At 39.0% G+C, this 57,671-nt stretch carries 60 protein-coding genes, 2 tRNA genes and 1 other RNA gene (2 of these 63 cut by a window edge); 33 read left to right on the top strand and 30 right to left on the bottom strand.

Features of this window, described 5'->3' with window-relative positions:
• From TSP02S_RS03875 to TSP02S_RS03845, 8 genes are all read right to left on the bottom strand, one after another.
• Positions 1-382: the 5' portion of a sugar transferase gene (locus TSP02S_RS03875; RefSeq protein ID WP_041082029.1), read on the bottom strand. It extends 860 nt beyond the left edge of the window; only the first 382 of its 1,242 coding nucleotides appear in the window; its start codon is at positions 380-382; its stop codon lies beyond the left edge, outside the window.
• 16 nt (positions 383-398) lie between these two features.
• Positions 399-1,187 carry a mannose-1-phosphate guanylyltransferase gene (locus TSP02S_RS03870; protein WP_269763783.1) on the bottom strand — a complete coding sequence of 263 codons (789 nt, stop codon included), beginning with the start codon at positions 1,185-1,187 and terminating at the stop codon, positions 399-401.
• Positions 1,081-1,371 carry a sugar phosphate nucleotidyltransferase gene (locus tag TSP02S_RS11165; protein ID WP_269763782.1) on the bottom strand — a complete coding sequence of 97 codons (291 nt, stop codon included), beginning with the start codon at positions 1,369-1,371 and terminating at the stop codon, positions 1,081-1,083. Before TSP02S_RS11165 ends, TSP02S_RS03870 begins: the two co-directional genes overlap by 107 nt.
• 77 nt (positions 1,372-1,448) lie before the next feature.
• The gene (locus TSP02S_RS03865; RefSeq protein WP_041082027.1) at positions 1,449-3,029 is read right to left on the bottom strand and encodes an ATP-binding protein; all 1,581 of its coding nucleotides are present in this window, start codon (positions 3,027-3,029) and stop codon (positions 1,449-1,451) included.
• A gap of 49 nt (positions 3,030-3,078) precedes the next feature.
• Positions 3,079-3,330 (bottom strand): type II toxin-antitoxin system HicA family toxin, encoded by a 252-nt coding sequence (locus TSP02S_RS03860; RefSeq protein WP_041082026.1) that lies wholly within the window; start codon positions 3,328-3,330, stop codon positions 3,079-3,081.
• Complete coding sequence (locus tag TSP02S_RS03855) at positions 3,323-3,541, bottom strand: type II toxin-antitoxin system HicB family antitoxin (RefSeq protein WP_041082024.1); 219 nt, start codon at positions 3,539-3,541, stop codon at positions 3,323-3,325. The genes TSP02S_RS03860 and TSP02S_RS03855 overlap by 8 nt, the downstream gene beginning before the upstream one ends.
• Before the next feature lie 63 nt (positions 3,542-3,604).
• A complete protein-coding gene (locus TSP02S_RS03850) occupies positions 3,605-5,197 on the bottom strand; it encodes an ATP-binding protein (protein WP_041082022.1) in 1,593 nt (530 codons plus the stop codon).
• Between the two features lie 90 nt (positions 5,198-5,287).
• Positions 5,288-6,451, bottom strand: coding sequence for a KAP family P-loop NTPase fold protein (locus TSP02S_RS03845; protein WP_041082021.1), 1,164 nt, complete (start codon positions 6,449-6,451; stop codon positions 5,288-5,290).
• Positions 6,452-6,655: 204 nt separating this feature from the next.
• Here TSP02S_RS03845 and TSP02S_RS03840 point away from each other — a divergent pair.
• Positions 6,656-6,741 (top strand) — tRNA-Leu (locus TSP02S_RS03840).
• Between the two features lie 46 nt (positions 6,742-6,787).
• Positions 6,788-7,498 (top strand): WecB/TagA/CpsF family glycosyltransferase, encoded by a 711-nt coding sequence (locus tag TSP02S_RS03835; RefSeq protein ID WP_041082020.1) that lies wholly within the window; start codon positions 6,788-6,790, stop codon positions 7,496-7,498.
• On the opposite strand, the gene TSP02S_RS03830 is transcribed toward TSP02S_RS03835, so the two are convergent.
• Positions 7,492-8,679: an MFS transporter gene (locus TSP02S_RS03830; RefSeq protein WP_408645540.1), complete on the bottom strand. Its 1,188-nt coding sequence runs from the start codon at positions 8,677-8,679 to the stop codon at positions 7,492-7,494. The two genes, TSP02S_RS03835 and TSP02S_RS03830, sit on opposite strands and share 7 nt — an antisense overlap.
• Before the next feature lie 61 nt (positions 8,680-8,740).
• Between TSP02S_RS03830 and mutL the strand changes: the two genes are divergently transcribed.
• Genes mutL through TSP02S_RS03815 form a run of 3 tightly spaced genes read left to right on the top strand, consistent with a single transcriptional unit; the run spans position 8,741 to position 11,761 of the window.
• Entirely contained in the window at positions 8,741-10,420 is a 1,680-nt protein-coding gene (mutL, locus tag TSP02S_RS03825) for a DNA mismatch repair endonuclease MutL (protein ID WP_041082018.1), read from the top strand.
• Between the two features lie 16 nt (positions 10,421-10,436).
• Complete coding sequence (locus tag TSP02S_RS03820; RefSeq protein ID WP_232503760.1) at positions 10,437-10,937, top strand: GNAT family N-acetyltransferase; 501 nt, start codon at positions 10,437-10,439, stop codon at positions 10,935-10,937.
• A 47-nt stretch (positions 10,938-10,984) separates the two neighbouring features.
• Complete coding sequence (locus TSP02S_RS03815) at positions 10,985-11,761, top strand: hypothetical protein (RefSeq protein ID WP_232503759.1); 777 nt, start codon at positions 10,985-10,987, stop codon at positions 11,759-11,761.
• Here TSP02S_RS03815 and TSP02S_RS03810 read toward each other — a convergent pair.
• Positions 11,756-12,007, bottom strand: a complete 252-nt coding sequence (locus tag TSP02S_RS03810; RefSeq protein WP_041082013.1) for an EscU/YscU/HrcU family type III secretion system export apparatus switch protein — start codon at positions 12,005-12,007, stop codon at positions 11,756-11,758. The genes TSP02S_RS03815 and TSP02S_RS03810 overlap by 6 nt on opposite strands.
• Positions 11,991-12,656: a hypothetical protein gene (locus TSP02S_RS03805; RefSeq protein ID WP_041082011.1), complete on the bottom strand. Its 666-nt coding sequence runs from the start codon at positions 12,654-12,656 to the stop codon at positions 11,991-11,993. Before TSP02S_RS03805 ends, TSP02S_RS03810 begins: the two co-directional genes overlap by 17 nt.
• 101 nt (positions 12,657-12,757) lie before the next feature.
• Here TSP02S_RS03805 and TSP02S_RS03800 point away from each other — a divergent pair, with 101 nt between their 5' ends.
• The 10 genes from TSP02S_RS03800 to TSP02S_RS03755 all read left to right on the top strand — a co-directional run bounded on the left by TSP02S_RS03800 (position 12,758) and on the right by TSP02S_RS03755 (position 21,228).
• A complete protein-coding gene (locus tag TSP02S_RS03800) occupies positions 12,758-13,780 on the top strand; it encodes a DUF1611 domain-containing protein (protein WP_041082009.1) in 1,023 nt (340 codons plus the stop codon).
• Positions 13,777-14,805 (top strand): L-Ala-D/L-Glu epimerase, encoded by a 1,029-nt coding sequence (locus TSP02S_RS03795; RefSeq protein ID WP_052465300.1) that lies wholly within the window; start codon positions 13,777-13,779, stop codon positions 14,803-14,805. The genes TSP02S_RS03800 and TSP02S_RS03795 overlap by 4 nt, the downstream gene beginning before the upstream one ends.
• Positions 14,806-14,887: 82 nt before the next feature.
• A complete protein-coding gene (locus tag TSP02S_RS03790; RefSeq protein WP_041082007.1) occupies positions 14,888-15,622 on the top strand; it encodes an ATP-binding cassette domain-containing protein in 735 nt (244 codons plus the stop codon).
• Complete coding sequence (locus TSP02S_RS03785; protein ID WP_041082006.1) at positions 15,619-16,578, top strand: SufB/SufD family protein; 960 nt, start codon at positions 15,619-15,621, stop codon at positions 16,576-16,578. The genes TSP02S_RS03790 and TSP02S_RS03785 overlap by 4 nt, the downstream gene beginning before the upstream one ends.
• Before the next feature lie 24 nt (positions 16,579-16,602).
• Entirely contained in the window at positions 16,603-17,424 is an 822-nt protein-coding gene (locus tag TSP02S_RS03780) for a purine-nucleoside phosphorylase (protein WP_144380716.1), read from the top strand.
• Positions 17,425-17,434: 10 nt separating this feature from the next.
• Positions 17,435-18,607 carry a cysteine desulfurase family protein gene (locus TSP02S_RS03775; RefSeq protein WP_041082003.1) on the top strand — a complete coding sequence of 391 codons (1,173 nt, stop codon included), beginning with the start codon at positions 17,435-17,437 and terminating at the stop codon, positions 18,605-18,607.
• A 4-nt stretch (positions 18,608-18,611) separates the two neighbouring features.
• Positions 18,612-19,013 carry an iron-sulfur cluster assembly scaffold protein NifU gene (locus tag TSP02S_RS03770; RefSeq protein WP_041082001.1) on the top strand — a complete coding sequence of 134 codons (402 nt, stop codon included), beginning with the start codon at positions 18,612-18,614 and terminating at the stop codon, positions 19,011-19,013.
• Entirely contained in the window at positions 18,997-20,124 is a 1,128-nt protein-coding gene (locus TSP02S_RS03765; RefSeq protein WP_041082000.1) for a cysteine desulfurase family protein, read from the top strand. The genes TSP02S_RS03770 and TSP02S_RS03765 overlap by 17 nt, the downstream gene beginning before the upstream one ends.
• Positions 20,125-20,134: 10 nt before the next feature.
• On the top strand, positions 20,135-20,491 hold the full coding sequence (locus TSP02S_RS03760) for an iron-sulfur cluster assembly scaffold protein (RefSeq protein ID WP_041081998.1): 357 nt from the start codon (positions 20,135-20,137) through the stop codon (positions 20,489-20,491).
• Entirely contained in the window at positions 20,488-21,228 is a 741-nt protein-coding gene (locus TSP02S_RS03755) for a ZIP family metal transporter (protein ID WP_041081997.1), read from the top strand. Before TSP02S_RS03760 ends, TSP02S_RS03755 begins: the two co-directional genes overlap by 4 nt.
• Here the strand turns inward: TSP02S_RS03755 and TSP02S_RS03750 are convergent.
• The gene (locus TSP02S_RS03750; RefSeq protein WP_041081995.1) at positions 21,225-22,070 is read right to left on the bottom strand and encodes a metallophosphoesterase; all 846 of its coding nucleotides are present in this window, start codon (positions 22,068-22,070) and stop codon (positions 21,225-21,227) included. The two genes, TSP02S_RS03755 and TSP02S_RS03750, sit on opposite strands and share 4 nt — an antisense overlap.
• A complete protein-coding gene (locus TSP02S_RS03745; protein ID WP_041081993.1) occupies positions 22,040-22,585 on the bottom strand; it encodes a hypothetical protein in 546 nt (181 codons plus the stop codon). The genes TSP02S_RS03750 and TSP02S_RS03745 overlap by 31 nt, the downstream gene beginning before the upstream one ends.
• 51 nt (positions 22,586-22,636) lie before the next feature.
• Here TSP02S_RS03745 and pepV point away from each other — a divergent pair, with 51 nt between their 5' ends.
• Entirely contained in the window at positions 22,637-24,034 is a 1,398-nt protein-coding gene (pepV, locus tag TSP02S_RS03740; RefSeq protein ID WP_041081992.1) for a dipeptidase PepV, read from the top strand.
• Between the two features lie 2 nt (positions 24,035-24,036).
• Positions 24,037-24,672, top strand: a complete 636-nt coding sequence (locus TSP02S_RS03735) for a hypothetical protein (RefSeq protein WP_041081990.1) — start codon at positions 24,037-24,039, stop codon at positions 24,670-24,672.
• On the opposite strand, the gene ligA is transcribed toward TSP02S_RS03735, so the two are convergent.
• Together ligA and TSP02S_RS03725 are read right to left on the bottom strand one after the other, a co-directional pair.
• Positions 24,641-26,677: an NAD-dependent DNA ligase LigA gene (gene ligA / locus TSP02S_RS03730; RefSeq protein WP_041081988.1), complete on the bottom strand. Its 2,037-nt coding sequence runs from the start codon at positions 26,675-26,677 to the stop codon at positions 24,641-24,643. The two genes, TSP02S_RS03735 and ligA, sit on opposite strands and share 32 nt — an antisense overlap.
• A complete protein-coding gene (locus tag TSP02S_RS03725; protein WP_041081986.1) occupies positions 26,674-27,342 on the bottom strand; it encodes a 5'-methylthioadenosine/S-adenosylhomocysteine nucleosidase in 669 nt (222 codons plus the stop codon). The genes ligA and TSP02S_RS03725 overlap by 4 nt, the downstream gene beginning before the upstream one ends.
• A 99-nt stretch (positions 27,343-27,441) precedes the next feature.
• Here TSP02S_RS03725 and TSP02S_RS03720 point away from each other — a divergent pair.
• Positions 27,442-27,517 (top strand) — tRNA-Pro (locus tag TSP02S_RS03720).
• On the opposite strand, the gene meaB is transcribed toward TSP02S_RS03720, so the two are convergent.
• The 4 genes from meaB to TSP02S_RS03705 are packed head-to-tail and all read right to left on the bottom strand — an operon-like array spanning position 27,496 to position 31,174.
• A complete protein-coding gene (gene meaB, locus TSP02S_RS10840) occupies positions 27,496-28,386 on the bottom strand; it encodes a methylmalonyl Co-A mutase-associated GTPase MeaB (protein WP_082025898.1) in 891 nt (296 codons plus the stop codon). The two genes, TSP02S_RS03720 and meaB, sit on opposite strands and share 22 nt — an antisense overlap.
• Complete coding sequence (locus TSP02S_RS03715) at positions 28,376-28,792, bottom strand: cobalamin B12-binding domain-containing protein (RefSeq protein ID WP_041081984.1); 417 nt, start codon at positions 28,790-28,792, stop codon at positions 28,376-28,378. Before TSP02S_RS03715 ends, meaB begins: the two co-directional genes overlap by 11 nt.
• A gap of 14 nt (positions 28,793-28,806) precedes the next feature.
• A complete protein-coding gene (locus tag TSP02S_RS03710; protein ID WP_041081983.1) occupies positions 28,807-30,486 on the bottom strand; it encodes an acyl-CoA mutase large subunit family protein in 1,680 nt (559 codons plus the stop codon).
• The gene (locus TSP02S_RS03705) at positions 30,479-31,174 is read right to left on the bottom strand and encodes a radical SAM protein (protein WP_332370266.1); all 696 of its coding nucleotides are present in this window, start codon (positions 31,172-31,174) and stop codon (positions 30,479-30,481) included. The genes TSP02S_RS03710 and TSP02S_RS03705 overlap by 8 nt, the downstream gene beginning before the upstream one ends.
• Before the next feature lie 181 nt (positions 31,175-31,355).
• On the opposite strand from TSP02S_RS03705, the gene TSP02S_RS03700 reads away from it, so the two are divergent.
• From TSP02S_RS03700 to TSP02S_RS03685, 4 genes are read left to right on the top strand one after another with little or no spacing between them, the layout of a single operon-like run.
• A complete protein-coding gene (locus TSP02S_RS03700) occupies positions 31,356-32,963 on the top strand; it encodes a sensor domain-containing diguanylate cyclase (protein ID WP_041081981.1) in 1,608 nt (535 codons plus the stop codon).
• Positions 32,960-33,802: a M55 family metallopeptidase gene (locus TSP02S_RS03695; RefSeq protein ID WP_041081979.1), complete on the top strand. Its 843-nt coding sequence runs from the start codon at positions 32,960-32,962 to the stop codon at positions 33,800-33,802. The genes TSP02S_RS03700 and TSP02S_RS03695 overlap by 4 nt, the downstream gene beginning before the upstream one ends.
• A 3-nt stretch (positions 33,803-33,805) precedes the next feature.
• On the top strand, positions 33,806-34,675 hold the full coding sequence (locus TSP02S_RS03690; RefSeq protein ID WP_041081977.1) for a bifunctional enoyl-CoA hydratase/phosphate acetyltransferase: 870 nt from the start codon (positions 33,806-33,808) through the stop codon (positions 34,673-34,675).
• 6 nt (positions 34,676-34,681) lie between these two features.
• Positions 34,682-35,620: a helix-turn-helix domain-containing protein gene (locus TSP02S_RS03685; protein WP_041081975.1), complete on the top strand. Its 939-nt coding sequence runs from the start codon at positions 34,682-34,684 to the stop codon at positions 35,618-35,620.
• On the opposite strand, the gene prfB is transcribed toward TSP02S_RS03685, so the two are convergent.
• The 10 genes from prfB to surE all read right to left on the bottom strand — a co-directional run bounded on the left by prfB (position 35,617) and on the right by surE (position 46,051).
• Positions 35,617-36,720 carry a peptide chain release factor 2 gene (prfB, locus tag TSP02S_RS03680; protein ID WP_041081973.1) on the bottom strand — a complete coding sequence of 368 codons (1,104 nt, stop codon included), beginning with the start codon at positions 36,718-36,720 and terminating at the stop codon, positions 35,617-35,619. The genes TSP02S_RS03685 and prfB overlap by 4 nt on opposite strands.
• Before the next feature lie 8 nt (positions 36,721-36,728).
• On the bottom strand, positions 36,729-39,320 hold the full coding sequence (gene secA / locus TSP02S_RS03675) for a preprotein translocase subunit SecA (protein WP_041081971.1): 2,592 nt from the start codon (positions 39,318-39,320) through the stop codon (positions 36,729-36,731).
• A gap of 1 nt (position 39,321) precedes the next feature.
• The gene (locus TSP02S_RS03670) at positions 39,322-40,716 is read right to left on the bottom strand and encodes a hypothetical protein (protein ID WP_041081969.1); all 1,395 of its coding nucleotides are present in this window, start codon (positions 40,714-40,716) and stop codon (positions 39,322-39,324) included.
• A 1-nt stretch (position 40,717) separates the two neighbouring features.
• Positions 40,718-41,503: a TlyA family RNA methyltransferase gene (locus tag TSP02S_RS03665; RefSeq protein WP_052465299.1), complete on the bottom strand. Its 786-nt coding sequence runs from the start codon at positions 41,501-41,503 to the stop codon at positions 40,718-40,720.
• Complete coding sequence (locus tag TSP02S_RS03660) at positions 41,500-42,903, bottom strand: hypothetical protein (RefSeq protein ID WP_144380715.1); 1,404 nt, start codon at positions 42,901-42,903, stop codon at positions 41,500-41,502. The genes TSP02S_RS03665 and TSP02S_RS03660 overlap by 4 nt, the downstream gene beginning before the upstream one ends.
• Positions 42,798-43,538, bottom strand: a complete 741-nt coding sequence (gene truA, locus TSP02S_RS03655; protein ID WP_041081963.1) for a tRNA pseudouridine(38-40) synthase TruA — start codon at positions 43,536-43,538, stop codon at positions 42,798-42,800. Before truA ends, TSP02S_RS03660 begins: the two co-directional genes overlap by 106 nt.
• A 17-nt stretch (positions 43,539-43,555) precedes the next feature.
• Positions 43,556-43,889: RNase P RNA component class A (rnpB, locus tag TSP02S_RS10825), an RNA gene on the bottom strand.
• A gap of 5 nt (positions 43,890-43,894) precedes the next feature.
• Entirely contained in the window at positions 43,895-44,803 is a 909-nt protein-coding gene (fmt, locus tag TSP02S_RS03650; protein ID WP_041081961.1) for a methionyl-tRNA formyltransferase, read from the bottom strand.
• Positions 44,800-45,312: a peptide deformylase gene (gene def / locus TSP02S_RS03645; protein WP_041081959.1), complete on the bottom strand. Its 513-nt coding sequence runs from the start codon at positions 45,310-45,312 to the stop codon at positions 44,800-44,802. Before def ends, fmt begins: the two co-directional genes overlap by 4 nt.
• Positions 45,287-46,051 (bottom strand): 5'/3'-nucleotidase SurE, encoded by a 765-nt coding sequence (surE, locus tag TSP02S_RS03640; protein ID WP_041081957.1) that lies wholly within the window; start codon positions 46,049-46,051, stop codon positions 45,287-45,289. Before surE ends, def begins: the two co-directional genes overlap by 26 nt.
• Positions 46,052-46,253: 202 nt before the next feature.
• Between surE and mnmG the strand changes: the two genes are divergently transcribed.
• The 9 genes from mnmG to TSP02S_RS03595 are packed head-to-tail and all read left to right on the top strand — an operon-like array spanning position 46,254 to position 56,052.
• Entirely contained in the window at positions 46,254-48,128 is a 1,875-nt protein-coding gene (mnmG, locus tag TSP02S_RS03635; protein WP_041081956.1) for a tRNA uridine-5-carboxymethylaminomethyl(34) synthesis enzyme MnmG, read from the top strand.
• Positions 48,129-48,150: 22 nt separating this feature from the next.
• Positions 48,151-50,289, top strand: a complete 2,139-nt coding sequence (locus TSP02S_RS03630) for a RelA/SpoT family protein (protein ID WP_041081954.1) — start codon at positions 48,151-48,153, stop codon at positions 50,287-50,289.
• Positions 50,286-50,735, top strand: a complete 450-nt coding sequence (gene dtd / locus TSP02S_RS03625; protein ID WP_041081952.1) for a D-aminoacyl-tRNA deacylase — start codon at positions 50,286-50,288, stop codon at positions 50,733-50,735. Before TSP02S_RS03630 ends, dtd begins: the two co-directional genes overlap by 4 nt.
• Entirely contained in the window at positions 50,735-51,283 is a 549-nt protein-coding gene (locus tag TSP02S_RS03620; protein ID WP_232503758.1) for an epoxyqueuosine reductase QueH, read from the top strand. Before dtd ends, TSP02S_RS03620 begins: the two co-directional genes overlap by 1 nt.
• Before the next feature lie 5 nt (positions 51,284-51,288).
• Positions 51,289-52,086, top strand: coding sequence for a DUF4940 domain-containing protein (locus tag TSP02S_RS03615; RefSeq protein ID WP_041081950.1), 798 nt, complete (start codon positions 51,289-51,291; stop codon positions 52,084-52,086).
• Entirely contained in the window at positions 52,083-52,514 is a 432-nt protein-coding gene (locus TSP02S_RS03610) for an ATP-binding protein (RefSeq protein WP_041081948.1), read from the top strand. Before TSP02S_RS03615 ends, TSP02S_RS03610 begins: the two co-directional genes overlap by 4 nt.
• Entirely contained in the window at positions 52,511-53,839 is a 1,329-nt protein-coding gene (trmFO, locus tag TSP02S_RS03605) for a methylenetetrahydrofolate--tRNA-(uracil(54)-C(5))-methyltransferase (FADH(2)-oxidizing) TrmFO (RefSeq protein ID WP_041081946.1), read from the top strand. Before TSP02S_RS03610 ends, trmFO begins: the two co-directional genes overlap by 4 nt.
• Positions 53,811-55,217, top strand: coding sequence for a DUF342 domain-containing protein (locus tag TSP02S_RS03600; RefSeq protein ID WP_041081944.1), 1,407 nt, complete (start codon positions 53,811-53,813; stop codon positions 55,215-55,217). The genes trmFO and TSP02S_RS03600 overlap by 29 nt, the downstream gene beginning before the upstream one ends.
• On the top strand, positions 55,189-56,052 hold the full coding sequence (locus TSP02S_RS03595; protein WP_041081943.1) for a type I phosphomannose isomerase catalytic subunit: 864 nt from the start codon (positions 55,189-55,191) through the stop codon (positions 56,050-56,052). Before TSP02S_RS03600 ends, TSP02S_RS03595 begins: the two co-directional genes overlap by 29 nt.
• Positions 56,053-56,071: 19 nt before the next feature.
• On the opposite strand, the gene acpP is transcribed toward TSP02S_RS03595, so the two are convergent.
• On the bottom strand, positions 56,072-56,359 hold the full coding sequence (gene acpP / locus TSP02S_RS03590) for an acyl carrier protein (protein WP_041081941.1): 288 nt from the start codon (positions 56,357-56,359) through the stop codon (positions 56,072-56,074).
• A 171-nt stretch (positions 56,360-56,530) separates the two neighbouring features.
• Here acpP and panD point away from each other — a divergent pair, with 171 nt between their 5' ends.
• Together panD and TSP02S_RS03580 are read left to right on the top strand one after the other, a co-directional pair.
• Positions 56,531-56,899, top strand: coding sequence for an aspartate 1-decarboxylase (panD, locus tag TSP02S_RS03585; protein WP_041081939.1), 369 nt, complete (start codon positions 56,531-56,533; stop codon positions 56,897-56,899).
• A gap of 371 nt (positions 56,900-57,270) precedes the next feature.
• Positions 57,271-57,671, top strand: partial view of an ROK family transcriptional regulator gene (locus TSP02S_RS03580; protein WP_041081937.1) — the beginning only. Its footprint extends 727 nt past the window's final position; the window shows 401 of its 1,128 coding nt (coding positions 1-401); the start codon lies at positions 57,271-57,273; its stop codon lies beyond the right edge, outside the window.

Genomic DNA, 57,671 nt, shown 5'->3' with positions numbered 1-57,671 from the left:
CTATTTCTTTCTCACGACCTATGACTATGTATTTTTTTGGTTTTATCCTTGTTTTGAAGACAGAATTGAATAGCCAGTTAGCTAAAACTACAGAGATTGTGCCAAGAAAGATGTGAATGTAGATATAATCGAATGTCAAGGATTTCTTAAACACTGGATAGAAAATGTATTTCACGGCGTTTGAAAATATCAAGGCGATAAAGGTTCTTACGATTTGTTCGTTGATGCTTTCAAGGTGCTCAGTTTCATAGACTCTGAAGGCAAAAAGTGAAGTGCAGCTGATCGAGGCAAAGACCAAAGAGGTAAACACAGCCTTTGTCAAAAGCCAGTTTAAAAACCACAGTATTGCATAATCTAAGAGAAATAAACGCATTGTTTTCATCAAAATCTCCCCAAGTCTATTTTTGATCCAGTTTTTTCAATGCGTTTCTCAGTTTATCCAATTGATCCATGTCACACACTAATATCCCATTTTCGCTTTCCACTATTACTAAGTTATCAACACCTATCACTATGGTTGGTTTTGTGGTTTTAACAAACACATTTTCACTGTTTTCGAGTACTGTGTAGTTCGAATTTTGTGTTCCAAGATCTTTGAGTGATTTGAAGTTTCCAACATCAGACCAAATAAAATCTGCCTTTACCATATAGATCTGGTCTGTTTTTTCCATCAATGCATAGTCTATACTTATAGATGGTACTTTTTGATAAATACTTTCTATATCTGTGCAACGCAAAAACGGTTCGATCACCTGCGGGGAATGTTTTTTCATCTGTTCAATGAAGTATTCATTTTTGTACATGAACATGCCACTGTTCCAAAAGTAATTGCCTTTTTGTATATATAGCAAAGCTGTATCATGATCAGGCTTTTCGTGAAATTTAATGACTCTAAAGATGTTGCTTTCTATCCGTTCATTTGACTGGATATAACCATATGCAGTTTCAACACGTGTGGGGACTATACCAAAGGTGATTATACCTTCGTGATTTTCAATAAACTTCTGAGCCGTTTCAACACACTGCCAAAATTTATCAATTTGAGATATGTAGTGGTCTGATGGAACTATAAAGATTGTTTCATCTTCTGGAAGATTCAAACTTGCAAAAACACATGCAGGTGCGGTGTTTTTTTTTTGATGGTTCGAGCAATATGTTTTGTCTTGGTATCTCGGGAAGTTCTGAATATGTGGCTTGCTTATAGACTTTGTTTGTGACAATGTATATATCATTGGGATTGGCTTTATAGGAAAGTCTTTCAAAGGTTTGCCTTAATAATGTTTTTCCTTCGAATAACTTTAAAAACTGCTTTGGTGTTTGAAGGGTAGAAAGTGGCCAAAATCTCTCTCCGCTTCCCCCAGCCAAAACCACGATTTTCAAAGCAATGCCTCCTGTATTTGTACTCCAAAAAAATTATATTGGATGGAACAACAAAAGTCAAACACCTTTTAAACTTTTTCATATTTCCACTCTTTTATATTCCTTTCTTCACTTGAGATACTTATACCCACCAGATAACATCTTTTGTATTTGTATGATTCATGATATCTTTTTTGCCTTATCTGTTCTATCGCTTTGCTCGCAGGTTGATCTATTTTTAATTCGAATATGTATACCGTACCATCGGTCTTGAGTATTATGTCTATCCTCCCACCACCAGTCTCTACTTCTGTCTCTACATTGTACCCAGATGCAGCAAGTATACAATATACCAGTGATTGATAATACATCTCTAAGTTCTTCACTCTCTCTTCTTTCACATGCCTTTCTATCTCACCTGTTATCCTGTAGCTCATCCCTGATATCACTGTTTTAAATACTTCAATCAATCTGTCTATATCTTCTTCCTTTATCGCCTTTTCTATCTGTGCCGATATCTGCCTCTTTTTTTCATCACTTATCTGGTAATTTATCTCTAATAACATGCTACCTATCGATTTTTTCACATCTATATTGGGAAAATCTATTTTGTACCTGCCTTGTTCTATAATCTGTTCAAAGGTCAAATACCCAGATTGTATCAAGAAAACTTTCGGTGTCGTCTCTTCTATTTCTCTCTTGGATAATTCACTCTTCTCTACTTCACCGTCTTTTAGTATCTCGTTTAAATCTACCTTCTTGTTTATGAAATAGTCATACAGAAATTGTGGTGCACCACTCTCATGCCAATACTCTGCAAATTCTCCACTCTTGTAAAATAGCAATACTGCAAATGGATTGTATACTTTGTGTTTGCCATCGAAGGAAAAACCATTGTAGTAGTTTTCAAGTCGTTCGAAAAATTCTTCTTTTGTCATGTGATTTTTTCTAAGGTAATTGTCTGTGTAATCATGAAAATATTTTTCAATCTCTTCTTGTGTATATCCAAACATTTGTGAAAATTTTTCATAGTAGGAGATATCTTCTAAGTTATTCAACGCACTGAATACACCCATCTTTGTGAATTTGGTTATGCCTGTTATGAATACAAATCTCAGCGAACTGCCAAGACTCTTTATCTTCCCATAAAATTGCCTTAGTTCATTCCTCATCTCCTCTATCTTTGCCTTGTTTGTTATGTGATCCAATATCGGCTTCTCATATTCGTCTATCAGTAAAACTACAGGCTTTGATGTCTTTAAGTGAATGTTTTTTATCAATTCCTGTATCCTGTTCGATACCGTTTTGGTCTGAAATTCTATACCGTACTCCTTGGAATAATCTAATAACATCATCTGAATACTCTCTCTCAATGTCTCAAGATCTGTACTGTCTATTTTGTTCATGTCCAATACAACAACAGGATATCTCTCTTTCTCCCAATCCCAGTTGTTGTATATCCATGTGTCTTTGAACAGTTCTTTTTCTCCTGTGAATAGATAATAAAATGTGCTGACCGTTAAACTCTTCCCAAATCTCCTTGGTCGTGAGAGAAAATAATATATCCCCGTAGTTGCCATTTCATGCAGGTATCTTGTCTTGTCTACGTATATGTAATTACCCTCTATGATCTGTTTGTAGTCGTTTATACCTATCGGTAGCTTTTTCACTTTAAACCTCCTCCGACCTTATTTTTGCCAAAGGAACGCACAACGAGTTTCATTTGCTAAAAAGTTCATTTATCAAACGCTCTTTGGAGATTTTCAGATATTCTGCTATGTCTTTTAATATGTTATTTAAGGTACCTATTTTGAGATAAGAATGATCTGGAATGGTGATTCTATGTTCATAACCCATAATATTTGAGGACAATCTCAGATGACTGCCGCTCTTTCTTGTTATCTCATAACCATACCCATTGAGTAATTTGGCAAGCTCTCTACCTGAAAGGTTTCGTGGAAGTTTAGCCATATGTAAATGTTTCTTCTCTTACAATGTGGAGTCGAATAATATCTGGTCTGTCATCAATTTTATCAAAATGGCAATTTATAGCGTCTTTTATGTTCTCTTTGAGCGTTTCTAAGGTGTCTGCTTCGGTAAAAATACTATAATCTAAAGCTCTGGCGTTATATCCACCCTCTGGATCTTCCTCCACTATGAAAATCATCTCTTTGAGTTTCATTTAACATCACCTTCTATGCACAGAATTTCATGTCTATCTTAACACGAAGCAAAAATTTACTCCTCAGACTTTTTCATATTTCCATTCTTTTATATTTCTTTCTTCACTTGAGATACTTATACCCACCAAATAACATCTTTTGTATCTGTATGATTCATAATATCTTTTTTGCTTTATCTGTTCTATCGCTTTGCTCGCAGGTTGGTCTATTTTTAATTCGAATATGTACACTGTACCGTTGGTTTTCACCACTAAGTCTGCCCTTCCCGTATTCGCTATCTGTTCTTCTATCACTTTGTACCCAGCGACACCAAGTAAGGTCTTTATATATGTCTGGTAAAATGATTCAAGCTGGGTTATTTTATCTTCTTTCCCTGATCGTTTTATCCTTTCAATAACATCATAACTTATCTCTGCTAATGCTGATTGTATCGCCCCCATCAATTGCTCTACGTCTTCTTTTGCCATTGATTCACGTATTATGTATATCTTTTGGTTTATTTCACTTGTATCCATGCCATATCTCGCTTCTAACAATACTTTATCTAACCCTGCCTCTACATCTATATTGGGTATACCCAGTATGTACATCGGTCCTTGCTTGGGATCTGGTGATACTCTCTTTGTTAGTGTTAAATATCCCGCTTGAGTTAGAAAGATAACAGGTGATGTATCTTCTATTTCTTTGTCAGTAAAATCACTTTCAGGAACTATTTTCCCTACCAGATCATCTCTTGTAACTTTGTGAGTTTTGAAATATTCGAAAATGAACTGTGGAGCTCCAGATTCGTTCCAGTATGAAGCAAATTTTTTGTTGTACAACGCAAGTAATACAGCATAGGGATTGTATACATGATGAAGGCCATCAAAAGAAAAACCATCATAATAGCTTTTCAAGGTTCCAAGGTATTCTTTTTCTGTCATTTTCATTTCTCTGCTCACTTTTGTTATGTGTTCACTGAAATAATGTTCTATTTCTTGTTGTGTATATCCAAGCATCTGCGAATAAAATTCACTGAAAGTGATATCTGTGAGATTATTCAACGCACTGAATACACCCATCTTTGTGAATTTGGTTATGCCTGTTATAAATACAAATCTCAGTGAACTACCAAGACTCTTTATCTTCCCATAAAATTGCCTTAGTTCATTCCTCATCTCTTCTATCTTTGCCTTGTTTGTTATGTGATCTAATATCGGCTTCTCATATTCGTCTATCAGTAAAACTACAGGCTTTTTAACCTTCTCATGTGCCTTTTTTATCAACTGTTCGAATTTCCCATCTATGGTGTCATCCTGAAGTACTATGCCATATATTTCAGCATGTTCTTCTAAAATCATCTCAAGCCTTTTCCTCATACTCCCTATATCACTCGTGTTTAATCTGTTCATGTCCAATACAACAACAGGATATCTCTCTTTCTCCCAATCCCAGTTGTTGTATATCCATGTGTCTTTGAACAGTTCTTTTTCTCCTGTGAATAGATAATAAAATGTGCTGACCGTTAAACTCTTCCCAAATCTCCTTGGTCGTGAGAGAAAATAATATATCCCCGTAGTTGCCATTTCATGCAGGTATCTTGTCTTGTCTACGTATATGTAATTACCCTCTATGATCTGTTTGTAGTCGTTTATACCTATCGGTAATTTCTTCACAGTTTCACCCCATTTTATTATGCCATGGGCACTTTTTCAGAGATGTGACTTGTGTGACAGCTGTCTACAAACTGTGACAGTTGTGACAGATCAGGATGAGATCAAATAGAAGATCTTTCCAGAAACCATTAATTTTTCATCTCTTTCAATTATCAATCCGTCTTCCTTTAGACGGTTTATATAAGTATAGGCAGTTTGCCTTTTTACATTTCTTTTCTCAAGCTCTTTTACTATGTTATTCCTGCTCCCCTGATGATCTGCCACAATACGAAGCACTTTTTTCTGAAGGTCTGTTAATTCCCAGGAACTTCCAAAATATCTTTTGACTATCTTTTTAATAGTTTCTCTTGCTATTTGTCCTGTTATTCTTTCGTTATCGAGATTACTCTGAACGATCTGTTGAGAAATCCAAAGGGCATCTCTCGGGTTCCCATCACTGTATCTCGCTATTTCATAAAGGGCATCGCCGTCGAAATAGTCTGGATAAGCTATCAACCTTTTTGAGATCATTTGCTGTATTTGTTCATCATCAAGTGGCTCTATAAAAAATGTATCTTTCAATATATTCTCTAAATTTCCAGATTCGTTCCATCTCAATCTGTCTCTCACATATTCCCTGTATATTGCAAATGGCAAAGAAAGTATTACCACTAATCCGTTTTTACCAAAAACAGCTTTGAGCGAATCGAGAATTACAAGCACTTCTTCTTTCTTTTCTTTATCGAGTTCATCTATGAGCAGAACAACTTTATTGTATTTTCTCAATAGAGCCTCAAGGAGTTTATCAAACAATTCATAAGCTTGATAAATATTGAATTTCTTTGTGCGAGTCGTACTCTTAGAAAGATTCCCTGTTACAAAAACCCCTCCAGCTGCTCCAAGAGAACTGGTTTCACTTCTTTCTTCGACAACGAAATCAATCGCTTGCTTTGCAATTTTCAAAAGCTCTGTGGCTTTGCTTTTCTTCACTTCCGCAGCGAGTTTGTAAAGCATATCGGCAATTATTATCTCTTTGCTCTGCTTTTCTGTGAGCTTCAGATAAATCCTTTCTCCTTCATCGGGCTTAATGAAATTCAACACAGTTGTTTTTCCGACACCCGTTTCGCCGCACACACCATAAATTCCCGCCGGTTGGAATGAACACACCATATTGAGGGAATCTATTTCTTTTTCTCTGTCAACAAGTAGATCCTTAGAGGAGAGGGGTTCATCAAAAAGTGCTTTCAGAATATTTTTTATATCATCTTTTTTCATTTGACCACCAGGTATAATTATAACATTGTAGATTGTGACTTATGTGATAGTTGTCTACAAACTGTGACAGTAATCGTTTATCCCTATTGGTAGCTTTTTCGCAGTTTCATCCCATTTTATTATGTCATGGATATTTTTCGGATCATTCAATGGACGATTCTTGATTAAAACCCAGCCTTGTGGTATCATAAAGGACGAAAAGTTGCCGAGGTGGCGGAAATGGCAGACGCGCATGACTCAGGATCATGTGGGTTACTCCCGTGCGGGTTCAAGTCCCGCCCTCGGCACCAGAAGGCCGCAAAGCCGGCCTTAATATTTTGTAATGGAGGTTTTTAGTTGGAAGTAGTTTGGCTTTTTGACCTGCCTGTCACAATAGCAGAAAAACAAGAGCTTCTTGATTTATTAATCCAGCGAATCTCAGATGGAACAAAAACTTTTGTTGTCACAGCAAATGCTTCAATCATGGTTAAAGCCTTCGAGGATGATCTTTATAGAAAAGCAGTTCAAAAAGCAGACTTGATCTTTCCAGATGGGATAGGGGTTGTTTGGGCTATCAAGAAAATTCACAAGAAGAACTCTCAAAGGATAACTGGCATAGACACGATGATTGAATTGTGCAAAATCGCCGAACAGCGAAAATGGAAAGTGTTTTTACTCGGCGCAAGACCAGAGGTCGTTGCTAAGGCGGCGGAGAATCTCAATAAACGATTCAACAACATCATCTGCGGGTATCATCACGGTTACTTTGTAGATAACGAGCCGTTGAAGGTTATTAATTCAAGCGGTGCCAACCTGATTTTCGTTGGTATGGGAGTGCCAAAACAGGAACTGTGGATCAGTGAGAATTTTTCAAAGATAAATGCTGTTTATGCGATGGGTGTTGGTGGTTCATTCGATGTAATATCCGGTTTTAAGAAAAGGGCTCCAAGGTTTATTCAAAAACTCCACCTCGAATGGCTTTACAGATTTCTTCAATCACCGCTCGATAAAAAGAATGTGCCAAAGGACGTACTCAAGTTCATAAAAATCGTTCTTTCCAATCACTGACTTGATCTGTTCATGAAAATAATCATCACGATTGAAAGTAGTTCCATCAAAACCGAGAAGATCACGAGTAAAACTAACGATATGTCATACAAAACACCCATCAACAAACTACCAAGGAACCAGGCAAAACCAAAAACCGTGTTGAAGATCCCATAGGCTGTACCACGTTTTTCAACAGGTATCAGATTTGCTACAACTGCCTTCAAGATAGATTCTTGAGCGCCTATTCCAATGCCCCACAAACACACTCCAAGAACTATCGCAAACAAATTTTTTGTCAGGAAGATGAGTGGTGCAAAAAATGCACCGAGTGACGAAGAGATTATTAGAACTATCAAACCACGTTTATCAAAGAGTCTACCGAATACGACCGCTGCAACGGCATCGATTCCCATTGCGATCGAATAAAATAATGGGATCAAAGAGGAGCTCATCAAGTTGATCTTGCTGAAATGATAGGCTATCAATGGAAAATCAGCAAAACCCGCGGCAATGAATGAGATCGCTATAAGATACCAACGAAAACTTTTATTCACCACATGAGTTGACTTCACAGGGGTGTTTTTTTCAAAATCACTCGGTGTCGGAAACAATACTCGGCCAATTGTCAGCAACAATAAAGAAATCAATGCAGGCACGAGCAACAGCGAGAAGGCAAATTTGTATCTCAGAATTTCTCCACCACTCTTCAGAGCCAGAGCGACAGACAAAATCACCGGACCCGTTACGGCACCAATTTGATCCAAAGCTTCTTCCAATCCAAATCCCCAACCAGCCCCGACTTGTTTCACTGCAAAGGACATCATTGTATCCCTTGCGGGCTTTCTGATAGCTTTACCGAATCTTTCAGCTATTAAAAGTAAAACGGCTAACTGCCATTTCCCAACGAGTGCCAAGGTAGGAATCGCTAATAGATTCATTAAATAACCAAGAAAAGTCAATAGCCAATAACGTTTTGTTTTATCTGCAAAATAACCGCTCACGAGTCTGAAGGCATAACCTATGAATTCACCAAGTCCAGCAGTTAAAGAAATGGCGGTAGCACTTGCACCGAGAAGACCGAGGTATGGTCCTGATATACTCCTAGCTCCTTCATAGACAATATCAGAAAAAAGGCTCACAAAACCCATCAAAATGATGAATTTGATCGCCGAATTTGATTTACGATTCAAATCGATCACCTCTTTCTTATATTGTTTTTATACTGCGATGAGTTATCATTATTAAGTGAGGTGTGGTTACGTGAAGATTAAGAAACTCGATCCTTCTGTTGTTTCGAGAATTGCTGCCGGAGAGGTTGTTACCGGTACGCATTCCGTAGTTAAAGAATTGGTCGAAAACTCAATAGACGCTGGAGCAACGAGAATTGTCGTTGAGTTATTGAATGGTGGAAAAGATGAAATAAAAGTCCAAGACAACGGTGAAGGAATGGACAGAGATGATTTACTGTCTTGCTTTGAGCCTCATGCAACAAGCAAGATTTCGAATTTCGAAGACATCTATCTACTCAGGTCTTTTGGCTTTCGTGGTGAAGCCCTTTATTCTATCTGTCAGGTGAGCAAGACCAAGATAACTTCGAGAACCGACCGATCGCAGGTGGGTCATGAAGTCGAAATCGTGGCAGGAAATTTGATATATGAAAAACCCAATGCCTGTCAAAAGGGTACGGTTGTCGTTGTAAAGGATCTGTTCTTCAATGTGCCTGCGAGGAGGAAATTTCTAAAGTCATCTGCCGTCGAAGGTAGAATGGCAACGGAAACATTTGAAAGATTCTGTCTTTCACATCCACATATAGCCTTCATTCTGTTGAGAGATCAACAAATCGTGTATAATTTTGTGCCATCAACCTTGATTGAACGCGTCAAGGTTCTTTTCAAAGATGTGCCACGGGATTCTCTGATCTCTTTAGACGTAGAACAACATGGAATGAGATTATCCGGCTGTGTAACCAAACCACCTTTTTTTAGAAATAAAAGATCTTTATTCACCTACGTGAACGGTAGGTATGTGGTCAGTTCTATTGTACAAAGCGCTATTTATTCGGCATACAGCGATTTTCTAAACCAAAAGGAACATCCACTGGTTGTTCTGAATTTGGATGTTCCCCCAAAAGATGTCGATGTGAATATACACCCTCAGAAATTGGAAGTGAAATTTTCCGACGAAGAGAAGGTCTTCAAATTCATCCGAGATTCAGTGAAAGGACTCTTTGAAAAAGTTGTCGTGCGTAAAATTCCAGTGGTCATTCCTTCTTCTAAAGCAACGGACCATAAACTATCTGAGCCTGTTGATACTTACAGAAACAGTACAGATGTACAAATTTCCGAACACAGTACAGCGCGCACTGGTTATTTCCTTGAACCCTTGAATTTTAACATAATTGGTATTGTGAGAGGAAGGTACATAATCGTTGAGACAACAGAGGCTTTGCTCGTTGTTGATTTTCACGCGGCACATGAGAGGCTCATATACGATGAAATAATGTCTTGTATTGATCGCATGCCAACAATAGATTTACTCATGAATATTGAAATACCACTTAGAAAGAGTGAACTTGATGTTCTCGAGAGAACAGATCTTTTGAAGAAAATAGGGTTTGATTATCAAATTCAAGCTGGGAAGATAATTGTCAATAGAATTCCGAAATGGTTGAATCAAGGAGATCTCAAAGAGTTTCTGATACAAAGTATTGATGAGATGAAATTAATAGATCTTCAGAGCTTTGAGGAAGTCATGCGAAAGATTATAGCTGACATGGCATGTAAAAATGCATTGAGAACCAAAGATAGGCTTGATAATGAACAAGCCATCTTCCTTGTTCAACAAATCTTTGATAAAAAGATCACTGCCTGTCCGCACGGTCGTCCAATAATTTATTCCATAGAATTCAGAGAACTCGATAAATTCTTCGAAAGGATTTGATGATGTGGAAGGCGTTTTGATTAGACAAGTACGTTTATCCGATGCGGCTCAATTGGTATCTTTCAAAAGGGAAGTCTCCAGTGAATCGAAATTTCTTTTAACATGCCCAGATGAAGTTGAAGATATAATTGACCAAAGAAGGATGATCGCTCTTTATCTGGGTGACTCACGAAGGATTTTTTTGGTAGCTGAGTACAATAATCAAATAATTGGGATGATAACTCTCTCTGGTTCAAGTAGAAGGAGGATTATGCACAAAGGGGAGTTGGGTATAAGCGTGCGAAAGCAGTTTTGGGGTAAAGGTATCGGAAGTAGTCTTATGGAAGAGTGCCTGAAGATCGCAAAACAAAAAGGATTCAAGAAGATCCAATTAGAAGTGATGTCGAACAACAACAGAGCTATGGCACTTTACAAGAAATTTGGTTTTGAAGTAGAAGGTGTCAAGAAAAAAGCGGTTTTCATTGACAATGAATATGTAGATCTGGTGGTAATGGGAAAATGGTTGGAAGATTCGTGAGGATACTCTTGATTTTCCTGATCCTGACTTTCTGTTTATTACTGCCGATGTTATTGATCAAATATGAATTCACCGAAGCTGTTGAAAAAAACAGCATTTTGCTTGTACAAGTAGCCAACAAATTAATAGAATCACAAATCTTGAAAAAGATTGAGGCTTCCTTCGATATCTCGAATCGAGTGCCTGCTGATTATGTTGAATTGGCGAAAAAGATCGGAGGACTCTTTCTTTACGATGAGAATTTGAAAAAGATCGTTGTCTGCATACGCAAAGAACAAGGAGTGCAGAGTGCTTTAGTTTCTCTGACTGATCTATCTATACCCACAATGTATTTTGTGACAGACACAGCGGGAAGAATCATTGCTGCCTCAGAAGTTGTGAATATTGGCGAGAGACTCTATGGTATTATGACAATTCAAGAGACCAACAAAGTGTTCAAAACAAAATACAGAGGTTACGATGTCCTCGCTTTTAGCAGTGTCAATCCTGTTTATGGATTTTCTGTGACTACCTTTATTTATATGGAAAATATCCTGTGGAAGATATTCATACCATTTGTTTTATGTGTCTGCGTTGGTTTGACGATTTTATTAGTCCTTTTTCAGGATCATTATAGATCGAAACTGGTTTCGATCAGAAAGTCACTTGAAAAACTTGCAGAAGGCTCAGCTGATAAAGTAAAGATAAGGGATAAAAAGATTTCAAGAATCATCGATGAACTCAATGAGAATATTCAAAAAAAGGACAGAATCTTGAAAAAAGCCGCGCAAGAACTTGAGGTTTTAAAGCAAACTCTTGAAAAAATCAGGGAACGCAAGTCATAAATTCTGTATGAAAACGAGTATCTGTGCAACGGCAACGTACAGATCGTCGGGTATTTCTTCAAGTAGTTGGAGTTTGTACAACTTCCTGACAAGGGCTGGAGATGAAACTATTGGAACACCGGACTTCTCAGCCTCATTGATGATTTTTTCAGCGATTTCTCCCTTTCCCTTGGCTATCACAAAAGGGGCGTTAAATTTCTCTGGATCATAACCAAGTGCGACTGCCAGCTTATGCGTATAATCCATTTCTCAACCCCCCTGTGTTTATCAAGACACTTTTGAAGTATGTGTTCAAAGAATCTCTCAAATGTTGGATCTGTTCTTGATTGGCTCTGAAACCAGACATATTTACAGCAATCTGATCTGCGATGATGACCCCATCGATGGTCATCGTTTTAGAATCTCTCACGAAATCTACTCTGAATTTTTTTGAATTTCTATCCATGAATATGTGAATCGGCTTTTCAAGGTCTGGTAGACTTTTAAATGTATATGGATGTGAAACTGTCATGAGCCACAAACCAAAAGTTTCCATATTCTCGTTGATCTCACCTTTTTTATAGTACAGACCTAATTGATCAAAAAAATCACTCTGGAGTTGTCCCACACGCCTTTCGACTTGCTCAGCGAGTTTCGCAAGAAACGGTATATCCAAATTCCCTCTGGGCTTATCTATGTTTCGCAAAAGCGGTTGGAGTTGTTGCAAGGGAGGCAAAACCTCTGGTGCTTCAAAGACTTTTTCTGCGACATAAACCTTGAGATTGGATGGATGATCGGTTATCCTTACCAATTCACCTATCTCGGGCAATTTTTTGTTCATCTTAACGACTGTCTCGCCCTTCTCGGTCCTTATTTTCACCCATTTTCCAAATCTATCAACCACAATACCATCCATCGAAATCCTCCTTTAGTATTATCGTCAGAACTTCGAAAAAACAACAATGTACCGTTGAGTGTTATCATCTATAAAATATCTAATAAAAAGGAGGTGGAATCTTGCACATAAGTCAGTTTTTCGAACCCGGGACTCCCGCTGCAATTCTATCATGGGGTCAACTTGGAACTTCTTTGGCAAAGACAACCTATGGTCTATTAAGACACAGTAGAGTTCTAAAACCGGTTTGTGTCATAGCCGAACAAGAAGGAAAACAAATCAGTGACTTTGTATCGCCGGTGAGATTCAATGTTCCAATTGTAAACGATGTTGATAAGGCAGTCCGATTGGGTGCGAGAGTTTTGGTAATAGGTATATCAAATGTCGGGGGTTATCTACCCGATGAACTTGTGAGACACATTCTCAAAGCGATTGAGTATGGACTTGATGTAGTTTCGGGGTTACACCTTAGGCTTTCTGAAATAGAACCATTTCTGAGTGCTTCTAAATTAACCAAAAGCCGAATAATAGATGTCAGACATTATGATGGAAAATTGAGAATCTTCAATGGACAGATTCTGAAATCGAAAATTTTGCGCGTTTGTGTCCTTGGCACGGATTGCGCTACTGGCAAGAGAACAACCGCAATTCAATTGTGGGAAGCGGCTTTAAAAAGAAATCTTCCAGCTGCTTTTCTTGCAACAGGTCAAACTGGTATTATGATAGGGGCCGATGAAGGAGTCGCAATAGACGCATTGGCTGCAGATTTCGTACCTGGCGTTGTGGAAGGACTCATTCTTAAGCTCGAACAGAAGGGAAATCGTATCGTTTTCATCGAAGGACAAGGTGCTTTGAGACATCTTGCGTATGGTCAGGTGACACTTGGTCTAATATATGGATGTATGCCACAATATGTGGTCATGGTACATGAACCTCGAAGGAAGAAATTTGAATTTTTTGAAGACTTTCCTCTGGTACCAGATCCTGTTAAGGAGATACAGTTGATTCAACAGCTGGTAGGATCAGAGGTGTTGGGTGTTTCTTGTTTGGATAGAGATTATAAACTTGACGGTTATTTTGTTTTTGATCCTTTTGATGAAAAACAACTTTCAAAAATCATATCAAAACTGGAGGTGGCTTTGTGAAAATCAAGTCGATTTCTTTTAAAAGGGTTTTTTACCAGTACTTTGAACCATTCACAATTTCGCTTGGCACTCACGAGGAACAGGAAAATGTCGAAGTTTGTGTGAGGCTCGAAGATGGTACGGAGGGTTGGGGTGAGGCTTCGGCGTTGTTTGTCATTTCTGGTGAGACGCCTCAGATGCTTGAAAAAATGGAATCCACGGTAAAGGATATCTTAGTGGGAAAAGATGTTGAAAAATATCATATCCTGTTCAATTCACTTCAAAATCTAAGAGCGACACCAGCGATCAAAGCAGCGGTTGAATTTGCCATAATAGATGCATTTTGCAAAAGATACAGGATAAAACCATATCAATTCTTCGGTGGTGCTAAGGATAGACTTGAGACCGACAAAACAGTTGGTATAGAAGATCTGAAGACCACATTAGCTAAGGTTGAAAGAATTTACAAAGAAGGCTTCAAAAAGATAAAAATAAAGGTTGGTAGAGACGTCAAAACAGATATAGAGAGAGTTGTTAGATCCAAAGAAATCGCACCAGACGCGAGTTTTGTAGTCGACGCCAATCAAGGATTTTCACCAAAGGAAGCCGTGGAGTTTATTCAAGCGCTCTATCATGAATCTGTTAACGTCGATGTCTTCGAGCAACCTGTTTTCAGGTACGATATCGATGGGCTGAAATTTGTCAGATGGAACAGTCCGTATCCAGTGGCAGCCGATGAAAGTGTTTTCACAAAATACGACGCATTGAATGTTATAAAAGAAGAGGCAGTAGATGTAATAAATATCAAACTCATGAAATCAGGGCTGAGCGATGCCCTGGCGATCATACAAATAGCCCAAGCGGCAAATATAAAATTGATGATTGGTTGTATGGGTGAGAGCAGCCTTGGGATCAGACAGAGTATCCATTTGGCTGCCGGTACAGGTGCGTTCACGTATTATGACTTGGATTCTCATTTATCATTAAATGAAGAAAAGTTCAGAGGTGATTTCAAACAGGAAGGTCCATTTATCATCTTAGATTGACCTTTGAAACAATTTAGACTTAAAAAGTCTAATATAAATGTAAACCGCACCATGTACAATTTAAATTGAGGAGATGGTGCGGTTGCTTATTTTAGAGAATATAAGTTTTATCAGAAACAACAGGTATATCTTGAAAAACGTAAATATAGTTTTCCAAAAGGGTAAGGTATACACCATTCTTGGGACTAATGGTGCGGGGAAATCGTCTCTTGCATATCTCATAATGGGAATAAATGATTATAAACCATCAACAGGTAAGATTTTACTCGATGGTGAAGATATAACCAATCTTTCTATAACAGACAAAGCCAAAAAGGGTTTGACACTATTGTGGCAAGAACCAGTCAGATTTCAAGGGCTGACTGTGGAACAGTATTTGACACTCGGTGGAAAATTGAAAATCTCGAATGATCAAATCGATTTTGCTCTTGATCTTGTGGGATTATCACCAGAACTTTACAAGCACAGGATGGTCGATGGACTTCTGAGTGGGGGGGAAAGAAAAAGAGTTGAACTCGCTTCTGTTTTACTTCTGAATCCACGCTATGCAATCTTGGACGAACCTGATTCTGGTATTGACATAATGTCTTTGTCGATGATCGAGAAAGTGATTGAATACATTGTAAAAAACAAAGGAACGGTTATTGTCATCACACACAGAGAGGAAATCGCAAAGATATCGCAAGAAGCCTACCTACTGTGCAACGGCTCTATTCTCGCTCAAGGCTCGCCCGATAAGATCATAGAGTATTATAAAAACAAATGCGATAGTTGTTCACATGCAAACATTCCTACCACTGAGGAAGTGAGAATATGATAAGTACAATTGATCAAAAAAGAGAATTTGAATTACTGAAAAAGGCTTATGAAAAAGCCGGTGGAGATGTTTCTAAGTTTTTGGACAGAAGAGTAGCCTCTCTGATAATAAGTGGAGATAGAGTAATAGGTCTCAATGGGCTTGAAGGTATACGAATCTTTCCAGAAAAAATCGACAATGGAGTTAAGGCAAAGATATTGATAGAGAAGAACACAGTGATTCATACTCCTGTGCATATCTGTACGGGATTTGTTGAAAAAAGAGGTCTCCAACGTGTTATCTTTGAAATAGAGGTTGGAGATAATTCACAGGTGAGATTCGTGGCTCATTGTACATTTCCATGGGTAGAGGAATTCACCCATGATGCATTGGCATTAGTCCATGTAGGAAAAAATGCAAAGATGTACTATGCCGATGAGCATTATCACTCTAATACAGGTTCAATAACTTTAAACACAACCACGAGGGTTATCGTAGAAGAAAATGGACTCTTTGTGAACAACTTTACATTGACCAAAACAAGGATTGGTAAATTGCGTCTTGACGCATCGGCTGAAGTTCAAAAAAACGCCGTGGCAGATCTATCGGCAAAGATAAAGGCAAGTAAGTCAGATGAAGTTTTGATAAGAGAAAAACTCGATTTAATTGGTTCTCATGCCAATGGCATCGCAAAGACAGTTGTTGTTGCGTTAGATCAGTCCAAGGTTAGAGTTGTGAATGAGGCTTATGGAATTGGGGATTATTCAAAAGGTCATGTAAAATGTGAAGAGATAACAAAAGGTGAAGGAGTCGATGTGAGCACTGTCCCTGTTTTGAAGGTGCTGAATGAGTTAGCGGAATTAACCCATGAGGCTTCCATAGGTCGTGTCAATGCAAATCAACTTCAAACGTTGATGGCAAAGGGATTAAGTGAGGAAGAAGCAACTGAATTAATAATAAAGGGTCTTATAGGATAATGTGAAAAATCAGGGGGTGTGAGGATGAATCAATATGTGGAAAAGGTGAAAAGCGCCGTTGATTTTTTGAAACAGAAGAGTGGTGTAGCTCCTCAGATTGGCATAATTCTTGGCTCGGGTCTTGGGAAAATCGCTGATGTATTGCAAGAACCAAAGAAGTTTCATTACTCAGATATACCAGGTTTTCCAATATCTACAGCACCTGGACATAAGGGTGAACTCATCTTTGGGAAGTTGAATAACAAAGATGTTGTTCTAATGAATGGGAGATTCCATTATTATGAGGGATATTCCATGCAAGAAGTGACATTTCCCATTAGGGTTATGCAACTACTCGGTGTGAAATATCTGTTTGTGACAAATGCATCGGGGGGATTGAATCCAGTTTTTGATGTTGGAAAGCCAATGATCATAACGGATCATATAAATTTCATGGGTGATAACCCATTGATAGGACCGAATGTTGAAGAATGGGGACCTCGATTTCCAGATATGAGTGAGCCGTACGACAAAGAGCTGATCAAACTCGCAAAAAGAGCAGCTCGAGAAGAAAAGATAGATGTTTACGAGGGTGTCTATGTGGCAGTAACAGGTCCAAATTTCGAAACACCAGCGGAATTAAAGATGTTCAGAAATCTCGGTGCCGATGCCGTTGGTATGTCAACGGTCCCAGAAGTAATAGTCGCAAGACATGCCGGTATAAAGGTACTCGGTCTCTCTGCTATAACAGATAGAGCCGTACCTGAAGATCTGAAACCTTTGAGTGCAGAGGAAGTCCTTGAAATAGCTGAAAAGACTGGAGAAAAAATGGCTCGAATTATTCTGAGGGTTATAACTTACCTGTAGGAGGTGTTCGATGAGAGTTTTTCTCGATAACTGCAGAACTACGAGAATAATACCCGAGGTTGCACAGGTAGTTTTAGATTACATGACCGACAAATTCGCAAGACCAGATGGCCTTTATCAATCTGCGCAAGAAGTCTACGATGATATAGTGAACGCAAGAGAATTTTTCGCCAAATCGATAAATGCAGATTCTGCAGAAGAAATAATATTCACCTCAGGCGCAACAGAATCAAACAATTTAGCCATTCTCGGTGTTGCTCGAGCAAACAAAAATAAAGGTAATCACATAATTGTCTCGGCGTTAGAGCACGGTTCAGTTATGAGTATAGTGTCTCACCTAAAAGAAGAAGGTTTTGAAGTTACTACAATACCCGTTGATAATGAAGGATTTATAAAGTTAGATGAATTACAAAAAGCGATCAAACCATCTACGATATTGGTGAGTGTTATAGCTATAGGTCATTTTGTTGGATCGATTATGCCACTCGAAGAAATTGGAAAGCTCTTGAGCCAACAAGATCACAAGATATATTTTCACACCGATGCCGCTGAGATGTATGCAAAATTTCCAGTCGATGTGAAAAAGATGAAAATCGATCTGATGAGTGTGAGTGGCCATAAATTTCACGCACCAAAAGGTGTTGGGTTTTTGTACATGAAAAAAGGAGTAAAGATTACGCCCATAATGTATGGTGCAGAGTCTTTCGACAAGAGAAGACCTGGTGGAGAAAATGTCCCTGCAATAATGGGAATGAAAAAAGCTGCGGAAATCGCCATTCAAAATATGGATTCAACTTTTGAAAATCTCAGAACACTGCAGAGATATTTCATAGACAGAGTAGAATCGGAGATAGATCATGTGATTCTGAATGGACCAAGAGACGATCGCAGAACACCTTATAATGTCAACTTCAGTTTTAAATTCATAGAAGGCGAAGCCATAAGCTTGGCTTTGAGTATGGAAGGAGTGGAAGTTGCAACTGGCTCAGCTTGTGCTTCAGAAAAATTGGAACCAAATTACGCAATCCTCGCCATCGGTGGTGACCATGAGAGAGCGCATGGGTCGATCAGATTCACCTTTGATAGATTCACAACAAAAGAACAGATAGATTACACAGTAGAAAAACTGAAGTCAGTTGTCTCGTGGCTCAGAAAGATCAGCCCTATTAAGGCTGGGAGGTGATTAAGTGCTGAAATACACTGAGTTGGTGATGGATCATTTCAAAAACCCAAGAAACCTGGGTAAAATAGAAGATGCAGATGCTCAAGCAACTGAAGGTAGCATAGCCTGCGGTGATATGATGACCGTCTATCTGAAGATCGAGGACGATCGCATTGCAGATATAAAATTCGAGTCTTACGGTTGCGCGGCGAATATTGCCACTGCCTCCATGATGACCGAGGTTGTCAAGGGGCTTTCTCTTGAAGAAGCAAAGCAAATAACATGGAAGGAGATAGTGGAGAAACTCGGTGGCTTACCACAAGTAAAATATCACTGCAGTAACCTTGCTGTTGATACTCTCAGAAAGGCAATAAAGACATATGAAGAATCAACATCAAGGAGTGTAAAAGATGAGAGTATATCTTGACCATGCGGCAACAACACCAGTCTTTGAAGAAGTAGCCCAAGAAGTTGTAAAAGTTTTAACTGAGAACTTTGGCAATGCCTCGAGTTTACATTCCCATGGTCAACAGGCAAAACAAATCTATGAACAAGCCAGAACAACCATCGCAAACCACATAAATGTTTCACCCGAAGAGATTTTCTTTACATCTGGCGGGACCGAGTCAGATAACATAGCTATCATGGGTTTCCTGAGAGCGAACTTTCCAAATGGCGGCCATATCATTACAACTCAGATAGAACATCCAGCAGTCTTACAAGTGGCAAGAGAACTGGAAAAACACGGTTATCGTGTCACATACCTAAAACCAACTTTTGAAGGGTATATCACACCAGATGATTTTGAAAAGGCTATTAGAAAAGATACCGTCCTTGCATCTATAATGTGGGTCAACAATGAAACGGGTGTGATTCAGCCAATTGAAGAGATCTCAAAGATAGCAAGAAAATATGGAATAGTTCTGCACAGTGATGCAGTACAAGCAATTGGAAAACTGAAGATAGATGGATCACTCGTCGATATGCTCTCGGCATCTGGTCATAAATTTTATGCGCCAAAAGGTTGTGGCTTTCTATACGTGAACAGATCTGTAAAATTAGACCCGATCATCTACGGCGGAGGTCATGAAAAAGGTTTGAGAAGTGGTACAGAAAATGTCCCTGGTGCACACGGAATGGCTGTCGCACTGAATGTGATTGAGAAAAACTATTCAGAGTGGTCCAAGAAAATCCAATCTTTGAAAAAAAAGATCATCGATGCAGTATCACAGCTTTCTGATTACCATATAAATGGTGATAGGACTATCTTTTCTCATATAAATATCTCTTTTAAAGGTATTCACGGTGAAACACTGGCAACAGCACTTGATATGCGTGATATATCTGTTTCGACGGCTTCTGCGTGTTCTTCACATCATAAAATGGTTAGATCTCATGTACTTGAGTCAATGGATTTAGACGATTGGATGATTGATGGAGCGATTAGAATAACACTTGGATATGATAATACTGAAGATGAGATAGAGTATTTTATCCAAGTATTGTGCGAAGAAGTGAAACGATTGCGAAGAATTTGAGGGGTATCTGATGGCGTATTCAGAGAGATTCAAGGAATTGTTCATGCATCCAAGATATGCTCAGGAAATAGATTACACACATACTGCAGAAGTCGTGTATCCAGACCATGGAGATAGAGTCAGGATATTTTTGAAGATCGAAAACTACCAAATAAAAGATATCGCATTCAAGGCTTCTGGTTGCCCAAGGGTGATAGCCTCAGCCGAGGCCGTGTGCAGACTGGCAAATGGAAAGCATATCGACTTTGTCAAAACATTGAATGAGGAACACGTTAGACAAGAAATGGAATTTTATGATAAAGGCTTTGACTGTATAAAGGCTCCTTTGGAAGCTTTGAAAAAAGCTGTCTCAAAGATTGAATCATGAATGGACTGTCAAGGGGTATTCTCTACAGCGCAGTTGCCGGTATGGCGACAGGCTTAGGTGCCTTACCCTTTCTTTTCATCAAGAAGGCGGCGAGTGAGAAGTTTATAGATAGCTCACTCGGTTTCGCGGCGGGTGTAATGCTTGCCGCGAGTGCCTTTAGTTTGGTTATTCCATCAATGGAATTGGGTGGACCCATCAAGTTTGCAGTTGGATTCATGCTCGGTGGTCTCATGGTAGATTTGATTGATAAGTTCGTTCCACATGAGCATTTTATGAAAGGTCATGAAGGACTTGAATCTCGTAGACTCAAGGGTATATGGCTATTTGTGATAGCGATAACGATACACAATTTTCCAGAAGGTATGGCAGTTGGTGTCTCTGGGTTCACTCCCCATGCTTTTTCAGTGGCAATGGCGATAGGTATTCAAAACATCCCAGAAGGCGCGGCAGTCGCAGCGTCGCTTATAAACGCAAAATACAGCCCAATGAAAGCCTTTGCAGTGAGTTTTCTGACAGGTTTGGTAGAAATAGTCGGAGGAGCAATTGGAGCTATCATCACTCGTTTTTCATCTCTCTTAATGCCATACCTAATGGCTCTTGCGGCTGGAGCAATGGTTTTTGTGATAAGTGATGAGATCATACCGGAGACTCATTTGAAAGGTAAAGAAAGACTAACCACTTACTGGGTCTTGGTTGGTTTCACGTGTATGTCTGTCCTTGACCTAATCTTGGGTTAGAAAAATACCCAGAGTATTGAAAAAATACCGATGAGCACGCCAGCAAGCAAAAGTGTGCCGACTGTATTGTCTCTAAGGATATAATTAGTTGGTAATTTGAGTTTTTCGTACGTAACATTTTTCTTTATTGGATCAACGTCTATGAGATAGATCGATTCAGCATGAGAAGCCGCCTCAAAAAGATAACTATTTTGAATCTTTTTGAGTTCAGGTCCACGATGATCATGACCGCTCAGAATCAAGTCGATCTTTGGAAAAGATTCAAGAATTTTTATATCACTTTCATGTTGCAGATGGTTCAAGCAGATGATGTAATCAACTTTTGGGAGAGTCTCAAGAACCTTTCTCAGTGACTCGAAAGGATCTTTTGGCAAATCGTTGTGATACTCAACACGGTTGGCAAGGTGCTGTATCGTTGTCAAACCTATGACTGCGATTTTCACGCCGTCGATATCAAATATGCGAAACGGTTCAAGGTCTTGAACATTTGCTCCAATCAATGATTTGTTGATCTTCTTATATTCTTGCAACCATTTATGAGAAAAATAATATTCGTGATTACCCAAAACCATGGCATCGTATCCAACTTTCTTTACGTATTCCAGAACTGATGATCTCCTATCACCCACAAAAGGTAACTGAATCTTTGAGTCAAAAAGATCTCCACCGTCTAAAACCAAGGTCTTATCTCTATCTATACCCGATAACCACTCGATAAGACCAGCAGGTCCAAATCCATCCACATTTAGAGTTTCATGTAGATCACTTGTGAAAACTATTTGGAAAGATAAACATTGAGAGAAGAAGATAGTTAAAATGAAAAATAGAAAGAAACACCGCAAAGAGTATCACCTCCATAATTCATAGAAGCAATCATACCAAATTGCCATAATCGAATGTGTGCAAGGAGTTTCAAAAGCCTTTCACCATTTTCGTATATTCTCAGCGAAGCACCAAGATTGACATATTGATCAGGTAATATTCCATAACTCTCCACAATAGTTGAGAAAACAATACTCTTGTACTGAGCCATATCGAATCCAATTGTGAAGTGATTAAATGCGAGAAATGGTTTTCTATCTTGAATATAAAATCCGATCTCGTCCTTTGAGATTTTGGTTGTCAACTCAAGTCTTGAATATTTCAAAATTCTGGTTAACAAAGCAACTCGTTCATCATCGATACGAATCGAAAAATTCGCCGAAGGAGAGATGGTAAAACTCAAATTGTTTTCTGACCACATCAAAACTGCGTGGATAGTGTCAAGTGTATAACAAAAATCATCGGTATAGAGGATATTGCCAAAACCAATCAAAGCCATAGAAAGTGATATTACAATTACTATAAGGCATTTCACTTCAATAATACCCCTCGATTATTGTATCATTTTATTAGTGGAGGTGAGTCTGTGAACAAGAAAATCGATGACATTGTTTTTGCAAACAGTCAACAAATGTTCCAAGAGATATCGAATCTCATAAAAATCAAGTCCGTCAAATCTGAACCAGCAGGTGTTGATAAACCTTTTGGAGAAGGTATTGCAAAGGCTCTTGAGTACGCTCTTGATCTTGGTAAGAGACTTGGTTTCCAAGTCAAGAACGTGGATGGTTATGGTGGACACATAGAGTACGGTAGAGGGGGGAAGTTATTCGCAGTCTTAGGCCATCTGGATGTCGTACCAGAGGGCGATGGTTGGTCGGTAGATCCTTATTCGGGATTGATCAGAGATGGTTATTTGTGGGGGAGAGGCGCATCAGATGACAAAGGTCCGACAATTGCAGCCATCTTTGCACTCAAAGCCGTGAAGGATGCAGGATATGATGTGAAAAATCGTGTACGAATAATACTTGGAACCGATGAGGAATCTGGTTGGGATGGTATCAGGTATTACTTTCAGAAAGAAGAAGCTCCAGTCTATGCAGTAACACCAGATGCAAACTTTCCGATAATCTATGCCGAGAAAGGCATTATAAACTATAAAATAAGCTCTTCTCTCAAAAAATCAAAGAAATCTGGTGTCGATATCGTCCATCTAAAAGCCGGAGAGGCTTCAAATGTCGTACCGCAAAGAGCAGTAGTTATCATGAAGTCCTTCAAAGATCAGATTCTCAAAGATTTGGAAGAATTCAAGCCAAAAAATGGCGCGAAGATTTCTTGGCAAGTGAATGGTGACGAGTTGAAAATTGAGGTAAAAGGCAAATCGGCTCATGGTTCTAAACCTGAACATGGTATCAATGCGGCTGCTGCTCTATTTGACTTTTTAAGGACAATGGAAATCAATGACGAAGGTATCGAGACATTCATAAGAACTATCTTTACAAGGATTGGTTATGAAACCGATGGTAATTCACTGAGAATTTCTGGTACAGATTGTATAGCCGGTCCGTTGACACTCAATCTTGGTACAGTTGATCTTGACAATGACAAGATAACGGCTGTTATTAACATACGTTATCCAATCTATTATTCAGAACCAATGCTTTCCAAACAAGTGATAGAGGCTTTGAAGCCTTTACAAGTAGAACCAAGGAATCACCATGCACCTTTGTTTGTTTCACCAGATAGTGAATTAATCAAGATGTTGAGTGAAGTCTATACCGATGTTACCGGGGAAAAAGCTCAGTTATTGACCACAGGTGGGGGAACTTATGCGAGAGCCGTCCCATGCGGTGTTGCCTTTGGGCCATTGCTACCAGGCAGGCCTGAGACCGAACATCAGCCAGATGAGAGAATAGCACTTGACGATCTTGTTTTGATGACTCGAATTTATGCACAACTCCTTTACAAAGTCTTGGTGGAGTGGTAAACATGAGAAAACTCGGTTTGATATTGATCTTGTTTTTTTCGATGTTAAGCTTTGGTTCGTATTTGACCTTTGATACAAATGATGGTGTTGCATTGCACTTTCCGATGAATGGTTTTGAAGTCTTTGTGGGTTACAGGTATAGTGGTTTCAGTTTCAGTTATCCACTCTGGGAGATTGGATCCAGGGTAGAGATGGCTATAGATCCATTTTCCCAATCTGGTTATCTAATGGGCGGTGTGTATGTCGAGAAAGATAATTCACATTTGGAATTGGGATTGATGCCTTCTATTCTCTCTGAACAAGACAATGGTTCAAGATTTATAAAAAGGGGAAATCTCGATTTTTATCTCAAGGCATCTCATCAAATGAATTTGTTGGGTTTCGAGCTTCTTGCTCAAAAGACCCTTCTTGGTTTTTATACCGACACCAACAAACAGTTGACCTTTGTCATACCACCTTTGGAACTTGAATCGATGGGGGTTCTTTTGCAACCTTCTGTGAAATTCAACCTTGGTCAATCTCCAAAGGTGAGTATAAAAATAGGCTATATCCTAAATCTTTCTTGGACACAGAGTTTACCATCTGCGTTAATGAATTTGGGTGGTTTTAGAATAACTTTTGCTGTTGGGGACTTTTAGCTTTAAACTTTATAAGCTCGAGAAATTCTGATTCAGTTATGATTTTTATTCCTATGCTTTTTGCTTTATCCAACTTGGAGCCTGGATTCTCACCGACTATGAGATAGTCGGTGTTTTTTGTTACACTATCGGTAACCTTCCCACTTAGTGAATGTATGAGATTTTCTATTTGATTTCTTGAGAAATTCTTCAAGACACCCGTAATTGCAAAGGTCAATCCGGCAAGTACTTGTTCGTGTTGTCTTTGATCTTCCTGAAGTCTCAGTCCTGCTTTCTGTAATTTTTTGATTAATTCTTTTGTTTTATCATCGTCAAAATATTCCCTTATACTTCTGGCTACTTCAGGTCCTATACCAGGTATCTGGGTTAATTCATCAACAGTTGCATTCATGATTTTTTCAATGCTTCTCATGTTCTCAGACAAGATTCGAGCCGTCTTTTCGCCAACCATAGGTATACCAAGTCCTGTGATGACCTTATGCAAAGGTGCATTTTTCGATTGTTCTATCTGTGATAGGAGATTGGCAATTGTTTTATGACCTATTCCAGAACCAAGTTGCGTAAGCTCAAAAGGAGTTAAGTAAAATATGTCTGCAAGGTCCTTTACTAAACCAGAATCAACCAATCTTTCTATAATCTTTTCTCCTAACCCCTTGATATCAAGTGCGTTTCGAGCTGCAAAAGTTTCAAGAGATCTCTTCAATTTTGCTGGGCAATGTGGGTTAAGACATCTGAGTGCAACATCGTCTGAGTTTAACTTTCCCACCTTCCCAGAACATATAGGACAGCTTTCAGGTATCTTTATCTTTTTCTCTTGACCAGTTCGTTTATTTGTGTCTACATAGAGAACCTGAGGAATTATTCCACCAGCCTTTTCTATATAAACCCAGTCACCGATCCTGATATCTTTTTCTTCGATATAGTCAAAATTATGTAGTGAAGCCCTTTTAACCACAGTTCCCGCAAGTTGGACGGGTTCGAGTTCTGCAACAGGAGTTAAAACACCGGTTCGGCCAACTTGAACGGTTATATCCAATATTTTCGTCTCCACCTTTTGAGATGGGAATTTAAAGGCTATTGCCCATCTTGGTGCCTTGGCTGTCGTTCCAAGCATCCTTTGCAACTCAAACTGATTCACCTTCACAACCACACCATCAACCCAATATGATAGGTCATCTTTTCTATGTGTCCACTCACTCCAATATTCGATAACCTGGTCTATGTTTTTGCAAAGTTTTGAATCTGGATTCACTTTGAAACCCAGATTTTTTAGCCAATTGAGAGCATCCCATTGGGTTTTGAGATTGTATTTTTCCGGGTTCAGAACATAGTATATGAATGAATCAAGATGTCTTCTTCTCGTGACACTCGTATCGAGCTGTCTAATAGTCCCCGCTGTTGCGTTTCGGGGATTTGCGAAAAGTGGTTCTCCAAGATCCAATCTCTCGTTATTGAGTCTTTCAAATTCTTGAACTGGCATATAGATTTCTCCACGTACTTCGATATCAATTGGCTCTCTCAATCTCAAAGGAATGCTGTGAACTCTCTTCAAATTTTCTGTTATGTCCTCGCCTCGCGTTCCGTCTCCCCTTGTCAATCCTAAAACAAACTTGCCTTTTTCATATCTCAGCGCAACTGAAACTCCATCTATCTTCAATTCAGCAACATATTCAACAACCTGTAGTTCAAGCGCTCTTTTTACACGATCATCGAATTCTCTTATTTGAGTTTCGTCATAGGTATTATCCAGGCTCAACATAGGCTCTGAATGTTGAACGGTTCTGAATTCATCTAAAACTTTGTCACCTATTCTCTGAGTTGGTGAATCTGGTGTTACCAATTCAGGATATGTCTTTTCTAAATCAATGAGTTCTTTCATTAATCTGTCGTATTCTTCATCACTTATCACAGGATCAGCCAGGACGTAATATCTGTAGTTGTGATATTCTATCTGCTCTCGCAGTTCTTCCACCCTTTTTTTAACTTCTTCTGGGATATTGCTCATCTTTCTCCCCCACATATGAATCGATTATTTGAAAGATATTCCAAAAGAGTAATTGCAGGTTTACTTCCAAATTTTTGATGATTCTCTATATATTGCTCAATAGCCCTCGATCCGGCGATATCGACAATTACTTTCAGCGACAAGAATTCTACATCGTTTTCAATACACACCTTTGCCGCCGCTGCAGAATCCATATCCACACACAGTGCAGATGTTGATTCAAAGATTTTCTTTGCCTCTACATCTGTTGTGATGAATCTATCTCCAGAGGCAATCAATCCAGAGATGAAATCATTTTTCTCGAGAAAATCTGAAAAACAACTTTGACGTGGTTCTAAGATTAAATCCAAATTTACTCTTGGAGTGAAATCATATTCAATATATCCAGAACCAGCCACAATTGAGCCAATTGAAAGATCATTTCTCAATGCTCCAGCAGCGCCAAGAACAACGATGGCATCTACCTTGTAATGATCTATCAAACTTTGAATTAACGCTGCAGTCTCTATCTTTCCAACGCAACCGCTTGTTATTATGATCTCGTTACTTCCAATCACACCTCTGATCACAGGTCTTCTAATCAATTCAGCATTTTCCAATCTATGTGTTAACCCATCAACAAGAGGCATGATTTCTTGAGGTAATACACCAACAGCGGCAATCAAAAATCCTCACCCTTTTGAAATTTTACCATAGAACTCGATATTGAAATACTATCTTGGAAGTGAATTTGAGGTGTGGTATTATCTTAATGTAAAGTGAGTCAGGGGGTAGTTCAGAAGGAAGAACGCCGGAATCGGGGTCCGGAGGTCGAGGGTTCAAATCCCTCCCCCCTGACCATTTTTTGAGTGAATTTTGCATAACTTCGACAGCGCCAATTCCACAAATTCGTATGGGTCTTCTACCTGATAATCCCCAATTGAGTACATAACTTGTTGTATCATCTTTCTTAGAATGTGCTCGGCATGGTGTTGGGTTCTTTTCTTTCTTCTATGTCTCAACGTCCCGTTGTCATGAAAGAATTGCCACAATTTCTCTATTTTCTCAACAAGCTCTTGTACCCCATCGAGTGTATGCGAACTTGTTTTACATAACTGCTCTTCACTCTTACCAGCGAGTGAAATAAAGGCAAGGAGTTGAGTGTAGAGAGTATCGCTTTCCGGTAGGTCACTCTTGTTCACCACATAAAGATCTGCTATCTCCATTACACCAGCTTTTAACATCTGAACATCGTCTCCGAGACCTGGTGATAATACCAAAACAGTGAGATCGGCCAGATTAGAAATCTCCACCTCAGATTGTCCAACTCCAACTGTTTCGACTAATACATAATCAAATCCACTTGCTTCTAACAGGTTTACCACATCAAATACCGCGTCGCAAAGTCCGCCGAGAGCCCCACGAGACGCCATACTCCTGATGAAAACTTTTTCATCGACGAAATGATCTCTCATTCTTATGCGATCACCTAAGAACGCACCCTTACTAAAAGGACTGGATGGATCAATGGCAACCACGGCAACTGACAGATCTTTGTTTCTGATCCATCTGATAACTCGATCGATAAGGCTACTCTTCCCAACACCAGGACTCCCGGTGAAACCTATTACTTTTGACTGATGTTCAGGAAAACGTCCAACGATTTCTGGTGCCAACTCGGGGTTGTTCTCTATCTGGGTGATCAACTTTGCAAGTGTCTTATGATCCACCTGTACTTGCCACTCCCTCTTGCAAGATGGATTTGACTTCTTCTACGATCTTTGACAATGGCGTACCAGGTCCAAAGACTCTTTTTACTCCCATTTGAAGGAGTTGTGGTACATCATCGGGTGGGATGATTCCTCCAACGAAAACCGGTATATGCTCTATTCCTTCTTTTTTCATCAAATCAATAACCTTTTTTGAAAGCTGTAAATGTGCTCCAGATAATATCGAAAGACCTATCAAATCGACATCTTCCTGTAGAGCAGTTCTAACTATCTGTTCAGGTGTCTGACGAAGACCAGTGTAAATCACCTCAAAACCAGCATCGCGCAAGGCATGCGCCACGACCTTTGCACCACGATCATGACCATCAAGACCAGGTTTAGCAATAAGAATTCTAAAGATTCTCATTTATTCCACCTCGCTCACAAAATCATGGATTCGGTATACTCACCGAAAACATCTCTTAGGGTGTCTGTGATCTCGCCCAGCGTTGCATACACACTGACTGCATCGAATACATATGGTACTATATTCTCACCATTTTTCGCGGCTTGCTTAAGGTTTTTCAATGCGCTTCGAACAGCATCATTATCTCGCTCTTTTCTGAGTTTTTTCAAAGCGATTACTTGCCTTTCTTCGACAGATGGATCGACCTTTAAGATGTTTTTCAACTGGTGTTCTTGATCTGTCTGAAACGCATTCACACCAACCACGATTTGTTCTTTCTTCTCAACGGCGAGTTGTTGCTCATAGGCACTGTTGTGAATTTCCTTTTGAACATATCCTGTTTCAATTGCCCTAACCATACCACCCAACGAATCCACTTTTTCTATGTATTCCCATACTCTATTTTCTATCTCGTTGGTCAAAGTTTCGATCACAAATGATCCAGCAAGGGGATCAACTGTGTCAGCTACGCCAGATTCATATGCGATTATCTGTTGCGTTCTCAACGCAACCTGTACCGACTCTTCCGTTGGTAATCCCAAGGCTTCGTCGAATGAATTTGTGTGCAGCGATTGAGTACCACCAAGGACAGCGGCTAAGGCTTGCAAAGCAACACGAACGATGTTGTTGAGTGGTTGCTGTGCAGTCAATGTAGAACCACCCGTTTGGGTATGAAACCTCAATTTGAGTGCCTCCGGGTTGGTAACCTTGAATCTCTCTTTCATGATCCTTGCCCAAATTCTGCGTGCAGCTCTGAATTTTGCGATCTCTTCCAGAAAATTGTTGTGTGCCGCAAAGAAAAATGATAGTTGCTTACCAAAAACATTGGGATCGAGTCCAGATTTGATCGCCGCATCAACATAAGCTATACCATCACAAAAGGTAAAAGCGAGTTCCTGAACGGCATTTGCACCAGCTTCACGTATGTGATAACCGCTGATGCTTATCGTATTCCATTTTGGCATATTTTTTGAGCAGAATTCAAAGATATCGGTTATGATCTTCATCGAAGGTTGAGGGGGAAAGATGTATGTTCCTCTTGCAATATATTCTTTTAGAACGTCGTTTTGTATGGTTCCCCTGAGTTCGCCAATGTTGGCACCTTGCTTTTGCGCAGTGACAGCATACATACCAAGTAAAATAGCGGCTGTTGAGTTTATTGTCATTGAAGTGCTCACATCTTTTAAGGGAATGCTATCAAAAAGAATTTCTATATCTCTCAAAGAATCAACGGCAACACCTACACGACCAACTTCCCCTTGTGCAAGTGGGTGGTCTGAATCATATCCCATTTGAGTTGGTAAATCAAATGCCACTGACAGACCTGTCTGCCCTTGTTGCAAGAGGTATTTGAATCTTTTATTCGTTTCCTCTGCCGTACCAAAACCAGCATACTGGCGCATAGTCCAAAATCTTCCACGGTACATTGTTCTTTGCACGCCTCTTGTGAAAGGATATTCTCCAGGCATTCCAAGATCATTTAAATAATCGGTATTTTGAAGATCAAGCGGTGTATAAACTCTTCTGATCTCTATACCAGATCTTGATCCAAATCTCTCTGATCTTTCAGGAAACTTCTTCAATTCTGCTTGGAGTTGTTCTTCCCACTCTTTTACCTTTTTTGAAAGGCTATTCAAAAACTCTTTATCATACATATTTCATCACCCCCTGAGAGATTTGTTTTAACAAAAATGCGCAACAACCTCTAAAATGATCGCCAGATTTATTCACAGGTTTCACGATGACATCCACGATATCCTCAAGTTCACCTTGTAAGATGGATCTGTAAGAACCTCTTGGTTGCATACAACCAAGAGCAACTACTTTGAAAAGCTTCTTTGCATATTCAAAGATGGCTGTGACTTCATCAACAGGTGGAGGATTACAAGATTCGTAGGTTGTGCCAAAAGTTGGTATGAAGACATTCAGAACAATTGAATCAAAGTATCTACTGAGTATTTCAATCGATTTGTATTCATGTGTTATTTTTCCACAATCTATTCCTATTGTTATATGAGGAACTGAAAAAGCTCCCAGAGATCTCATTACTTCAATCTGTTGGAGTGGATCTCTATCAATACCGTAGATTTTTTTCATTGTCTCTGAATCGGAGAAAAAATCAAAACTGACAACATCTGCGATATCTCTAAAGTCATGAACAAAATTCAATGGAAAACCAATGTGAAAGTTGTACTGAAGATCATATTTTCGCTTCAAAAATCCAAGTTTTTTGAGAAGTGCATCGGTGTAAGGTATCTCTCCAACACCATTTAAACCGCCACTGATCAAAAAAGAATGATGGCCTTCTCGAATATATCCTTCCATCTCTTCAAAGGTTTTCATATTGCTCAGGTAATGTTTTCCACAATGTGCACAATTAAGGGCACACCATCGCCCTGTAAGAGAGATTGGAATTGTGTCCTGCGGATCGACCAAAATCAACTAATCATCACCGTATAGATCTTATCATTTAACGCACTAAATTTCAAAGTAATGGTATTATCTATGGCGGTTGGTGGTTTTGATGGAAGATATACTCATCTGGTTTTGTAGGAGAAATATAATCCCTTGCGCCATTTTCAAAGATGGAACTGGATATGAGGTAAACCCGCTCTTTAAAAATTTTCTCACAATCACAGATACAAACACAAAGGAAAAAATAAAGTTACTGGTTGAAGAAAGCCGCAGTAAACCAACGGCAACCTTGAATTTTTTGATGGACAAATGTGGTATATGGCAGACTCTAACGGCTTTTTCGATTCAACAAAAGAACTCGATATATACCATACTCTTATTAGAACCAAACCCAAACCTTGTAGAACATGCCGCAACTTTTTTTCAAGCTATGCCAATTTCACCAGTAATGATTGTGAACAAAAAGGTCGAGATACTCTTTTGCAATAAACCAGAATTTGACCGATTCGAACAAATGCATCCACAACAATGGGAAAACATTAAGAAGATGATTCAAAAAGCCTCTAAAAACAATTCAATCGTCCAAGATGACATTATCATAAACAATGAATTGTACAAAATAATAGTGATACCCGAATATGACGATTTCTTAGTAGTATTCAAAGATATCACTTCTCAGAGATTAGCAGAGGAAAGATACAAACAACTTAGACTCTTTGGGTTGCACTTTTCCTTAGTAGAAAAGATCATGAATGTATTGAGTGAAGAAAAAACCGATCTTCGAAAGATTGGGAGAATAATCTATGAAGAGACAAGAAAGGTTGTGCCGATCGACACCTTTTATCTTGCATTGGTTGATGGTGAATTTGTTGTCATTGAATATGGTATAAATCAAGGAAAAGAGATAACGGGTTTAAAAATCAAAAGGGGATATACTGGTTTATCGAATTATGTTATAGACAAAGGTGAATTCACATACATCCCAAACACAAAAACTGTGCGTTTGGATCCTTACAAACCAAAAGCGATAGTGCCAGGAGAAACCAATAAGATCTGGAGTTATGTGGGTATTCCTCTAAAACTCGGTAGTAAGATTGTTGGCGCAATAAGTTTTCAAAAATTGGGATCCAGGGCTTTTACAGAATCTCATTTAGCCCTTTTTGAGTTGATTGGTAGGGAAATAGCTGTCGCAATGAAAATGAAATCTCTATTTGATGAGTTGGAAACTCAACGTCTGAGATACAAAGAAATTGCCATGAAAGATTCTCTCACAGGTTGTTATACAAGGTATTATTTCATGGAATATTTTGAAAGGTTTCAAGGTATTATAGAAAGAAAAGGTGGCCAAATTTGTTTTGTCATGATCGATGTGAACAATTTCAAGCATATCAACGACAGTTATGGCCATGTCATTGGTGATGCTGTTCTAAGAGAGGTTGGAAAATCTTTGTTGAAAAGTGTCAGAAAGATGGATCTTGTTGTAAGATATGGAGGAGACGAGTTTTTGCTGATGCTTCCATATGTTGATGTTGATAAAGGCAATCAAATTGCTGAGAGGATATCCAGAAAGATACAAAATTTAAAGATCACTGGATTCGATGAAAGATTATCTGTGAGTTTTGGTGTTTCGATTTTTGATGGTTCACGTACCTTAGAAGAAGTTTTAAAGATCGCCGATAAAAATATGTATAAGATGAAAAAGGGGGAAAGGCCATGAAGGTCTATGTTTCTGTTGATATGGAAGGGCTTGCTGGAATATCGATGTGGAGTGAGGTCACCCCAAGACAGAGCAAGGAATCTTTTGAGATACTTTATGAACATCTAAAGGCTTTGCTTCAAGGATTATTTGAAAGTGGAAAAGTGGATTATGTTTTGATATCTGACTCACACGCTGCAGGAGACAACATATACTACAAAATAACAGAAGAATTTGAGAATGTTGAAATTGCCCATGGATCTTTAAGAAAAGATTTCATGATGATAGGTTTGGATAAAAGTTTTGATAGAGTCATTTTTCTTGGGTATCATGCTGGTGTTGGCGCAAAATATGGAATTATGGACCATACATATTCCAGTTCGGTCATTCATAATTTCTGGATAAATGGGCAGCGCATGAATGAAGCTATCATAAATGCGGCTTTCGCTGGTTATCATGGAGTTCCACTTGCACTCGTAATAGGTGACAACACATTACAAAAAGAACTGCAACAATCGTTGAAAGGCGAATACCTATATGTTGTAACAAAGGAGTCAACGGGAAGATTCTCTGCTATCATGAAACCAAAGTCACTTGTAATGAGACAGATAAAGGAAGCCGCTCAACGCGCTGTGCAAATTGAAAAGAGTAAACTACCTATTGTTAAATTCACGCCACCAATTGAGATGAAAATAGAATTAAAGGACACATCCTTCGCCGATGCAGCCGAATTGATGCCAGGGTTGGAAAGATTAGATTCCAGGACAGTCGTCTTTAAAGGCGACGATTATTCCGTGGTTTTTAATGCCATCATGGCCATTGTTTTCCTGGCAAAAGCAGTGAAAGACATTGGGGGGTAAACGATGAAATCTTTAAAAGAACTCGTTGAACGTGCAAAAACTTCGGGTAGAAAGAATATAGTCGTTGCAGGATGTGAAGATGACGAAGCCGTTAAAGCCGCGAGAATGGCTTACGAAGAGAGAATCGTTGAGAAGATTTTTCTTGTGGGTACTAAGAGAAACTGGATAGGTAATGAAGTGGAATTCGTACATACACAGACCGAAGAACAAACGGCAGAAGAAAGTGTGAAAATAGTTTCATCTAATAGGGCAAACATACTCTTAAAGGGACTTGTAAAAACTTCTGTGCTGTTGAAAGCAGTGCTCAATAAAGAATGGGGACTGAGAAGCTCTGGGCTTTTGAGTCATGTTGCAGTTGTTGAAGTTCCCACACTCGATAGAGTTGTTTTTATAACTGATGGTGGAATGATTATCAAACCAACACTTGAAGAAAAGGTGGCGATAATTAAGAATGCTGTAGATCTCATGCATAAACTTGGTTATGAAAAACCAAAGGTAGCAATAATCTGTGCGGTCGAGACTGTGAACAAAGACATGCCTGAGACTATAGATGCATCGGTAATATCAAAAATGGCACAAAGGGGCGAGCTGAAAAACTGTATTGTCGATGGACCACTTGGCTTGGACAACGCTCTGAATATTAACGCAGCAAGAGTGAAGAATGTGAAAGGGGAGGTAGCTGGGCAAGCAGATCTTTTAGTGGTCCCCGATATTCATTCTGGAAATTTTCTGGGAAAATCTGCACTTTATTTTGCAGGAGGCAAAATAGCCGGCCTCATCGTTGGGGCGAAGGCACCTATAGTGGTCGTTTCCAGGGCTGATAATGCCGAATCAAAGCTCTTGTCGATAGCATTAGCTGCGTGTGTTGGGTGATATACCATGATAAAAATTCTCATGCCACTGGCGATCGCGAATGAAACACTTCTTCCAATGACCAACGAAAAGATGTATGTGAAACATTATGAAGACGAAGATGATTATGTACAGAAAATCCTTGAGGAGTTTTGGGATGTTGTATATGGTCCAAAACTCGATAAACAACCAGAAGCTATTTTCGTCGATAGTATCTCTGAGTTGATCTTAGCCATAAGATTTATCGAGACCAAGAAAGCTTTAGAGAGGTGTAGAAAAATCAATGATATAATGAATTCTTCTGTAGAACTTCAAGGAATAAAGATACTTCCAACACTAAGGCAGCTGCAGAAATTAAAAAACAACATCCCAGAGAAATTGGTGATCGTGGCAGAAAAAGGTATCAAGGTCGAAGCATATGTTGATTTTTTATCTGATGGCAAGTACACGGAAATCTCCACGGGCAATTACGAAGCAATAGTTGATGGTAAAAAAATCGTTGTGATAGAATCATCGATTCGTTTAGAGAAAGATTTGAATATAGAAATCCCACCTTTGAGGAAGAGAAAAGAAGATATTCCTTACATGATAGACCGTGCGCTTTCATTGATCCATAGTCGATACAAAAATATGCCGATGCATTTCCCCGACGAGCAAACCCTGAGGATGTTCACGTCGTACGATTGGCCTGGAAATACCCAAGAATTGCTCGAAACAATATATGCCTACGCAACTGGAAACGATATAGTCGATCATCTCATGGGAGCCAATACTATTACAACAGATGTTGAACAGATCGATTTGAAAAACTGTGTAAACAGCATGGTCGCCAAGATCGAAAAACAATTCATATATGATGCTCTACAGAAAACTTCCTGGAACAGAAAAAAAGCATCTGCAGTCCTCAAGATGAACTACAAGACTTTCTGTTATAAAATGAAAAAATATGGAATAAGCAGGCGCTAAATACCTTGGTTGGCAAAATGGAGTAGCTCTGCTTCTATGAAATCGTCGAGCTCTCCATCGAGAACTGCTTCAAAATTACCTGTTTCAACATTCGTTCTATGATCTTTTACCATTGTGTAAGGCTGCAAAACATAAGATCTTATCTGGTTACCCCAGGCTATTTCCTTCAGCTCACCTTGGATCTCTTCAAGTTGTTCTTTTCTCTTAGACAATTCCAATTGGTACAACTTTGCTTTGAGCATCTTCATCGCCTGAGCCTTATTTTGGTGTTGTGATCTTTCACTCTGACATGAAACAACAATACCAGTTGGGAGATGTGTTATTCGGACGGCAGAATCTGTCCTGTTGACATATTGACCACCATGACCAGACGCCCGAAAAGTATCTATTCTCAAATCTTCTGGTTTAATCTCTACTTCTATATCGTCTGATATCTCGGGTATTACATTCACAGATGCAAAGGAAGTGTGTCTCCTTTTTGCCGCATCGAATGGTGATATTCTCACAAGTCTATGTACGCCTCTTTCGTGTTTCAGATAACCATAGGCATATTCACCCTTTATCAGAACCGTTGCGCTTTTTACACCGGCTTCTTCACCAGGTTGAAAATCGAGCAACTCAACTTCAAAACCTTTTCTCTCTGCCCATCTCATGTACATTCTGAGTAACATCTGAGCCCAATCGTGTGATTCAGTTCCACCAGCACCGGGATGCACTGTCAGATAAGCATTACTCGAATCGAGCGGATCGTTCAGAATTAACTCAAACTGAAAGCGGCGTAGATCTCTTTCAACGTTTTTAACAAGTTCCTCGACATTTTCTGCAATCTGTGGGTCTTCTTCACTCAATTCGATACCAACATCGATATCCTCCAGATGTCTTCTAATTTTCTCCATGTCGTTGAGAAGGTCCTTAAAATGTTGTATCTTTCGTGAAAGTTCACTGGCTTTTCTTTGATCTTTCCAAATGTCTGGGTCGGACATTTGATGCTCCAACTCTTTCAATTCTTCTTTTATTTTTTCTGGATTGATGAGTTTTAGAAAATTATTGTATTTTTCCTTTAACTCGTCTATTTTCACACGAGTTTCATAAGCTATCATTCAGTGATTCACCTCTTCACTTTGAATCTCTTTTTTATTTTCTCATCTTTTTGTAACTTTCTCCTCTCGGATCTGTTTACAATGTTGAACTCTTCGTGCACAAGTTGGAGATTTGCAAGATCTTTCTTTGCTTCTTGCTCTGCTTTTTGCTTATCTGCTCTCACAACTCTCAGCATCCAGGAGACAACAAGTTCATTCACCCTTGCTATCATCTCGTCGAATAACGCGTATGTTTCTTTTTTGAACTCTATTATTGGATCTCTCTGACCATAAGCCCTCAGGTTGACGGCTTCCTTGACATGCTCTACCTCTTCAAGATATTGTCTCCAGTTATCATCTATGATGCGCAATACCAAGAATTTGAGAAATTGAGTGTATTCATCTCCTATTTCTTCCTTTTTTCTCTTGTAAGACTCTTTCAAAGAATTTATCAAAAATTCTTTCAATTGCTCTTGTGAATCTATCTTCTGTCCATCTAAGTTCACCACACCTTTTGGTAGAATGGAGAGTGAGTTCTTTAGACCCTCGAGATCCCACTCAGACCCGTCACAAAAGTCACTTATCCTTCTTTCAACAAAATCTTCGATTGCCTCATCTATATATTGTTCCACCTTACCTGACAAAATCCAATCTCTGTAAGAGTAAATTGAATTTCTCTGCACGTCTAAAACGGTATCCATTTCCATTAAGTGCTTCCTTATAGAAAAATTAATTCCCTCTACCCTCTTTTGTACGGTCTCTATTAACTTCGTCAGAAGAGGGTGTTCAATGGGTTCACCTGGTTTGATCTTCAGGACATTCATCACTCTTTCGAGTTGATCTTTCCCGAATATCCTTAATAAATCATCTTCAAGCGACAGATAGAATCTTGATTCTCCTGGGTCGCCTTGCCTACCAGAGCGACCTCTCAATTGATTGTCGATACGTCTGCTTTCATGACGTTCTGTCCCTATGATACATAGACCACCGAGTTCAGTGACTCCTTCACCCAATTTTATATCTGTACCTCTCCCAGCCATATTTGTTGCGATCGTAACTGCATTTTTTTGCCCAGCAAGAGCCACTATCTGCGCCTCTTTTTCATGATACTTGGCATTTAACACCTGGTGTGGTATATTCATCTTTCTAAGCATCGAACTCAACAATTCACTCTTTTCTATCGATGTCGTTCCTATCAAAACAGGTTGTCCTTTTTTGTACCTTTCAGCAACATCGGCTACTACTGCCGCGTATTTTTCAGATTGTGTTCGATAGATGAGATCATCATGGTCTTTTCTTATCATTGGTTTATGGGTTGGAATTACTACTACTTCCATATCGTAGAGCTGTTTGAATTCTTCCTCCTCAGTTTTGGCAGTACCGGTCATTCCGGCGAGTTTTTCGTACATTTTGAAGTAATTCTGAAAAGTTATAGTTGCATAAGTTATGGACTCTTCTTTTATTGGTACTCCTTCTTTTGCCTCTATTGCCTGATGTAATCCTCCACTGTAACGTCTACCAGGTAAAAGTCTGCCTGTGAATTCATCCACTATGATTATTTCTTGGTTCATAATGACATAATCGACATCTTTCTTGAACAAATGCAACGCTTTCAGTGCATTCAACAGGTGATAGACGTTGTTCACATTTGAAGGATCATATAAATTTTCGATTCCTATCAATTTTTCAGCTTTCTCGATACCTTTTTCTGTCAAAATGACCATTCGTGCCTTTTCGTCAACGGTGAAATCTGTGTCCTTTATCATCTTTTTTGCCAACGATGCAAATCGTTTATAAATAGAAGCGCCTTCTCTTGATGGTCCAGAGATTATCAATGGAGTACGAGCCTCGTCGATCAAAATGCTATCGACTTCGTCTATTATCGCGTAGAAGTGTCCTCTTTGAACCTTATCATTCAGATCAAGAACCAGATTATCGCGTAAATAATCAAAACCAAATTCATTGTTTGTACCATACGTGATATCACATTCATATGCCTTTTTTCTGTCTATTTCAACCAAATCAACAGCAAATGCCTCTACTGCCCTTTGATTTTTCATATGATCTTTCAAAAACTCATCTGTGTAATCCTGTGGCCAAACCGAAAGATTTTCACTTATTGCCGATTCAAAGGCATCCTTGTTTTTCCACACGACCTCGTATGATTTCCCAAGTTGATTTATGACTCCAACCCTGAGCCCAAGAAATAGATACAACGGTCCCATCCAAAGTGCGTCACGGCGAGCAAGGTAATCATTGACGGTGACAAGATGTACACCTTTTCCAGACAAGGCGTTGAAATACAAAGGCATCGTTGCCGCAAGAGTCTTCCCTTCACCAGTCTTCATTTCGGCTACCTTACCTTCGTTAAGTGCGAGTCCACCAACGACTTGAACATCAAAAGGATACATTCCTAAGACTCTCTTTGCCACAGTTCTTGCAAGTGCAAAACAATCGATGATATTTTCATCACTCACGTTCTTTTTCATTTCTTGTGATAGATTGATGAGCTCAAGATTACTCATCTTTGAGATACGTTTCTCAGATTCTTTTATTTTCTCGACAAACTTGAAATACCTTTTGAGCAAAATTTTGTTTCTATCAAAAATGGCAAATCCCATTTCACATTACCTCCACTCTGTAAATGATTACGCCACTATCGATGAATTGAGAGAATAAAACTCTACCTCGTGCTTTGGATCCGAGCATAGATTCAACGATGTTGCCCAAATCTACATAAATTCTCATCATGTCTTTCTCGGGAAATTTCTTCGATAAATACTGATATGCAGCATCATCTCGTAATCTTTTTCGATTCGATGCCTTTTGATAGTCTTCTCTTGTCATATTTGTCACGATAAGATCCTTGCCAACCGTAAAAAACGAGACAAAGCCATTCAAGATGGGTAATCTCAATTCTCCACCAAAATCACGTGCTCCATAGGATTTTATCAGATTCATATCAAAATCTGTGGCTAAGTTAAAAATAGCAGCAAACCGCACTTGCTCACTGGAAATGTCACCTGTCAAATAGACTCTGCCTGTACTAACTTCGAGTATCGACGAAATAATCTGATAAATCTTCCTGACCTCTTCCTGAGCACCTTGGAACCACGATGCAATACTCTGTGCTATATCAGATGGACCACTGGCAGTTACTGAAAATGCAAAATTTCCTATAAAAGGCATATTTCTCATCGTTGCAGAATTAGATAAATATTTGTTCAAATCTGTACTCTTCTTCAGATATTGTTTTACTTCAATGACTAAAGACTCTCCATTGGGAATACCAGTGACAGTGAAATAATCGCTATCCAGTGAATTGGTGTCGATACCAGCCAAGTTAGTACTGAAGGAATTACCCTTGAAAAAACCACAGATCCAAGCAGGTTGATTTATCAGATCTTTAACTGGATAACGGTTACTGAATTGATCAGTCGGTCTATCATAGACGTCAATTGCTTTTTCTAAAGCGCTCTTACTACCACTCAATACTATGTAACCTTTGTGGTATCGTGCGAAAATGGCTACATCGGTATCCTGAAGTATCCAAGTCTTTTCATTGGTAGAAACCTTCAGATTAGTCACACCCGCTATGAGTTTGATAAATTCTTCGGGTTTGTCGGTCTCAAATACCAGTATGGAATCTGTTCCGATATTTCTCAAGGCTTCCACATAATAATTCAAATCAACAGAGAAAAACGATCCAACATCCAGAGTCACACCTTTTGATGCAAATAGTATATTCTTGCTTATGGCTTCATAGAAAATATCTGGAGAGACTCTCGTATTGTAACCTATATTTTCAAGTAATGATTTGGTGACATACTCAAGACCAAGACCATTTTCTCCAAGAAGAAAATTGAAAAACTGAACCGATGAGATCTTCGGATAATACGTTCCATTGTCTTTGAAAATAATGAAAAAATCGTAATTCGCTGGTACAAAATCTATGATTTCAGCCAAAAAACAAATTGGCAGTAATACAAGAAAGATAATCAATATCGCCTGACGCATATCATTTCTCACCTCTGAAGACTGACCAAGCCTCGTTCACAACGTTGACAATTGTCTCATTATCCACTAAATCAGAGCAAACTTTTGAAAAATAAGCAAGATATTCAATATTCCCATCAGAACCAGTGATGGGAGAGTAAGTTAAACCACACCCAAAGAGCCCTTCTTTCATACTATCTCTAAGGATTTCAATAATTACCTTAATGTGACACTCTTTTGACTGAGAAAAGACTGGTCCGGTTTCGAATTGTGGTTTTATCAACAAGACAGCTATGCCGTTTTCCTTCAAAACAGAACTTATCGCTCTTAATAAGATTCTCACAGATATAAATGACACATCACAAAGAACAATATCAACCAATTCTCCTATTTTGTCAATACTCAAATATCTGGCATTGAAGTTTTCAAAACATACAACCCTTGGATCGACTCGAAGCGAATCTGCAAGTTGATTACTTCCCACATCAACGGCGTATACCTTTTTCGCTCCATGTTCAATTGCGAATTGTGTGAATCCACCCTTAGAAGCCCCAATATCACATATCACTTTGTCATTGAAGTTTATTCCAAAGACATAATAGGCCTTCTCTAATTTCTCAGCGGCTCTACTGACATATTTTCTTGGTTTTAAAAGCTCTATCTTTGAACTATCGTCGACGATCTTCGCGGGTTTTTCACATATCTCTCCATTGACGAGTACTCTCTTCAATTTTATCAAGTCCCGCGCCTGAGATCTGCTGCAAACAAAGCCTTTTTGAACAAGAAAGATATCGATTCTTTGCTTCACCTTTCTACCACCCAGCATCCTGTTTGAGTGACAATAACAGCTCCCCAATCGAAAAATTTGATTTTGATCACATTTTCGAAAGAACGCGGTTCATCTATGTAAAGAACGGCTTGACTTCCTTTCATTACAGCAAAACCAATATGTGACCTGATGACATAACCATCCTGTGGTGATTTCAATGTAATTATACCTTCTTTCCAGGTTCCAAAGTCATAACAATCTTGGTTTGAAACAACCTGACCATTTTCATTCAGCGCGATGAGTTGATTATTAGAGCCAACGTAGATCAAATCTTTATTTGAACCTATCCCCCATGCGCCTAAAAGACGTTTTTCCCACAAAATCTTTCTGTTTTTCAAATCTATTGCCTTCACATAACAAAAGATATCAAGAACATAAAGCCTGTCCTTGTTAACGGTCCAATCCACAATAGGACCACAGATTTTCATGGTCCAAGATAAATCTATGGGAGATATCATACCATTTGCGAGTAAAAGATACTGGTCATACCGTCCGATAATCGGTGTGGTGATTGGTGTATTATCAACTTTCACCGTAATAAGTTTTTTGAGAATCGTCTCATTAACAATATCAAATGGCTCTTCAACATAAAAAGAACGCCCATCTGGGAATGACAATCTACCGAATTTGTAAATCGCAAAATTGTCTTTAATCTTGTAAACCATTGCTGCATCTTCTACAAAAAAAACGGGTTCATCTATATCCATATCTCTATCGACGTATATTGTCTTACCAAAAAATTCGTAAAATCCCTCCGATAAAAGTAACTTGCGCCCCTTGACAGTCACCGAATAGATTTTTTCTTTGTATCTGAATTCAACAGGTTTATTCGTCGATGCCTTCTTCACATCTATTTGATCACCTATTTCAACTAAAAAACCCGTTTTGGGTTTTTCGACAGGTGGAAACAATTCAACAAAAATGTTTGTAAGATGATCAATCAATCGCGAAATATCAGTCGTATCACTTTTACGAATTTCTTTATATGAAACTTCGTAATGAGCTAATTCATGTGATGTCTTGATCGATACGTATAACACATCTCCAACACCAAAAAGTACCCCTAATTCGTTGAGCTTTTCTTCCAAAGAATCCCTATACTGCGCTGGTCCATCGTAGAGAAAATTTACAACAGGGAGTTTTAGCCATTGGGAAATGACCTCAAGGTCCTCAGTAGCCGGTTCGGTGATCCCGACGTAGTAAACCACACCAGCTTGTTCATAGATGTACATTTCTCTACCATGTAGATTGAATTTTCCAAGGTCAGCGGCAATCAGAAATCCACAGAGTAAAAGTATAACCCATGTGGTGGCGCCGTAGCTGCCGCCTGAGACCGGTCTCTCAATTCCAACACTTCCTTGATTTTCTCTGGTTTCCATTCGCCAGTTCCCACCTTAACAAGCGCACCAACAATATTCCTAACCATTCGTCTCAAAAATGAACGACCTTCTACCCGGATCAGAATCAACCTATTTCTCATTTTGATTACCCTTATTCGATAAATGGTTCTTGTAGTAGTTTTTTGTTGAGTATCGTCGCTTTTCATAAATGATTTGAAATCATGCTCTCCCTCAAGAAATTTTGCAGCGACTCTCATTTTCTCAATATCCAATTCATATGGAAACCACCAGGCATAATTTCGAATAAAAAGATTGGGCTCTTTTGAGTTATATATAAAATAGTGGTAAATCCTCCTTTTAGCATCAAACCTCGGATGAAAGTTTTCATCAACTTCGATTATTCTGCGAACATAAACATCATCTGGCAAATTGGCATTCAAAGCATTTTTCATGCTCATTGGATCAATCTCAATTGGGCAGCTGAACAACACCACCTGACCAACTGCATGGACTCCCGTGTCAGTTCTTCCGGCGGCAATGGTTGTCACTCTTTGCTTGAAAATTCTTTCAAGAGCTTCCTCTATTACCCTTTGAACAGTTCTTACATCACTTTGAGTCTGAAAACCAAAAAACTGCGTCCCGTCATAAGATACAGTTGCTAAGAATCTCTTCATAATTCTTCAACCTCTGAAAGCAGAGAGGAGCTATAAGCCGGATTCTGTAATAGGTGGTCATCTATCTGGGAAGAGCCTTTCGACTCTTCTCAAGCGGCCTACCCGGGTTTATAGGGCGGGATCACCCAAACCCTGCTTGGCCTTGCTCCGGATGGGGGTTACCGAGCCACCGGATTACTCCGATGCTGGTGAGCTCTTACCTCACCTTTCCACCCTTGCCCTTTTACGGGCGGTTTGAAGTCTCTATGGCCCTATCCAGGGATCACTCCCTCTGGGTGTTACCCAGCATCCCATCCCGTGGAGTCCGGACTTTCCTCAGGCAAGATTGCCTGCGACCACCCGCTCCTCTCTGCAATTTACACAAATCTATCTTTGATCTTTATCAACCTACCATTCATCGCCTCAAGAAACGATACCTTCTTTTTTGAAGGAAACTGGATTTGGGAAATAACAACTATTCCATCAACAGTTGTAACATGACCACCTTCATGATCTATGTAGACAATTGTTCCAGGAACCTCGTTGTATTTGGTTTTATCGGTTTTTCTCACTCCAAATACTTTGACAAATTCTCCTCTTAGAGTAGTTCTGGCACCGGGTCGTGAATCATAAGCCCTAATTTTGTTCTTAACTTCTTCAGTACTTTTATTAAAATCCACAACTATATCTTGAGCGGTTATTTTTGGAGCATACGTTGCCTGTGATTCATCCTGTGGAACAAGTGAAAAAGATGTTGGATCTTTAAGAAAATCTTTTAAGAGTTTTTCTCCTACTTTGATCAATTTAGTTTCGAGCGAATCGAAATTTTCATATTCGTCTATTGTAACCGAAATCTGCGCAGCAATAGGACCGGCATCCAGTTCCTTTGTGAGTTTGAATAAAGTTACACCTGTTACCTTTTCACCATTTTCAATAGCACGTTGAATTGGAGCAGCTCCTCTATACTTTGGCAACAACGATGGATGAACGTTATAGAAACCCAAGGGTAAAAGATTCAAATATTTTTCCTTGATCAACGCACCATATGCTACCACAATTCCGATATCGGGTTTGAGTGAATCGAAAGGTATGTCCTTCATTTTTTCAAAAACAGGTAAATTCGCTCTCAAAGCGATTTCTTTTACTGGAGATGGCAAAAGCCTTTGACCTCTACCGGCAGGTCTGTCCGGTTGAGTGACGACTCCTACAATATCATAATTAGATTCTAAAAGAGCTTCCAAATGCTTCGAAGCATACTCGGGAGTACCCAAGAAGATGATCTTCATGGCTTATTCGTGGAATATTTCTTTCCAGATTGTTTTATTATATTAGAAAGTTTTTGCCTTATCGCAAATCTTCTCGATGCAGGGATCAAATCTATGAAAAGTATACCATCCAGATGATCGTATTCGTGTTGTGCCACTCTCGCACTGTAACCAGATAGTCTCTCTTCTATTTCATTACCATCGAGGTCTGTGTATCTTATAACGATCTCGTTACTTCTCTCGACATTTTCAAAGACTTCAGGCACACTCAGACATCCCTCTTCGGCAATATTGGTCTCTGCGCTTTTGAAAACTATAGCAGGGTTTATAAATGTCTTTGGGGTACCGTCGTCCATGACGAAAATTCTCAGAGGAACTCCTATTTGAGGAGCCGCAAGTCCTATGCCATCTGTTGCATACATAGTTTCGAAGAGATCTTTGACCAAGGCTTTGATATTTTCGTCTATTTTCTCAACTTCTTTGGCTTTTCTTCTCAAAATAGGATCACCGAGGAGTCTTATGTGCCGCATTTTCAACCTCCTTTAATTTCATCAGAACTCTGTCATTATTCATGAAAACAGTTATAGGCGTGACAGAAACATAACCATTTTTGATTGCATTGTAATCACTATCGTCAGAAGGGTCGTCTTCAATAATATCTCCATACATCCAGTAATAAGTATTACCTGCTGGGTCTATTCTCGCCTCGAATCTATCAGCGTACCTTCTGGTACTTTGCTTAGTCGCTTTCCACCCTTTAATGATACCACTTGGAAAGTTAATGTTCAAAGCGGTGAATTGTTCAAGAATGTTGAAATCAAAATCTTTAATGAACATTTCTATGAAAAGAGCCGCTTGATGATAATCGTAATTTTTTTCAATCGGAGCTGAGACTGCAAGAGCCGGTATACCAAGTAGTGCACCCTCAAGAGCACCAGAAACGGTACCAGAATAGATAACATCGGTACCAAGGTTATGACCATAATTTATACCACTTATGACCAGGTCGACAGTCTTTTTTGCAAGAACCTCCACCCCTATTTTGACACAATCCGCTGGGGTACCCGTGGTAGCATATATTGGAAAGTCTCCAACTACTTCGACCTTCTTAACCCATATCGGCATTCTCACAGTTATGGCATGGCCTGTTGCACTTTGCTCTGACTCAGGCGCAACAACTAATATATTGTGTTTTTTTGCTAATACCTTTGCAAGTGTTAGTAAACCGGTGGATGTGACACCATCATCGTTTGTTATAAGTATTCGCACATGCTCACCTCGTTCTTCAAATTTTATCACAGCGATCAGAAAACTGAAAAAAGATTAGAACAAAGATTTTTTCAGTTTGTGTTACAATAAATTGTCAAGCAACGATGATGAGAACTCGATTTCACCTATAGTTTCATCTTTGATTGTTCTTCCAAAGACTTCAGAATGACTCGAGTTGGATTACTAAGGAAGGTGGTATTACCTGGTTTATGAAAATTTTGATGTTGCAGTAATAGGTGGTGGTCATGCGGGAGTAGAAGCCGCATTGGCAACCGCAAGACTTGGTTTCAAGACAATTCTTTTGACCTCAAATCTCGACAGGATAGCATGGACACCTTGTAATCCGGCTATGGGTGGGCCGGCAAAAGGAATTGTTGTTAGAGAAGTCGATGCGCTCGGTGGCGAGATAGCTAAGGTAACAGATTTGGCTATGATAAATGTGAGGATGCTCAACACCAGTAAAGGTGCATCTGTAAGAGCTTTACGTGCGCAAATAGATAAGCCGGCGTACAGTCAGATCATGAAAAAGCGTTTGGAAAACACAGAAAATCTTTATTTGAGACATTCTCAAGTGTGTGAGCTTGTCGTTGAAGAAGGTAAGATCAAGGCGGTGATCGATACCTTAGGAGTGCAATATGACGTTAAAACTGCGATAATCACCACAGGTACTTTTCTCAACGGAAAGATATTCATAGGAAGAAATGTATTTGAAGCCGGTAGACTTGGAGATTTTCCATCTAAGGGTCTTTCGGAGTCATTGGCAAGGTATGGAATTAAGCTCAGTAGGTTTAAAACCGGTACACCCGCGAGAATCCTTGGAAGGTCTATAGATTTTTCAAAGATGAAAAGACAGGATACGTCCGACGAGCCATTGTGTTTTTCATATTTCGATGAACCAATTGTATTGCCAAAAGATTACCCATGTTGGTTAACCTACACGAATGACGAAACTCACAAGATAATAAGGGAGAATCTCTCTTTTTCACCTTTATACGGAGATGTGAAATTGATCGTTGGAAGAGGACCTCGCTATTGTCCGTCGATAGAAGATAAAGTCGTTAAATTTCCAGATAGAGAATCTCACCAAATCTTTGTTGAACCCGAAGGAAAAATGACCGAAGAGTATTATCTAAATGGTTTGAGTACCAGCTTACCATATGATGTTCAAATTAAATTGATTAGATCTATTGCTGGACTTGAAAATGCACAAATCACAAGGCCTGCTTATGCAATCGAATACGATTACATAGATCCAACACAGCTACTCCATACACTTGAAAGTAAAAATATCGAAGGACTGTTTTTTGCCGGTCAAATCAACGGCACAAGTGGATACGAAGAAGCGGCAGGTCAGGGTTTATTAGCAGGTATAAATGCAGCTCAAAAACTCAGAGGAGAAAACCCCATTGTTCTGGACCGCTCAGAAGCGTATATTGGAGTCATGATCGATGACCTTGTAACAAAAGGCGTTGACGAGCCTTATAGATTGTTAACTTCTCGAGCTGAATACAGACTAATCCTTCGTCATGATAACGCACATCTCAGGTTGTCTAAGAAAGGTTACCAAATTGGACTCATTCCAAAATGGTTTTATGAAAAAGTCCTGGCACTTGAGACAAGGATACAAGTCGAGACAGATAGATTGAGATCTATGACGATAAAGCCCACAGGTCAAGTCAATGAATTACTTGTGAGTTTGGGGACACAACCACTTCACCAACCTACAAAATTCATTCAGCTTCTCAAAAGACCGCAAATTGGTTATAAAGAGATTAAAACCCTTGACCCACATCCCATTGACGATCCAGAAGTCATTGAGCAAGTAGAACTGAATGCAAAGTACGAAGATTATGTCGAAAGAATGCTCGATGAAGTTAGAACACTTCACAGTCTTGAAGCAATCACTATACCACAGAATATCGACTACAAAAAGATTATCAACCTTTCTACCGAAGCAGCAGAAAAATTATCCAGACTCAAGCCATCAAATATTCTCGAAGCTTCTCGCACACCAGGAGTGACACCTTCAGATATAAGTGCTCTGGTTTCCTATCTCAAATCATCCCGAGTAGAATGATTGAAAAAGAGGCGAACTGAAAATGACAGATTCAGTTGAGATTGCCAAGCAGATATTGTCCTTAAAAGGCAAATCTTCTGAAGAAGATATAAAATTACTGGCGAAAGCCTACAATATGGCTCGATATGCACATGAGAATTTTTATCGCGACTCAGGTGATCCCTTCATTGTCCATCCAGTGGAAGTCTGTAAAATCCTTGCTCAAATGAATGTCGATGTTCAAACACTTGCTGCAGCGTTACTACACGACGCAGTAGAAGACAGTGAAGGAAAGGTCAGGATAGAAGATGTCGAAAAAGAATTTGGAAATCAGATAGCTCGCATAGTCGACGGAGTAACAAAGGTGAGCAAATTGAATGCACCCGTGGGTACAAGCGATTCGAAATTGAAGTTGGAAACAATTCAAAAGATGCTGTTTGCCATGGCAGAAGACATCAGAGTTATTTTCGTGAAACTCGCTGATAGATTGCACAACATGAGAACAATAGAATTTGTGAAAGACGAGCAAAAAAAGATATACAAAGCCAAGGAAACCTTGGAGATATATGCCCCAATTGCTCACAAAATGGGAATCTACTCGATTAAGTGGGAATTAGAAGATCTATCTTTTAAAGTTTTAAATAGAAGTGAATACAACAGGATAAAAGCCCTTGTGGCTGAAAAAAAGAAAGAAAGAGAACAGAGAATAAAAGAGTACGTCGAGATCCTACAGAAAGCCCTTTTTGAAAACGAAATAGAGGCACAAGTTGAAGGACGTTTCAAACACTACTATGGTATATGGCAAAAGCTCAAAGAAAAAGGTAAGAATTTCAATGAAATATATGACTTATTTGGGATTCGCGCCATTGTGAATGATATTCCGACTTGTTATAACGTCCTTGGAATTGTCCATAGCATCTGGAAGCCTTTACCGGGTAGGATAAAAGACTACATCGCAGCTCCAAAATCAAATGGCTACAGATCCTTGCACACTACAGTTATCACAAGCTATGGGGAACCACTCGAAATCCAGATAAGAGATAGAGAAATGCATGCCGAGGCGGAATACGGTTTGATTGCTCATTGGATCTATAAAGATGGAATCAATGTGAAAGCTATGCAAAAATGGGTTAACCAGCTCCTTGAATGGCGAAAAGAGCTCACAAAGGACTTGTCTGGACTTGAAGAATTTAAGAAAGAACTTCAAATGGACGAGGTATTCGTATTCACACCAAAAGGAGAGGTAAAACACCTCCCAGTCGGAGCCACACCCATAGACTTTGCTTATTCCATTCATACGGATATCGGTCATAAATTTTCAGGTGCCAAGGTTAACGGCAAGTTGGTACCGATCAATTATCAATTGAGAAATGGAGATCTGGTTGAAATATTGGTTGGAAAAATCGCAAGACCAAGTCTTGATTGGTTAAAGTATGCTAAATCTCCACGCACAAAGGCAAAGATCAGAAAATACTTCCGAGAGCAATTGCAGACCGAACTCATAGACAGAGGAATAGACGTTCTCAGACGAATCAGTAAACAACTATCCAAATCCATAGAAGAAATCATGGAATCAAATGTGATCCAGAAATATCTTCAGAGCCAAGGTATATCGGAAGATGAATTCTATAGTCGTGTTGCAGAAGGTACAATCACATACGGGGAATTGATTAATCTACTCAATCCACTGGTTGACAAAAGCATTACAAAATCAGAAGAGAAAAAACAAAAGCCAAGTAGTCCATCTTCTGTAATAGAAGTAGCAGGACTCAAGAATATAGAAATACACATGGCAAAATGTTGCGGTCCCGTTCCCGGCGATGAGATAATAGGTGTGATAGGTAAGCGAGGATTGACGATTCACAGTATCAACTGTCCAAATGTGAAACACGTTGAAGCCGATAGGATATTTGAAGCACGATGGAATGGTGATCCACAAAGTAAGTATGAAACAACTCTGAGAGTTACTATTAGAGATAAAGCCGATATAGGTAAACTTGTGCAGTTACTTGAGAATAAAGGTATAACGGTACTGAAGGTACTTTTTGCGAGTAGTAAGCGAACTTATTCCATAGTGTTACTGAGTCTCGTTGTCAGTAATTTGAAACAACTCGATGAAGCAAAGAAGTCTCTGGAATCCGTTGAAAATATCATATCCGTTGAAAGGGGGAGACCAAGCTGAGAGCCGTTGTACAAAGAGTTCATCATGCCAAAGTCATTGTCGACGAAAAGATCGTTGGTTCTATCGAGAGAGGCTTACTCGTATTCCTTGGTGTGGGAAGGAATGACACACAAAACGATGTTGAATGGATTTGCGATAAAGTTCTTAATTTGAGAATTTTTGAGGATCAAGAAGGGAAAATGAATCTAAATGTTTTGCAAATAGGTGGAGGTGTGCTTGTTGTTTCTCAATTCACACTTTATGGTGACTGTCGGCGTGGAAGAAGACCATCTTTCAGCGATGCCGCTCCACCTGATCTTGGTCAAAGACTTTATCGCTCATTTGTAGAATCTGTGAAAAACAAAATCAAAAATGTCGCCGAAGGAGTTTTTGGTGCGCATATGGATATCGAGGCTTTTAATGACGGACCGGTCACTCTACTTTTGGATAGTGAGAAGAGATTCTGATGCAAATACTTCTTCATGTCTGTTGTGCACCAGATGCAACAACTGCAGTCGAAAGATTGCATGAAGAAGGGTACGAACCTATTTTGTTTTTCTTTAATCCAAATATACAGCCTGAAGAGGAATATGAAAAACGTCTGGAAGCAACCGTGAAACTGGCAAATCTCTGGAACTTGAATTTGATAGTTGAAAAACAAGACAAAATCTTGTGGGAACAACAAATAAAGGGGCTTGAAGATCTTCCAGAAGGTTCATTTAGATGTGTCAAATGTATTGAATATCGTTTGAGATCAACGGCAGAATATGCGAAGAAAAATGGTTTTCATATCTTTTCCACTACGTTGACAACGAGTCCCAAGAAGAATTCAAAGTTGATTCTTCAGATTGGGGAAACTATCGCTGAAGAACTAAAAATAGAGTATCTCCATAAAGATTTCAAGAAAAAGAACGGTTTTCTCAGGAGCATTGAATTGAGCAAAAAACTCGGTCTGTATAGACAAAATTATTGTGGATGTATCTATTCATTGAGAAAAACTTCGAACGGAGGATAAAAGCCATGAAAATGTACATAGCAACAAAAGAGAGACTGATCAAGGATGATTTCGGATTAAAAGACGTTTTATCAAAATATGTAAACCTTGTCATGGAATCAAAAATACCAGTTGCACTGAATATCAATGGTGAAGCTTTTTTATTGAATTATGTTGAGACACTCATAGGACCAACCGTTGTTGGTTTCATAAATCAAGAAATATCCTTGGAATTGATCAAAGTATACCTTGATAACATGTTACTTAAAATGCACTCTTTTCCACAATTCATGATTGAACTCAGTAAACTGATTGACAACTGGAAAGGCAAGATGGTGGTCGGTCTTCTTTCTGCGGAAAAAGATGAGATCAGATTTAATTACAGATCGCAATTGAGCAAGATGGCATCTCAAGTTATCAACTTAGGTGAGAAAGACCTGTATGTTTTCCCGATGGAGTATATCTCTGTTCACGAAAATGTCAAACTGGCAATGTCGTGTAGTTGCTTTGATGTTCTTGAAGCGATAAGGCAGGCTTTTATCGTTGATAGATATGCCAATTTTCGTGGCCTATGCACTTACAAAGACTTATATGACACAGAGATCTCTGTAAGTCTTGACGAAAAAGATGTCGATAACATCTATGCAAGACTCACATCACAAGATCTGAAAGAATTCGGTGAAAAAACCACACTCTCATTACAAGAAGCCTATGGAATTGAAAAATCACTTGAGGAAAAATATTGGCTTTTTTTTAATATGGGAATCGAATGCTATTTATACACAGTTGGATTGAAAAATTGGCAAGGGAAGGTGCAGAGATGAAAGAGATTGTTACTGTGTCCTTCAGCTCAAAATCGATCAACACCAGACTTGCTCGAGCAGTCATAAGATCATTCCTACTGTATAGAAATATCAGTGAAGAAGAAATCTGGGATACTGAACTTGGAGCTAACGAGGCTTTGACCAACATAATCAGACACACATACAAAGGTGACGAGAATAAATACATAACAATGACACTCATCTGGGATGAGAGTGAAAAACAACTTCAGATTTTGTTGAGGGATTTTGGTGAACACGTTGATCCAGATGTGATAAAACCAAAGATGCCTTCTCCTGACAAAGAAGGAGGATTTGGCCTATATATAATCAGTAGAATTTTCAATGATGTCCAGTTGGTAAATCTTCAGAATGGAAATCTTCTCAAACTCACCAAGGTTTTCACATCTTTGGCGGGTGATTTACGCTGAGAGTACATGTCGTTGGCGGAGGTTTAGCCGGATCAGAAATAGCGTACCAATTGGTTAAATTTGGGATCGAAACCACAATTCATGAAATGAGACCCATCAAGATGACACCCGTCCATAAAACTGGATTGTTAGCCGAACTTGTGTGTAGCAATTCTTTGAAATCAGATGATATTAAAAACGCGTCGGGTTTACTCAAAAGGGAAATGGAATTATTTGATTCATTAATAATGAAAGCAGCTTATGCTTCTCGTGTGCCTGCTGGGAAAGCCCTTGCAGTCGACCGAGAGAAGTTTTCAAAGTTCATCACAGATACCATCAATGAACTTGGTGTACAAATCATCAACGAAGAAGTAATACAAATTCCAGAAGATACAAAGGAGATCTGGGTAATAGCTACAGGTCCAGTTACGAGCAATTATTTGTGTGAATGGCTTGAGAAAATAATAGGAGAGAATCTTTACTTTTTCGATGCAGTAGCACCGGTGATAACAGCAGATAGTATTGATTATTCAATAGCCTTCTTTGCGGATCGCTATGGTGTTGGAACAAAAGATCATTTGAATTGTCCCATGAATATGTCACAGTATGAAAAATTCTATGAAGCCCTAATCAATGCAGAAGTCATACCAATGGAAGACTTTGACAAAGGTTTATTGTTCGAACGTTGTATGCCCATAGAAGAAATTGCCAAAAGTGGAAAAATGTCCCTACTCTTTGGACCACTGAGACCTGTGGGGTTAATCGATCCTCGAACTGGAAGACAACCTTATGCGGTTGTTCAATTACGTAAGGATAATGTAGAAGGAACGTTGTACAATATAGTAGGTTTTCAAACACGATTGAAGTGGAACGAACAAAAGCGAATTATCAGATTAATACCAGGACTTGAAAATGCAGAAATCGTTCGATATGGTGTCATGCATAGAAATATTTACATCAATTCCAAGAAAGTTTTAGACCCTTATATGAGATTGAAAACGAATAATAGAATTTTTTTCGCAGGACAGATAACAGGAGTAGAAGGTTATTTAGAGTCAGCTGCAAGTGGATTGTACGTGGCTTTGAATATTTATAGAATGATTAATAATTTAAATCCAGTGCTTTTACCAAAAACTACAATGATGGGGGCTTTGCTCGATTATATTAGTGGAGGTAGTGAAAGAAACCTACAACCGATGTATGCTAATTATGGATTACTGGGTGGCTACAGGCAACCCCGAGAACAGATAGCGCAAAAGGCACTCGAGGACATGAAGCAATTCCTGAAAAAAGTGGGGTTAATAAAGGGGGATACTGGTGAGAGCACAATTGAAGGTTTCGAGTAACGGACTTGAAGCTTATGTAAATGTTTCACCAGAGGAAAACGAAGAAGTATCAAAAGATCAAATAATTTCGTATCTTCAAGCCAATGGAATAGTGTATGGTATTCTTGTGGAAGCAATTGAAGGTTTGGTAAACAAAAAAACCTTTGGTGTCCCAGTTCTCGTTGCTCTTGGGAAGGAACCAATCGATGGTCAAGATGGGCAAATCCTCATGATTCAACCTGAGAAACGCGAATCATCGGAACAGACAAAGGACAAGATCGATTTGAGAGAACTTCCAAGTCGAACAAGACAAATAGTCAAAGCAGGTCAAGAGATCGCAGAGATCATACAGCCAACTCCTGGTACAGAAGGTCGAAATGTCTTTGGAAGATCTCTAAACCCCAAACCTGGTAAACCCGCCCAACTCAAACTCGGAAAAAATGTGAAACTTTCTGAAGATGGCAGTAAAGTGATTGCAACTGTAGATGGTATATTGGTCGCCAGAACAGATGGATCTATAGAGGTAAATGAAGTGTTAGTGATAAAGGGGGATGTTGATTACGCAACTGGAAACATTGACTTTCCTGGAGAAGTACAGATCTCTGGAGACGTCAAACCTGGTTTTTCCGTCAAAGCAAAAGGTAATATCACGGTCAATGGTGTTATAGAGGCTGCGACCGTTATCTCCTTTGAAGGATCTGTCAGCGCACTGGGAATAAAGGGTAGAGAAAAAGGTATTGTCAAAGCAAAAGAAGATATCATTGCCAGATTTCTGGAGAATGCAATCATAGAAGCTGGAAAAAGTGTTGTCGTGAACGGTCCTATAACTAATTCACAAATTCGTGCCGGTATAGAAGTAAAAGCCACAGGCAACAAGGGAATAATAGCGGGGGGCTCTATTGTAGCAGGCTTTACCGTCGAAGCAGAAGAAATAGGTTCGCCATTAGGTATTAAGACATTAATAGAAATAGGCTTTGATCCACAGATCAGAGATGAAATCAAGATAATACGAGGTAAACTGGAACTCGATAGAGAGAACTTATCAAAACTGGTAAATATTTACAGAACAATGAAGGCGATGATGGAGAAAAATCAAGGTCAGCTTCCACCTGACAAAATGGAGGTTTACAGAAAAGTCGGTCAGACCATGATAAATCTCAGAAACACTATTGAAATGAGTGAAAAACAGTTGCAGAAATTAGAATCACAGATAAAGGAAAAATTCAGCCACGCCAAGGTCATTGCCAGGAAGATCTTACATCCTGGTGTTGAAGTAATAATCTTTGAGAAAAAATTCTATTCAGATAAGAGTATCGAAAAAGCCGTTATTTTGATAGAAAATCAAGAGATTAGACTTGGAGGTTATTCTGTTGATACTCAAGTCAATCCCCAAAGTTAGAGAAATGATATGGGGGAGTTTCAAACTCAATGACCTTTTCTGTCCTGATTATCCAAACCCTGTAGGTGAAATATGGCTACTATCGGATCACCCAATGATACCGACTAAGTTGCAAGCGCTTTCCGGTGAGAATTTCGATTTGAGTTCCATCTTAGACTTGTTTGATTTGGCTCTTCCAAGGTTTCCGATTCTGATAAAACTCATTGCCTCCGAACAGTGGCTTTCTGTACAGGTTCACCCAGATGATGAATTGGCTCAGAGAATTGAAAACGAACCTTGGGGAAAGACAGAATGCTGGTTTTTTCTCGAAGATAGTACAATAGCCTTGCCAGGTCCAGATATGGATTTAGCAAATAGTATCTTATCCAATTCTTTTTCAGACGATATGAAGATATTTCACCCTCGAGCGGGTGATCTTGTTTATATTCCAGCTGGAGTCTTGCATGCCATAGGTCCAGGATCACTCTTGATAGAAGTACAACAGTCATCTGATCTCACATACAGAGTCTATGATTGGGGAAGAGATCGGGAATTACATATTCAAAAAGCCTTGAAGGCATTCAAGAAAACCTCTCCAAATGAGTTGATTTTCAAATCCGTTGATCATTTTGATTGTGGATATTTTGAAATCTACGTATGTCATGACAGTACTTACGTGTTTTCTAATTCGATCATCGTGATGTTGACAGAAGGATCAATAGATGAAATGAAAACAAATCGCTATGAAACTTATTTATTGCTGGGCAATCAAATCGCTCATTTAAAAGGAAAGGCATTGGTAATAAAGATTGGTCAAAATTGGCAGTATTTACAAACAAAAAAGTCGCTGGTTTAACCAGCGACTTTGGGATTAATTACTCTTCATCGATTTCTTCTTCCTTTTCCTCTTTCTCTTCTTGAGATTCAAGACTTGCATACAGAATCTTGAAGATATCTCTAACAGTTCTTATTTTCTCTAACTTTTCATCTGGTATCGAGACTCCAAATTCATCTTCGAAGGCCATTACAATGTCAACAAGATCTAAGGAATCTGCATCCAAATCATCGATCAAATCGGCTTCTTCGGTAACTTCATCGATATCAGCACCCAGTTTTTCAGCAACCAATTCTTTGATCCTCTCCATCAATTCATCCTTGTTCATATCCTTCCCTCCTAACAATTCTGAACCGAAATATTATAAACCATCCTATAGAAGAATTGTCAAGTCCTCAGAGTGAAATAGTCAGGAAAGATGAGACTAACTTCTTGGGAAATTCTATAAGCCTTTGATCATAAGCCTGAAGGCTGTTATAATTTTTTAGGAGGGATTGATATGATGAGATTTATGCTCAAATCGAAACTTCATATGGCTACCGTAACAGATAAAAACATGGCATATGAAGGAAGTATTGAAATAGATGAAGAACTTATGAAAGCCGTTGATTTGAAGGAAAATGAGAAGGTACTCGTGGCAGATGTGAACAACGGAGAAAGATTTGAGACTTATGTGATAAAGGGAAAACCAAACAGTGGAGTTATTGCGTTGAATGGTGCTGCAGCGCGCCTTGTGGAAAAAGGGGATAAAGTCATAATAATGAGCTTTGGGCTTTTTGCTGACGGTGAATACAAAGGACCAAAGGTAGCAATACTGGACGAAAAAAATCACATCGCTCAAATGAAAAAAGAATCAAGCTGTTGTTGAAAAATGAATTTTATCAATACAAAATAGAATTCCTAAACTTGCTGCCGATTTTTCCCCAATATGGCATTGACTTACATTGTTGTTTGTTAACAACACAAAATACGCATTCAAAAAAACAGAAAAAGGCAAGAAAAAAAGAGCATAGGAAAGAAAAACACACCTTCCTGATATATCATGCCTTTAAACCACAGAAATTCATACCTGTCTCTTGGTGATTGGGAATATAGCAGTTTGACATGAAGTGTAAAGACGAGTAAGCTCAAGTTAGTAAGATATATTACCTAACTAACTATTTGTTTTTCAGATCCACCAAATTTTTCGTCTCATATCTTCTCAACAGACATCAAGAATTTGAAAGGAGAGAGAGAGATTTGTACCAGTTCAGAAACTCTGAAGCAAGAGTACTGGAATTTATCAGGAGAAACCCACTTGTTTCAAGAGCACAAATAGCTTTGGAGATTGGCATGAGCAAACCAATGGTTTCCGAAGCAGTACAGAAACTCGTTGAACTCGACGTGGTGAAGGAAATACGCAAGGGTAGTAGTTCTTCCAAAGGTGGGAAAAAACCAATCCTACTTTCTTTTAACCCAGAATACCGTCAAGTAGTCGGTATAGATATAGGTGGTACGAAGGTAAAGGTGGTAGTGACTAATCTAAATGGCGATGTCTCTCTTGAGAGAACCTTTTCTTCAAAAACTGTCAGGTCAAAAGAAGATTTCTACAATTTGATAGGTAATGTTATCAAGTCTCTGAATTTAGATTTCGACAAAAT

The sequence above is a fragment of the Thermotoga profunda AZM34c06 genome (assembly GCF_000828675.1).
Classification (GTDB): Bacteria; Thermotogota; Thermotogae; order Thermotogales; family DSM-5069; genus Pseudothermotoga_B; species Pseudothermotoga_B profunda.
This window is presented reverse-complemented; position numbering and strand designations above follow the sequence as displayed.

What these genes read in the sequence shown, in the direction of transcription:
- TSP02S_RS03860 (WP_041082026.1), bottom strand. Translation starts at nt 3,330, where the DNA reads ATGGCTAAACTTCCACGAAACCTTTCAGGTAGAGAGCTTGCCAAATTA.
- TSP02S_RS03855 (WP_041082024.1), bottom strand. Translation starts at nt 3,541, where the DNA reads ATGAAACTCAAAGAGATGATTTTCATAGTGGAGGAAGATCCAGAGGGT.
- TSP02S_RS03845 (WP_041082021.1), bottom strand. Translation starts at nt 6,451, where the DNA reads ATGAAAAAAGATGATATAAAAAATATTCTGAAAGCACTTTTTGATGAA.
- TSP02S_RS03815 (WP_232503759.1), top strand. Translation starts at nt 10,985, where the DNA reads ATGTTATTGATCAAATATGAATTCACCGAAGCTGTTGAAAAAAACAGC.
- TSP02S_RS03810 (WP_041082013.1), bottom strand. Translation starts at nt 12,007, where the DNA reads ATGGATTATACGCATAAGCTGGCAGTCGCACTTGGTTATGATCCAGAG.
- TSP02S_RS03805 (WP_041082011.1), bottom strand. Translation starts at nt 12,656, where the DNA reads ATGGATGGTATTGTGGTTGATAGATTTGGAAAATGGGTGAAAATAAGG.
- TSP02S_RS03785 (WP_041082006.1), top strand. Translation starts at nt 15,619, where the DNA reads ATGATAAGTACAATTGATCAAAAAAGAGAATTTGAATTACTGAAAAAG.
- TSP02S_RS03780 (WP_144380716.1), top strand. Translation starts at nt 16,603, where the DNA reads ATGAATCAATATGTGGAAAAGGTGAAAAGCGCCGTTGATTTTTTGAAA.
- TSP02S_RS03775 (WP_041082003.1), top strand. Translation starts at nt 17,435, where the DNA reads ATGAGAGTTTTTCTCGATAACTGCAGAACTACGAGAATAATACCCGAG.
- TSP02S_RS03765 (WP_041082000.1), top strand. Translation starts at nt 18,997, where the DNA reads ATGAGAGTATATCTTGACCATGCGGCAACAACACCAGTCTTTGAAGAA.
- TSP02S_RS03760 (WP_041081998.1), top strand. Translation starts at nt 20,135, where the DNA reads ATGGCGTATTCAGAGAGATTCAAGGAATTGTTCATGCATCCAAGATAT.
- TSP02S_RS03755 (WP_041081997.1), top strand. Translation starts at nt 20,488, where the DNA reads ATGAATGGACTGTCAAGGGGTATTCTCTACAGCGCAGTTGCCGGTATG.
- TSP02S_RS03735 (WP_041081990.1), top strand. Translation starts at nt 24,037, where the DNA reads ATGAGAAAACTCGGTTTGATATTGATCTTGTTTTTTTCGATGTTAAGC.
- ligA (WP_041081988.1), bottom strand. Translation starts at nt 26,677, where the DNA reads ATGAGCAATATCCCAGAAGAAGTTAAAAAAAGGGTGGAAGAACTGCGA.
- TSP02S_RS03715 (WP_041081984.1), bottom strand. Translation starts at nt 28,792, where the DNA reads ATGAGAATCTTTAGAATTCTTATTGCTAAACCTGGTCTTGATGGTCAT.
- TSP02S_RS03710 (WP_041081983.1), bottom strand. Translation starts at nt 30,486, where the DNA reads ATGTATGATAAAGAGTTTTTGAATAGCCTTTCAAAAAAGGTAAAAGAG.
- TSP02S_RS03705 (WP_332370266.1), bottom strand. Translation starts at nt 31,174, where the DNA reads ATGAAAACCTTTGAAGAGATGGAAGGATATATTCGAGAAGGCCATCAT.
- TSP02S_RS03700 (WP_041081981.1), top strand. Translation starts at nt 31,356, where the DNA reads ATGGAAGATATACTCATCTGGTTTTGTAGGAGAAATATAATCCCTTGC.
- TSP02S_RS03695 (WP_041081979.1), top strand. Translation starts at nt 32,960, where the DNA reads ATGAAGGTCTATGTTTCTGTTGATATGGAAGGGCTTGCTGGAATATCG.
- TSP02S_RS03690 (WP_041081977.1), top strand. Translation starts at nt 33,806, where the DNA reads ATGAAATCTTTAAAAGAACTCGTTGAACGTGCAAAAACTTCGGGTAGA.
- TSP02S_RS03685 (WP_041081975.1), top strand. Translation starts at nt 34,682, where the DNA reads ATGATAAAAATTCTCATGCCACTGGCGATCGCGAATGAAACACTTCTT.
- prfB (WP_041081973.1), bottom strand. Translation starts at nt 36,720, where the DNA reads ATGATAGCTTATGAAACTCGTGTGAAAATAGACGAGTTAAAGGAAAAA.
- secA (WP_041081971.1), bottom strand. Translation starts at nt 39,320, where the DNA reads ATGGGATTTGCCATTTTTGATAGAAACAAAATTTTGCTCAAAAGGTAT.
- TSP02S_RS03670 (WP_041081969.1), bottom strand. Translation starts at nt 40,716, where the DNA reads ATGCGTCAGGCGATATTGATTATCTTTCTTGTATTACTGCCAATTTGT.
- TSP02S_RS03660 (WP_144380715.1), bottom strand. Translation starts at nt 42,903, where the DNA reads ATGGAAACCAGAGAAAATCAAGGAAGTGTTGGAATTGAGAGACCGGTC.
- truA (WP_041081963.1), bottom strand. Translation starts at nt 43,538, where the DNA reads ATGAAGAGATTCTTAGCAACTGTATCTTATGACGGGACGCAGTTTTTT.
- fmt (WP_041081961.1), bottom strand. Translation starts at nt 44,803, where the DNA reads ATGAAGATCATCTTCTTGGGTACTCCCGAGTATGCTTCGAAGCATTTG.
- def (WP_041081959.1), bottom strand. Translation starts at nt 45,312, where the DNA reads ATGCGGCACATAAGACTCCTCGGTGATCCTATTTTGAGAAGAAAAGCC.
- TSP02S_RS03630 (WP_041081954.1), top strand. Translation starts at nt 48,151, where the DNA reads ATGACAGATTCAGTTGAGATTGCCAAGCAGATATTGTCCTTAAAAGGC.
- TSP02S_RS03620 (WP_232503758.1), top strand. Translation starts at nt 50,735, where the DNA reads ATGCAAATACTTCTTCATGTCTGTTGTGCACCAGATGCAACAACTGCA.
- TSP02S_RS03615 (WP_041081950.1), top strand. Translation starts at nt 51,289, where the DNA reads ATGAAAATGTACATAGCAACAAAAGAGAGACTGATCAAGGATGATTTC.
- TSP02S_RS03610 (WP_041081948.1), top strand. Translation starts at nt 52,083, where the DNA reads ATGAAAGAGATTGTTACTGTGTCCTTCAGCTCAAAATCGATCAACACC.
- acpP (WP_041081941.1), bottom strand. Translation starts at nt 56,359, where the DNA reads ATGAACAAGGATGAATTGATGGAGAGGATCAAAGAATTGGTTGCTGAA.
- panD (WP_041081939.1), top strand. Translation starts at nt 56,531, where the DNA reads ATGATGAGATTTATGCTCAAATCGAAACTTCATATGGCTACCGTAACA.